The following is a 57,671-nucleotide window of genomic DNA, read 5'->3' as shown; positions in this document are numbered from 1 at the left end:
AACATATACTATTCCTACAGATTTTGGAGCAAAAAAAATAAAACTAACTGGTTATTTAAAAACTGAAAATATAGTTAATGGTTGGGCTGGTTTATGGATGCGCATTGATCCAGATATAAGTATTGATGATATGGAATCAAGAAAGGTCCAAGGTACCACAGATTGGAAAAAATACGAAGTAGAATTAGAAACTAATAACAATGCAACCTCTATTTCCTTTGGTGGTTTAATAGTTGGAACAGGAAAAATATGGGTAGATAATTTTAATATAACAGTTGATGGTAAACCACTGGATCAAGCTCCTGAGAAAGAATTGGACAAAGAATTTGATAAAGGTTCTAAAATCACAATAGATTTATCCCAAAAAAACCAAATAGAAAACTTAACGCTTCTGGGACGCATTTGGGGTTTCTTAAAATACTACCATCCAGAAGTTGGAAAAGGAAATTTTAATTGGGATTACGAATTATTTAGAATATTACCAGATTATCAAAAAGCTAAATCTAATACAGATCGAGATAAAATCCTAAGTAATTGGATAGATAATTTAGGAACTGTAAAAATCTGTAAAAAATGTAAACCATTAAACGAAAATGCTGTTTTAAAACCTAGTTTAAATTGGATTACAGATGGTAATTTATCTAAAGATTTAAGTGACAAACTGCATTTTATTACCCAAAACAGACACCAAGGAACCCATTATTATATTGATATGGTTCACGGTGTTGGAAATCCAGAGTTTAAAAATGAAAATTCGTATGCTGATATGCCATATCCAGATGATGGTTTTAGATTATTATCAGTTTATAAATACTGGAATATGATAAATTACTTTTTCCTTATAAACATTTAATGGATAAAGACTGGAATGAAAGTTTAAAAGAGAATATTCCACCATTTATTGATGCTAAAAACGAATTAGAATATGAATTAGCAGCTTTAAAGATGATTGCAGACATTAAAGACACACATGCTAATCTTTGGGGAGGAAAAGATAAAATTAACGAAATACTTGGTGATAACTATCCATCATTTCATGTTTCATTTATTGAAAACAAATTAGTGATAGACAACTTCTATAATGAAGACAGCCCTAAAAACGGTTTGAAAATAGGAGATATTATTACGCGTATTAACGGAAAAAAAGTTGAAGACATCGTTAGAGATAATCACGATTTTTATCCAGCTTCAAACCAACCAACACGCTTAAGAGATTTTAGTTTTAATTTATTACGCACAACAGGTGACAGCATAGATATTGAAATAGAAAACAACAGAAAAAAATTAATTAAAACTATACCTGTCTATAACAAAAAAGACATAACTGGTTTTTACAAATGGTATACTAAAGATAAAAATATTAGTAGTTTTAAGCTACTTAAAAACAATATAGGATACGTTTCTCTCAAAAACATTAAAGATGAAGACGTGGACAAAATAAAAAAGGAACTTATAGAAACTAAAGGCATTATTGTAGACATAAGAAACTACCCATCAGCCTTTATGCCTTTTACACTTGGTAGTTTTTTCACTTCATCTAAAACACCTTTTGTTAAATTTACGACAGGTAATATAGATTATCCAGGAGAATTCACGTTTGGTGACAATTTACACATTCCTTCAAAGGGAAAAACATATCAAGGTAAAGTAATAGTATTAGTAAACGAAATATCTCAGAGCGCAGCTGAATATACAGCTATGGCATTTAGAGCAGGAGATAATGTATCTATAATAGGTAGTACTACAGCTGGAGCAGATGGTAATGTATCTACAATTAATCTTCCAGGAGGATTAAGAACCATGATTTCTGGAATTGGAGTATATTATCCTGATGGCACTCCAACCCAACGAGTTGGAATTGTACCAGATATTGAGGTAAAACCAACGATTAAAGGACTAATAGAAGGACGTGATGAATTGATTGAAAAAGCAATAGAAATCATTGATGACGCTAAAATTACACCAATAAACGCTAAAGATTGACCAGTAATGATAACAAAACTCAACCTTGAAAACATCTTGTTTCTAGATATTGAAACTGTTCCTGAAACCGAGAATTTTTCGGATTTAGATAAAACCAAACAAGACCTTTGGGAAGCAAAATCACGCTACCAACGTAAGGAAGAATTTACAGCTGAAGAGTTTTATGATCGTGCTGGAATTTGGGCTGAATTTGGAAAAATAATATGTATTTCGGTTGGCTATTTTACTATTCAAGGAGACACACGTTTATTTAGAACGACCTCTTTTTATGGTGAAGAACGTAAACTTTTAGTCGAATTTAAAAACCTTTTAATTTCTCATTTTAGTCAAGCTAAACATTTACTTTGTGCACATAATGGTAAAGAATTTGATTTTCCGTACATAGCAAGACGCATGATTATCCATAACATAGAGCTACCTTATAAATTAAATTTATTTGGTAAAAAACCATGGGAGGTCCCACATTTAGACACTATGGAATTATGGAAATTTGGCGATTACAAAACCTACACTTCTTTAAAATTAATGACCAATGTTCTTGGTATACCATCGCCTAAAGATGATATAGACGGAAGCGAAGTCTACAGTGTGTATTACCAAACTAATGACATAGATAGAATCATTACTTATTGTGAAAAAGACACCATAGCTGTCGCTCAAATATTTTTGAGACTACGTGGTGATTCAATTTTAAATGATGATGAAATTATACATGTTTAAATTATTATATACAAAAAGCCTCAACATAAGTTGAGGCTTTTTTTGGTTGATTAATTTACTACTAACAAGATTATTCTTTTACAAACTTTCTTGTTTCAATAGTGTCGTTAACTTCAAATTGAATTAAGTATAAACCAGATTCTAATTTACTAACGTTTATTCCGTTTGAAGTAGTGATTCCTTTTGCAACTTGCTGTCCAAGCATATTAACTACCGTAAATGGTAAGTTTTCAACATTAGCTTTTACAAATAACATATAGCCTTTAACAGGATTTGGATAAATAGAAATATCTACACCTAGATATTGAACAAAACCATCATTAGACAATCTTGCTGTACCACAAGACCCTAAATTGGTCCATCCACTAGCTGTTCTTTCATATAATGTATCAAGGTAAACCACCTGATCTCCTACTGCGTAAGTTTGAGTACTAACGTATTCTGGAACTCCAGCACATTTATCTGCAGATCCATTAGTTAAACTAATTGCATCTACTGCCATATCACCTTGCCATGTTGTACCTGTAGTACCATCAAATCTTAATTGAATAGAGTTTCCAGAATAAGATGATAAATCTACACTACCATCTAACCAAGCATTACCTTGGTTACCTGATTGCGACCAAACAGTAGACCATGAAGATCCATTATTTGTACTTATAGCTAAACTTAAACTTCCCATAGCAGTTGCTCCATACATATGGTATTTAAAATTAAAAGTACCGTTTAACACTCCAGATAAGTCAAAGCAAGGAGAGACTAATATAGCACGTTTAGTGGAATAATTTGGTGCTGAAGATTCCATGAATGCGTATTGAGAACCAGAACTTGCGCTTGATGGTCCTGTATTACTTGAAGGTGTTGCTCCACTAGTAGTTGTCCAATTAAAATCGTCTCCAGAACCTTGAGTCCAAGCTCCAAATCCTGATTCAAATCCTTCACTATATGGAAACGAAGTTATAGCTCCAGAACATCCTGATGTATTTCCAGAACTAACTACAATACTTCTTGATATTTGATTAGCCGCATTACCTGCTGCATCACTTACATTATAGTTTCTAGTGTAAGTTCCTGCTGTATTTGTATTTACAGTACCAGAAACAACAATACTAGACGTAATATTACCATCTATATTATCTGTAGCTGTAGCACCTAATTCATTATAAGTATCTCCAACTGTTAAATTAATGGTTGAGGCACCAACTAGTGTTATTACTGGCTTAACAGTATCTGACACACTTCCCAAACAAAAATTAGTAGTGTCCGAATTAGTAAATGAGCCACCAGAAGCTAAAGTAGTTGATCCGCTAGTAACACTATAAGAACCATTACCATATGAACAACATATACCATCTCCATAGACATCAGTTATAACAAAGTCATAACATCCATTTGGTAAGCAATAACTTTCGTTAACTGTTGATCCATCAGCATTAGCAGAAGAGTATGCTCCAGAAGCTACAGTCGTTCCGCTAGCGTTTACTATAGTCCAAGCAGTTTCTTCAGGATAACTATCAAAAGTAATAGACACATTAATTTCATTATCATTACAAGCTGTTTGACAAGGTGCACAAGATGATCCACCACAATCTATACCTGTTTCATCTCCATTCTGTACACCATCTGTACAAGTTGGAGTGGTTCCACCACCTCCACATTTATCAGACAAAGCTAAAGAGCGTCTTACACCTCCAGCTTCTAAGACAGCACGCATACGTGCTTTTTGACCTTGAGTAAATAAGTTCATACAAGAGTCGTTAGTATAATCCATATAGTTTTGCACCATATCTGTAGACCCACAAGATACTTGTCCTATTGGACAACCTCCATTTGAAGTTTGATGTGTTGGTGTATCACTTACAAAATCATTACCACAATTAGAGTCTCCCCAAATATGTCTTAAGTTTAAATAATGTCCAACTTCATGGGTCGTTGTACGTCCTCCATCAAAAGGCGCACTAACATTACCTACACGTCCAAAATAATTGTAACCCATAACAACTCCATCAGTAGCAGCACTACCTCCAGGAAATTGAGCATAACCCAATATTGTTCCTCCTTGACTTGTCATTAAAGGTACAATCCACATATTTAAATATTCTGAAGTGTCCCAAGGGTTGACACCTCCTGTTGAAGAGCGTTTCATGTCATCAGAAGTTCCCCAATCTTGACGGGTTACTTGTTTTCTTGTAATACCTGTTGTCGCATTTCCGTTAGGATCTACAGTAGACAAACAAAACTGAATTTCGGTATCTGCTGCTTGTGACCATGCGTTATCTGCATCAGGATTAGTACGTCTAAAATCTTCGTTTAAAACATCTAATTGTGACTGAATTTGAGCCTCACTAATGTTTTCTGTACTATTTCTGTACAATACATGTATTACAACAGGTATAGTAATTATGCTTCCGTCAACTCTGGCACTTTCTGGTTGTGCCATTTTTTGCTGTGTAAAAACTTCAATTTGATTCATCCTATGTTCAAGGGTAGGATCCAATTGTTTTCGATATTCTAAGTTTTCCATAGTACTACAATTTCTGTCTTGCTGAGCAAAAACAGAACAAGCAAAAAAGAAGCTTAGAAAAGTTAATGTAATTGTTTTTTTCATGTTAAATGGTTAATTAATTAATACTTTAAATAAATATTATTCAAGAAAAGTATTAATATTTTAACATTAATGCATTTTGATTTGATTTTTTTCGATTAAAAACACCATGTTTTAAATCATTCGATAAATTGTGTGGTTTTAACCACAACAAAAAACATTAAATTAGCTATTTTTACTGTATATGAGCGACCTTTTACTTGACATAAAAAACCTATCAATTAGTTTCAAAAGCAATACTACCGAAAAGCAAATCATACATGATATTTCATACTCAGTCTACAAAAATGAAATTATCGGAATTGTTGGCGAATCTGGTTCTGGTAAATCGGTTTCGTCATTAGCTATTTTAGGATTACTTCCTAAAAATATAGCAACTATAAACTCAGGTTCAATTCAATTTGGATCTCAAGATTTAATACAAATAAGCAATAAAACTTTTCAAACGATAAGAGGACGCAAAATAGCAATGATATTTCAAGAACCTATGAGTTCTCTTAATCCATCTATGACTTGTGGAAAGCAAGTGGAGGAAATATTACTACAGCATACAAACCTTACTAAAAAAGAAATCAAAACGGAAGCCTTACTATTATTTGAAAAAGTAAAATTACCAAACCCGAAACGCGTTTATAAAACTTACCCTCATGAAATATCAGGAGGTCAAAAACAACGCGTAATGATTGCTATGGCTATTGCTTGTAAACCGGAATTACTAATAGCCGACGAACCAACTACAGCATTAGACGTTACAGTACAAAAGGATATTATTAACTTACTTAAAGACTTACAAACTGAGACAAAAATGAGTGTTATTTTTATTACTCATGATTTAAGTCTGATTTCCGAAATTGCTAATCGCGTGTTAGTTATGTACAAAGGACAAATAGTCGAGCAAAATGACGTACAATCCATATTTAATAACCCTAAACACAATTATACAAAAGCACTAATACAATCTAGACCTGCTTTAAATGTTAGACTTAAAACGCTTCCAACCATCGCTGATGTTTTAAATAATGAAGTTTCTTCAGAAATAATTACACAAAACATGCGTCAAAAAAAGCATGAAGAATTATATGCTAACCCTCCTTTACTTGAAGTTATTAATCTTGAAAAAGAATACCTTTCAAAATCAGGTTTTTTCGCTAAAGCGGAAACCTTTAAAGCTGTTAATAATGTAAGTTTTAAGTTATATAAAGGAGAAACTTTAGGACTAGTAGGCGAGTCTGGTTGCGGTAAATCTACCCTAGGTAACGCCATATTATTATTGGACAAAGCCACTAAAGGGCAAATATTATATAACGGAAAAGACATTACAGACCTTAATAAATCCGAAACTATTGCCATAAGGAAAGATATACAGATAATTTTTCAAGACCCTTATGCATCATTAAACCCAAGATTAACCATTGGTAATGCTATTATGGAACCTATGAAAGTCCATAATTTATATGAAACAGATATAAAAAGGCAACAAAAAACACTTGACATTTTAAATCGCGTTGGATTAGACTCATCAGCTTTTAATAAATATCCACATGAATTTTCTGGTGGACAAAGACAGCGCGTAGGTATTGCACGAACAATTGCTTTGCAACCTAAGTTAATAGTTTGTGATGAATCTGTATCTGCTTTAGACATCTCTGTCCAAGCACAAGTTTTAAACCTTTTAAATGAATTAAAAGAAAACTTTGGATTTACCTATATATTTATTTCTCATGATTTAGCAGTAGTTAAATACATGAGTGACCAGCTATTGGTTATGAATAAAGGACAGGTTGAAGAATTAGACGATGCAGATATTATCTACAATACGCCAAGAAAAAACTATACTAAAAAATTAATTGAAGCAATCCCAAAAGGATTATAGCATAAATACCTTTTTAGTTAAGTATAAAATATTTCCAATTAAGCTAGTAGTCATTTTAATTTTTCTTATTAAATTTTTAAAAAACATAGTAGGTTAAGTTTTTGATAAATTTGAGACAAAAAAGTATAACATTTAGGCTAAGCCATGGTAAACTTAGATTAATATTATTGGTTAGGTTTGGGATTGTAAACATACAAAGCATTTTTAAACAAAGAAGTTTAAAAGCACTATAATTCGACAAAATACATGTTTTTTTAACATTTTAAGTCTTTTTTACTCTTTCAACAGTCAAAACACCACGTGTAGGATAATAACTTCTACCATAATTAGATCGTCTATCCTCACCTAATCTAGAAGCAACTTGATTAGTCATTTTAATAACAAATACTTCTTCCGCATTAGGAAACGATAAATCATGACCATCAGCATCAATTTTTTTCCCTTAGAAGTATGGTTTCTTTTTCTTGCTAAATAATCATCAGTGTTATACAACTCGTTATAACAATGTATTAATTCATGTGATAATAAGGATACAGGAGAATTGTACCCTTTATTACTTCTAAACCATTTCTTTTTATGATTTTTCCTAAACACAACACCATGTGTATCATAAAACAAAATGGTGTTATATTTAGGACTGTAGGCATTTTTCTGACCAGAAATTATTGTAATGTTATTATCAACGTCTGCAACCAAAACATCCATAACATCTACTTTTTGCTGCATACCATCTTCTTTAAAATTAATAGTAAGTGCGCTACTTTTAACCAAAAAATCTAAAGCAATAGTTGTGTTTCTTACAAATCGATCTTGAATTAAATCGTAATCTCTATTAATAGTATAAACATATTCAACATATTGATTTGCAAGAGTTTTAATTCGCATGGACTAAATATTCATTTCAGGAATATCACCTTCAATAATTAAAGTTCCTTCTGTAGCATTTTTCACATCTTCAACAGTTACACCAGGAGCGGTTTCTAAAAGCTTAAAACCTTTATCGGTCACCTCTAAAACAGCTAGATTGGTAACAATTTTTTTTACACAACCAACACCAGTCAGAGGAAGACTACACTTACTTAGCAGTTTAGAAGCTCCTGCTCTGTTAGTATGCATCATAGCGACTATAATATTTTCGGCACTTGCAACCAAATCCATTGCTCCACCCATTCCTTTTACCATTTTACCTGGTATTTTCCAGTTGGCTATATCACCATTTTCTGCAACTTCCATTGCTCCTAAAATAGTAAGATCTACGTGTTGACCACGTATCATTGCAAAGCTTGTTGCACTATCAAAAAAACTAGCTCCTGGTAAAGTGGTAATAGTTTGTTTTCCTGCATTTATTATATCTGCATCTTCTTCCCCTTCAAAAGGAAATGGACCCATTCCTAAAACACCGTTTTCAGACTGAAATTCTACTTCTATATCTTCTCTAACGTAATTTGCTACAAGTGTCGGTATTCCTATCCCTAAATTAACATAATAGCCATCTTGGACTTCTTGTGCGATACGTTTTGCTATTCCTGTTTTGTCAAGCATGTGATTCTATTTTTTTCTGCTTAAGCAGAAATTATATTAAATTATTGTTTTGTTCGAACGGTTCTTTGTTCAATTCTCTTTTCGTAGGTTTCTCCTTGAAAAATACGTTGAACAAATATTCCTGGAATATGAATTTGATTTGGATCTAATTCTCCCACAGGAACTAAGTGTTCTACCTCAGCAACAGTAATTTTTGCTGCTCCAGCCATACATGGATTAAAATTTCTTGCTGTTCCTTTAAAAATCAAATTACCTGCAGTATCACCTTTCCAAGCTTTGACAAAAGCAAAATCGGCTTTAAAAGCATGTTCTAAAACATACATTTTACCATCAAATTCTCTAGTTTCTTTTCCTTCTGCAACTTCTGTCCCATATCCAGCAGGAGTAAAAATAGCAGGAAAACCAGCTTGAGCAGCACGACAACGCTCTGCTAAAGTTCCTTGCGGAATTAACTCGACATCTAATTCACCTGACAACATTTGTCTTTCAAACTCATCATTTTCTCCAACATAAGAAGATACCATTTTTTTGATTTGCTTTTTTTGTAACAATAAGCCCAAACCAAAATCGTCAACTCCAGCATTATTAGAAATGCAGGTTACACCTTTAACATTACGTTTTACAAGCTCTGCAATAGCACTTTCTGGAATACCACTAAGTCCAAAACCACCTAACATAAAGGTCATATTATCTTGTACACCTTGCAGTGCATCCTCTACAGATTTTACTGTTTTTAGAATCATTATTTTATGAATTTTTGTGGTTTAAATTTAAGAAATAAAAAAGCCATTCTTGACAGAATGGCTTTTTTATTTTATTGAAAATAGAGTCTATTACATTTCTAATTCTTCTGGCACATCATCTTCAGGAATATCTAATCCATCAGACCCTCCTTCATCTTGTTGGTAATTACTACAATCAACCTCAATGGTTAAACCTGAAGGTTTTTTAAAATAACCTTTAGATATATTTAATGTTTCGTCCTCATAACAACTTTTCATGTACATTCCCCAAATTGGTAAAGCCATGGCTGCACCTTGACCATAAGTAACACTTCTAAAATGTACTGATCTATCTTCTGCTCCGACCCAAACACCAGTTACTAAATTAGGTACCATACCCATAAACCAACCATCTGATTGGTTTTGTGTTGTACCTGTTTTTCCAGCTATAGGGTTTGTAAACTCATAAGGATAACCTGTAATAATTTCTCTATAATCTGCTCTCCATTTATCTCGTCCTTTACCTCTAAGTCTACCTCCAGAACCACTTTGGGTAACACCTTCCATTAGTTTTACCGTAACGTAAGCTGTTTCATCACTTAAAACATCCTTAGTTTCTGGAACAAACTGATATAACACAGTATCATTTTTATCTACAATTGTAGTAATCATTACTGGTTTAGTGTAAACCCCTTGATTTGCAAATGCAGAATAAGCACCTACCATTTCATACACACTAATATCTGGAGTCCCTAGCGCTATAGATGGCACTAACGGAATCTCTGAAGTAATTCCTAAATTTTTAGCTAATTCAGCAACAGGCTGTGGTCCAACTTTATCCATTAACCTAGCTGTAATGGTGTTAACAGAATTTGCTAGAGCATCTTTCAAAGTCTTTTCTCCATCATAATCACCTCCATCATTAGTTGGTGTCCATGGTTCTGGATTACCGTACTTATTAGCTTCAATAGTTATTGGTGCTAATGGTAGTTTATCACATGGCGACATATGTAATTGATTTATGGCTGTAGCATAAACAAACGGTTTAAAAGTAGAACCCACTTGGCGTTTACCTTGCTTAACCATATCATATTTAAAATGCCTGTAGTCCATACCTCCAACCCATGCTTTAACATGACCTGTTTGAGGATCCATACTCATCATTCCTGGATGGAAAAAAGATTTGTAATAACGCATAGAATCTATTGGCTTCATCACAGTATCTACTTGACTTGCTTTACCATCTTTCCATTTAAAAACAGACATTTTAGTAGGTTTATGAAAAGACGCTACTATTTCTTTGTCCGATTTTCCAGCTTTCTTCAAAATTCGCCATCTTTCTCCACGCTTCATATGAGAATTAAGAAGTTTATTTATTTCACTTTTGCTTAAATCTCTAAATGGAGCTGTAGGATTACGATCAGGAGTGTTTTGATTAAAAAATTCAGCTTGTAGTCTAGGCATATGCCTAGAAACTGCTAACTCAGCGTATTTTTGCATACGTGAATCTATGGTTGTATAGATTTTTAAACCATCACTGTTGATATTATATTTACTTCCGTCTGGTTTACGGTTTTTTGGATCATTCATCCAATCTTTCATCCAACTTCTTAAGTACTCTCTAAAATAAGTAGCCGATCCAGTACTATGTGTTTGAGGAGAAAAATCTAAATCTAACTCTGTTTTTTGTAACGAATCTTTTACTTTTTTAGAAATGTAGCCATAGTTTTCCATTTGATACAGCACAACATTTCTTCTGTTTTTAACACCTACAGGGTTTCTTGAAGGTATTGGGTTGTAAAATGATGAATTTTTAAACATCCCAACTAACATTGCAGACTCTTTAATACTTAAATCCTTAGGTTCTTTATTAAAATAAATATTAGATGCTGATCTAATACCATCTCCATTATTACCAAAATCGTAAATATTAAAATATTGAGCAATAATTTCTTCTTTAGTATATTGACGTTCTAAACGAATAGCAATCACCCATTCTTTAGCTTTTTGAATGACACGAGTAAAAATATTTGAAGACCCTTCACCATGTAATAATTGTTTAGCTAATTGCTGAGAAATTGTACTTGCACCACCACTTCCTGGTTTTAATATTGCACGTAATGTCCCACGACCGTCAATACCTGAATGGTCATAATATCTGGCGTCCTCTGTTGCTATTAAGGCTTCTACTAAATGTTTTGGTAGTTCGTTAAAAGGTACAGGAGTACGATTATCGTTAAAATAAAATTTAGCTAATGTTTTTCCGTCAGACGAAATAATTTCGGTAGCTAAATTAGTTTTTGGATTTTCTAATTGTGTGTGATCTGGTAACTCCCCAAAAGCTCCCCAAGACGCTAATAAGAAAAACAAGATTATTGAAAATACACCTGTTAAAAATAATATCCAGAACCAACGAATATATTTTTCAAAACCTGACACTTCTTCTTTTTTTGTATTTGCCATTCTAACTTTAATATATCTTTTTTAATATACACTTCGACTATGCGCAGTGTGACAGTATTTTATTTTGCTTTTTCTATTCTAAAACCAACATCTGTGATCCCTTCTAAATTGACAACTCCATTTACATCACCATTATTGCGCATGGCATGTTGAATTGTAACGTCGTATGTACCGCTTTCTTTAAAAATAACACCTTCTTTATACCACAACTTATTCTCTTTTACAGCAGATAAACCTTGACCTAACCATGCTCCGTTTTTTTCAGTCATTTCATACTGAAGCGTATCTGTAATTGCTTTTCCGTGAGGAAATTTCATTTGAACAATTAAATACAGGTTACTAAATTTATAATCATTTGTGTTTCTAACATTAACAAACAAATTATAAGGATTTAATGAATCTGGTGCATTGATTTTAAAATTAACAACACCCTCTTTATTCCAAGATGTAGAAACACTTTGATATTTATCAAAAACCGCATTTGAGTCACATGATAGGACTAAAAAAAACATTAAAACAATTGCAATATTACTTAGTTTCATTAGACTTATTGTTGTTGTTTTGTGGTTTTTTTCGGTTTGGCTTACGTCTTGGCTTAGGCTTAGCATTAGGGTTACCTTGCTGTGCTTTATTTGCTTGTTGCGACTTATTTTTTTGCTGAGGCTTATTGGCTTGTTTAGGTTTAGGCCTATTATTGTTGTTATTGCCTTTTGCTTCAGTTTTAGCGTGTTGTGGTTTCTTTTTATTACGGCTTCTATTGTTTCTACGTTTTTTATTCCCTTTTGGACTATCAAAACGTGTTAAACTATCTTGACCAACAACGTTTTCAAACTCTGCTTTGTCTTCAATTATAAGATCTGCTGCATACTCCTCTAAACTTGCAACCTTTTCTCTTTTTTTATTAATTGCTATAATTTCTCTAGCTTGATCTGTAGTAATTAAATGCCAATTCATCCATTCACCTTCATAGGCATACCACATGTGACCTTTAAAAATATCTGTTTTTTGACAGACAGCTGTTCCTTTTTCTGTGTATAACTTTACATCAGATTTAGGGAACGCTTTTAAGGCGTCTAAATAAGAATCAAGTTCGTAATTTAAACAACATTTAAGCTTTCCGCATTGTCCTGCTAATTTTTGAGGATTTAAGGATAATTGCTGGTAACGCGCTGCACTTGTACTAACAGACCTAAAATCTGTTAACCACGTAGAGCAACATAACTCACGTCCACAAGATCCAATACCACCAAGTCTTGAAGCTTCCTGACGAAACCCAACTTGTTTCATTTCTATTCTAATTCTAAACTCTCTAGCATATAGTTTTATAAGCTCTCTAAAATCTACACGCTCTTCAGCTGTGTAGTAAAAGGTAGCTTTACTTGCATCTCCTTGAAACTCGATATCCGAAATTTTCATAGATAGCTTCAAATCTATTGCAAACTGACGTGCTTTAACCTTCATAGGTTCTTCTTTATCACGTGCTTCACTCCAAATATCTATATCTTTTTGAGAGGCTTTACGGTATATTTTTAAGATATCTTTTTTGGTATCTATTTTTTTACGTTTGATTTGAACGCGAACCAATTCTCCCGTAAGGGTAACCATACCTATATCGTGACCAGATTGAGCTTGAGTAGCAACAATGTCACCAATACTTAGTGTTAAATTTTCTGAATTATGGTAATAATGTTTTCGACCATTTTTAAATCTAACTTCTACCCAATCAAACGGTTTTTCACCATTTGGAACAGACATATTTGCTAACCAATCAAAAACGGTTAATTTATTGCAACTATCTGTACCACACGTTCCGTTATTCTTGCAACCTTTTGGTTGTCCGTCTTTTCCTGTAGCGCAACTTTGACAAGCCATACTATTTATGTGTATATATTGAATCTTAAGGCGTTACCCTAAAGATGAAGATTAATAATTAGTTGTTTTTGCGTAAGCGAATGTAACAACTGTTCTAATTTGTAAAGATAAGATTATTTAGGTGACTTTAAAATATAAAAAAAGCGTGATAAAATATATCACGCTTTTTGATTATTAATGTCTTGTTATTATTTTTTAAATGTCTCAAAAATATTACGCAAATCTTTTTTGTATGGTAAGTGATCTGCTCGACCTTTTTTAAAGATATCATTACTATTACCTTGTCCTTTACGCAACGCTTTTTGTTCTTCAAATGGTAATGCATGTATTTCTTTACAAGCTGTTGAGCAACAGTTATCCATTTCGGTTTTACAAGTTTCGCATTGTATGAATAATAAATGACAAGCATCGTTAGCACAATTAACGTGTGTATCACATGAGGTACCACATTGGTGACATTTTGCAATCACGTGATCGCTTATTTTTTCTGATCTACGCTCGTCAAAAACAAAGTTTTTTCCTATAAATTTATTTTCAATACCCTCTTCATTTACCTGTCTTGTGTATTCAATAATTCCACCTTCTAACTGGTAAACATTTTTAAAACCTTTATGCTTGTAATAAGCACTTGCTTTTTCGCAACGGATTCCTCCAGTACAATACATTAGCAGGTTTTTTTCTTCTTTATGTTCTCGTAAATCGGCTTCAATAATATCTAAAGATTCTCTAAAAGTATCAACATCTGGTGTTACTGCTCCATCAAAATGACCTATTTCACTTTCATAATGATTACGCATATCCACACATACTGTATTTGGATTGGATAGCATGTCGTTAAAATCTTTTGCTGACAAATGCACACCTTTGTTAGTAACGTCAAAAGTATCGTCATTAAGTCCATCTGCTACTATTTTTTCTCGGACTTTAACTTTAAGCTTTAAAAAAGACATGTTGTCTTGCTCAACTGCAATGTTTAGCCTTACGTCTTTTAAAAAACTGATACCATCTAAATGGTTTTTAAAAGCTTCAAATTGATCTGCAGGAAGTGATAATTGGGCATTAATCCCTTCTGTAGCGACATAAATACGACCTAAGACATCTAAACTGTCCCATTTAATAAATAATTGGTCTCTTAATTGTTGTGGATTGCTAATCTGAGCGTACTGATAAAAAGATAGTGTTAAACGATCTTTCCCAGCTTTTTCTATAAGTTCTGCTCTTTCGTTAGCGCTTAATTTGTTGTACAGTTGCATGCTATACCTAGTTTTAAGTGTTATTAAAAAGTTTGTGCAAAGGTATTATTTTAAATTAATTAACAAAGTTGAAGTAATGCAAATGTGTTTACTATTTATTAAAACAAAAAAAGTCCTTTGCGCTTTGCAAAGGACTTTTAATAGACTAACTCGTTAATATGTTTTAAACTTAATTAAAAATATTATTGAGCTAACCTCCATCGGCTTTACAGCTACTATTGAGTAAAACAGTAACTGAAACGCCTAATGATTTAATAAACACTATTTTTTTTAAATATTTCATACCCTCAATTTTAAAAGGATTAAACATTTTAAAAAGCAGATTAAATTTTCTTTTTCATAGCTTATCTTTTCCACTTCAATAAGTAGATGCAAAAACTTTAAAAAGGTTGCGTGAGAAAATTAAAATTATTTAAAAAAGTAGTATTTTAGCATAGAATTATTTTAATAAAAATTGACGTATGAGTAAAGAAAAAGACGCTAAACTTAAAGCACTGCAATTAACACTAGATAAACTTGATAAAGCTTATGGTAAAGGAACCGTAATGAAAATGAGTGATGCTGCAGTTGTTGATGTAGAAGCTATCCCTTCTGGATCTTTAGGTTTAGATATCGCTTTAGGTGTTGGTGGTTACCCTAGAGGTAGAGTCGTAGAAATTTATGGACCAGAATCTTCTGGTAAAACAACTTTAACGCTTCATGCTATTGCAGAGGCGCAAAAAGCAGGTGGTATAGCAGCTTTTATTGATGCAGAACATGCTTTTGATAGATTTTATGCTGAAAAATTAGGTGTTGACATTGATAACCTTATTATATCTCAACCTGATAATGGTGAGCAAGCTTTAGAAATTGCTGATAATTTAATTAGATCTGGTGCTATTGATATAGTGGTTGTGGATTCTGTAGCAGCATTAACTCCTAAAAGTGAAATTGAAGGAGAAATGGGAGATTCTAAAATGGGATTACACGCTAGATTAATGTCACAAGCTTTAAGAAAATTAACAGCCTCTATTAGCAAAACTAACTGTACAGTAATATTTATTAACCAATTACGTGAAAAAATTGGTGTAATGTTTGGTAATCCAGAAACAACAACTGGAGGAAATGCATTAAAATTTTACGCTTCTGTTAGATTAGATATAAGACGATCTACACAAATAAAAGACAGCAATGGATCCGTTTTAGGTAACAAAACCAGAGTAAAAGTGGTGAAAAACAAAGTTGCACCTCCTTTTAGAATGGCTGAGTTTGACATCATGTATGGTGAAGGTGTTAGTAAAGTAGGTGAAATATTAGATGTTGCAGTAGAAAAAGAAATTGTTAAGAAAAGTGGATCTTGGTTTAGTTATCAAGATACAAAATTAGGACAAGGTCGTGATGCTGTAAAACTAATTATAAAAGATAACCCAGAACTATTTGATGAGCTGGAACAAAAAATTAAAACAGCAATTAAAGAGAGTGTTTAACATTAAAATCCCGATTATATCGGGATTTTTTTGGTTTTAGACGCAACCTTTTACAAAAAATTGCATCTATTAAAAAAACTATAGTTTATTTTAAAATGAAAAAAATATTTTTTGGCCTACTTATATTGTTAAACCTATCGTGTAGTCTTGATGATAATAACCCAAATTTAACTGCTTATGTAAAAGTCTTACCTATTGAAAGCGTGACTATGCCTGAGTACTGCCAAGTTGGACACACCTATCAAATAGATTTATCTTATATTAGACCTACAAGTTGTTATTTTTTTCAAGATATATTTTATGACGTAGAGGGTAACACTAGTAAAATAGCCATTTTAAACTCGGTAATTACAACTGATAACTGTAGTATACTTGATGAAGAAATGGAAGCTTCCTTTAATTTTACCCCTACAGAGACTGGAGTACATATATTTAAATTTTTAAGAGAAGATGAAGCTGGAATAAACACAGCAAATGCGCCATATCAGACCTATGAAATTGAAGTTGTTGACTAATTATTTCATTAATTAATACCTTTATATAAATTGAGTTTAGACCAACTCATACATAAATGTAAATCTAATGATACCAAAGCCCAAAGTGAGTTATATCAGCTTTTTTCAAGCAAGTTATTCTCGATAAGCTTGAAGTATTCAAGAAGTTATGCCGAAGCTGAAGATAATTTACAAGATGCTTTTTTAACCATATTTGACAAAATAAAGCAATATAAAAACAAAGGTAGTTTTGAAGGTTGGCTAAAACGAATTACCATAAATACTGCCTTACAACGTTACAGAAATCAAAAGGTATTTGACATTGTAAATGAAGATGCTTTAGTAGATGATACAATTGAAATTGATGATGATGAAGTTGACATCGATTTTTTATTGCAATGTATACAAGAGTTACCAGACAGATACCGATTGGTATTTAACCTTTACGCATTGGATGGCTACTCACACAAAGAAATAGCCCAAGCTTTAGCTATTACAACAGGAACAACAAAATCCAATTTAGCGAGAGCAAGAAAATTGTTAAAAGAAAAAATATTAGACTATAAAAAGCGTTTAAACGCTCAATCATTATAATGAGTAACAAAAAGAACATAGACCGTCTTTTTCAAGAGAAATTTAAAGATTTTGAGGCTAAACCAGACCCTAAAAACTGGCAAAAAATTCAATCTAAGTTAAAAGAGAAAGACACCGACAAAATCGTTTTAATTTGGCCTTTATGGCTTAAATTAGCAGGTGTTGCTGCTTCATTTGCATTACTTTTATTTTTAGGGCAATCCCTTTTTAATACCAAAGATCAAAAAAACACACCAAATGTAGTTAATACAAATGGTGATAATTCGATTAAAAATAACACTACATCACAATCACCCAACTTTGATACTAAAGAAAAATCAGGCATAACACCTAATTCAAAATCTGTTGTTACAGCACCTACAACAACTCAAACACCAACGGTTACAAACACTGTCAAAAATAAAACAAACACCAATAGCAAACCCAACAATAGTACTTCCGGTGTAATTACAAATAACAACAATAATTTAGTAAATAAAAACACCTCTAAAAGCAGAATAGTTTCGGTTAGAAGTAAAGCAACAAACAAAACGAAACACCAAGCTACAAATGCTATTGCTTCAACAAAAAACAAAAAAAATGAAGTTAATACAAACAGCTCAATTTCTTCTACAAACAATAAAAACGCTGTAGCGGAAAACAATACATACAAACCATCTGATAAAGTCAATACAGTTTCAATAAACAATACTGATAAAAACAACACATCTAATAACACCGTTTTACTTGCTGAAAACAAAATAACAGAAGAAAAGTCTATTAATGATAATGAAACTATAGAAGATGCTATTGCCCAAAACGAGGAGACGGAAGAAATCATTGAAGAGACTTCTGAAAATAATACAAAATGGAAGATTAATGCCAATGTAGCTCCCGTATACTATAATACATTTGGTGAAGGATCTCACATTGCGGAAGAGTTTAATACCAATAATAAATCTGGTGAAATAAACACCAGTTATGGTGTTAAGGTTGGATATGCACTTAATAATAAACTTACACTAAGGTCTGGTATTAATCGCCTAAATCTAAGTTACGACACAGACAATGTTATAGTCTACGAAAACGTAAGTACCATACCAAATCCTAAAGAAATGCGTAATGTAGATTTTAACGCAATTAATAATCACACTATGAACATTATTAGTAGTAATAATCTTGTATTAGAAACTACAAATATTGGATTATTAAAAAATGTAGCTTTAAGTCAACGTATTTCTTATTTTGAAATTCCTTTGGAGGTGGAATATGCTGTAATTAATAAAAAAATTAATTTAAATATTATTGGTGGATTTAGCTCTTTTATACTAGATGATAACGCATTGGTGTCAGAGTATGATGGTTTTAAAACCGAAATTGGACAAGCCAACAATATTAACGACTTAAGTTTTAGTGCTAATTTTGGGTTAGGATTAAATTACAGTTTTTCTAAATCTGTAATTTTAAATATCGAACCTACTTTTAAGTATCAACTCAATGCTTTTAGTGATACTTCTGGAAACTTTAACCCTTACATTATTGGTGTGTACACTGGGTTAAATTATAAATTTTAATTTTTAAGTGACCTTTTATTAGGTGATTTTTATATCAAGCTACTCTGTGCCAAGAGTAGCTTTTTTTGTTTTCAAACTGTTGTAATTGCTGTAAAACAACTTGTCTAGATTGTTGGTTTAAAGCTTTAGTATCCTCTGTTGTAAGATGTGCTGTTGGAATAAATTGATGCATTTTAGCTCTTAAAATTCCTGGGCCACCACTAAAAAAGGTATACGAAAAACGTTTTTTATTATCTGCAAACGTAATAGGCACAATCGGTGTTTTATGGTTAATAGCTAATCTAAAAGCACCATCTTTAAATTGGTCTAAAAGCACATGTTCTTCAGGCACCAAACCTTCAGGAAAAATACAAATACTTAAGCCTTGCTTAAGTCGTCTTTGTGCTCTTAAAAAAACAGCTTGTCTACTTTTAGCGCTACTTCGATCTACTAAAATACAAGTACGTTTATAGAAAAAACCAAATAAAGGTATTTTTGATAATTCAGCTTTACCAACAAAAACAAAAGGATTTTTAACAGTAACCAACATTAACATAATATCGATCATAGACGTATGATTAGCTATAAACATGTAACTTTTATTGGCTTCAGGTTTTTGTTGGTATTCTGTTTTGGTTGGTAAACCCATACCAATTAATATAAATCTAGCCCAAATGCGTGCTAGTTTAAAAAAATAAGGATACCAAGATTCTTTAAGTATAGAAATTAAAAGAAACGGAAACATTACAAGTATTGGTAATGCAACTAGTATATAAAACCAGATACGATAGAAAATCCAGAAAATGTATTTAAAAATTTTCATAAGCTCCAAAACTACTAAAATTATTGAACTCCTCATTATAAAAAAATTATCTTTGCTTTACTAAAAAAGAATTAAGTTTAATTTAAAGAGATACCTGCTTTTGTAGGTAATACTATGGCAAGAATTTTAACAGGAGTACAAAGCACTGGAACTCCGCACTTAGGAAACATTTTAGGCGCAATTATGCCAGCAATTAAAATGGCTGAAGACGCAAAAAACGAATCGTTTTTATTTATTGCAAACTTGCACACTTTAACGCAAATTAAAGATGCAGCAGTTTTAAGAGAAAACACCTACTCTGTTGCTGCCACTTGGCTTGCTTTTGGATTAAATGTTGAAAAAACAGTGTTTTACAGACAAAGTGATGTTCCGCAAGTAACAGAGTTATCTTGGTACTTGTCTTGCTTTTTCCCTTTTCAACGCTTAACCTTAGCACATGGTTTTAAAGACAAAGCAGATCGTTTGGACGATGTAAATGCTGGTTTATTTACCTATCCAATGCTTATGGCTGCAGATATTTTAGCCTATGATGCCAATATAATTCCTGTTGGAAAAGACCAACTACAACACATAGAAATGACTCGTGATGTAGCATCTCGTTTTCACGCTAAAATGGGAGAAACTTTTGTACTACCTGAAGGAAAAATACAAGAAAACATCATGCTTGTTCCTGGAACTGATGGTGAAAAAATGAGTAAAAGTAGAAACAACTTTATTAATTTGTTTTTAAACGATAAAAAACTACGTAAACAAATTATGGGTATTGAAACAGATAGTACTGCTTTAGAAGATCCTAAAGACTGGAAAACCTGTAACTGCTTTGCCTTATATGCACTTTTAGCTTCTGAAGAAGAAATAGAAACCATGAAAGCTAATTATGAAAATGGTGGTTTTGGTTATGGTCATGCAAAACAAGCCTTATTTGAGCTAATTGTTGAAAAATTTGCACACCAAAGAGAGCGTTATAATTACTACATGAATAACACAGACGAATTAGATAAGATACTTGCTATTGGTGCAGAAAAAGCAACAGTAATTGCTAATGATGTTTTAGCTAGGGTAAGAGAAAAAGTTGGGTATTAAACACCTTTCTGAGAGAAAAATTAAAGCAGTTATGTTTCTTTAAAAGCAACATAACTGCTTTTTTTATTTATAAAGATTAAATAATTTCAAATAACTTACCAGGTAGTGGTCTAACCACTCCTTTTAATTCCATATTAAGTAATATTCCAGCTAGTTTATAAGTTGGCATATTGCAATTTATAGCAATACTATCTAATAATTGTTTGTCATTTTGCTTCAAAAAATTATAGATGGTCTTTTCAGTATCATCAAGCTGCACAAATAATTGTTTTTGCACTACTGGCTTTTTCAAATCCTCTAATTGCCAATTTAAGATATAAGGTACATCTAATGGTGTAGATAATAAATGTGCTTTTTGCTGTTTTATTAAATTATTACAACCAACACTTTGACTGTCTGTAATTCGACCAGGAACAGCGAAAACATCTCTGTTATATGAATTTGCGATATCTGCTGTAACTAGACTACCGCCTTTTTCGGCTGACTCAATAACTATAGTGGCTTGGCTAATACCAGCAATTATCCTATTTCGTTTTAAAAAATTATTACGATCAAAACTATCACTGCTCCAAAAATCCGAGAAAAAACCTCCATTATTTTCAACTTCAGCAACATATTTTTTATGGACCTTTGGATAAATCTGATTTAATCCATGTGCTAAACAACCAATAGTTTGTAGGTTGTTTTTTACTGCTGCTTTATGTGCCGTAATATCTGTACCATAAGCAAAACCAGAAACTATAATTGGTTTGTAAATAGCCAATTCTTCAACTAATTTTTCACAAAAAGCAATACCTGAAGTCGTTATTTTTCTAGCTCCTACAATACTTATAATATGTTTATTGTTTAAATTAATGTTTCCACTTTCAAATAATAAAATAGGACTATCAATACAATGTTTTAAATTTTCAGGATAAGTATCATCAGTAAAATGATGATATTTTATGTTTTCATCTTTAATAAATCTCAACTCATCTTCAGCAGCATCAAGGTGATTGGTTTGAAATAATTCGTTTAAAATAATTTGACCAATACCATCAATTTTTAATAGGTTTTCTTTTTTCTCTTTAAAAACTGCTTCCGCACTTCCACAATGTTTAATTAGCTTTTTTGCGGTTGTATCACCTATTTTTGAGACATGTTGTAAGGCTAAAGTGTATTTTAAATGGTCTTCGTTCATTTTTATTATACTGATTTTGAAACTACAAGAAAAGAAATTTAAATCTGTTAATAAATAATTAGTCCTAAATTTTATTGGTTTTCAAAAAATTCTAACTTTGTTTTATGCAATTAGAACAATATATAAGCGATTTATTATACAGATATGATTGTGTTACAGTACCTGAATTTGGTTCTTTTTTAACACAACGTCAATCTGCACAAGTACACGATAGTACTAATGCATTTTATGCACCTACAAAAAGTTTAGCTTTTAACGAGCAAATCCAAAGTAATGATGGGTTACTTGCTAGATATATAGCTGATGTAGAAAAAATATCTTTTGAAACTGCATTACAAAATTTATCAAAACATGTTAGGACTTTAAGATCTTATTTGTCTGAAGGTAAAACTTTAAATTTTGAAAATATAGGTGACCTTATTTACAACCAAGAAGGTAAAATAGAATTTAGTCCATCTTATCACATCAATTATTTGACTGATGCTTTTGGATTATCTCAATTTGTATCACCTGCTATCACAAGAGACGTTATACAACCTAAAGAAGAGATTACCACTGAAGAAACTATTGAAAAGGTTATTCCTATAACTGAAACTGCAGAAGAACGCAATAGCAAACCATATTTAAAATATGCTGCTGTCGCTGTTATTGCTTTAGGAATATCTGGTTTAGGTTTTAATAACTACCTTAACACTGTAAACCAACATAATCAAATAGCACAAGAGGAAGCTAACACAAAATTAGATAGTCAAATACAAGAAGCAACTTTTGTAATAAACAATCCTTTACCTGCTATAACTTTACAAGTTAACAAGCAATCTGGACAATATCACATTGTTGCTGGTGCTTTTAGAGAAGAAAAAAACTCTGACAAAAAAGTAGCTCAATTACAAGATGAAGGATTTAAAGCGCGTAAAATTGGTAAAAACAGACATGGTCTACACCAAGTAGCTTATGCAAGTTATACGTCAAGAGAAGACGCATTTGAAGCTTTAAACACCATTAGAGCAGAACAAAATAAAGATGCTTGGTTGCTTATTAAAGCCATAGACTAAACTAAGTACTATTATAAAACCTTAAAGTGGATAACGCTTTAAGGTTTTTTTATTCTTAATAAATTGTAAAATCTGCTTTCAAAATATTTAAATCAGCTTACCTTTGCGCTTGAAAAGAAAAAACCATGAACGCAAGAACAGCAGAAGACTCTAGAACCATATTAACAGATTTAGTTTTACCTAGTGAAACTAATCCATTAAACAATCTTTTTGGTGGCGAATTGCTAGCTAGAATGGATCGTGCTGCAAGTATTAGTGCAAGACGTCACTCTAGACGTATTGTTGTAACAGCATCTGTAAATCATGTAGCTTTTAATAAAGCAGTCCCTTTAGGAAGTGTTGTTACTGTAGAAGCTAAAGTTTCTAGAGCATTTAAATCCTCGATGGAAATTTATATTGATGTTTGGGTAGAAGACAGAGAGTCTGGAAACAAATCTAAAGCCAATGAAGCTATTTATACGTTTGTTGCAGTAGACGAAACTGGTACACCTGTAGCTGTTCCTGAATTAATTCCAGAATCAGATCTTGAAAAATCTAGATTTGACGCAGCCTTAAGACGAAAGCAACTAAGTTTAGTATTAGCAGGTAAAATGAAACCTAATGATGCTACTGAACTAAAAGCATTATTTGAATAATATAAAAACCCACTGCAAGCAGTGGGTTTTTAATTTTTATCTCTTTTTAATAAAGTTATAAATTTTACATTTTATAAATCCATTCGGCTGGATTGATTGAGCTATTGTTTTTATACAAACTAAACCATAAAAGGGTTTCGCCAGTACCATCTGTAAACACTTCGCCAATCTGTTGTTTAGTAGCTACCTTATCTCCCGTTTTGACATAAATCTTTTTAAGGTTGTGGTAAGCTGTTATATAATTACCATGCTTTATTAAAACTGTTGGGTTACCACGTTTTTGAACAATAATTTTTAAAACTTCTCCTTTAAAAACGGTTCTTACTATTGCATCTTTTTCGGTAGCAATACGCACACCTCTACTGTTTATAGATAGTGACGCATCTGTTGGATGACGTTGGATACCATACTTTACCTTAACCAAACCTTTTTCGACTGGCCAAATTAATTTCCCTTTATTGCTTAAAAAATCTGCTGCTAATAGTTTAGCTTCAGGCGTTAAAGCAAAAGTTGTAGATGATTTAGCATTAGTATTAGTTTTACCTGCTTTTTTATTAGAATTAGCAATAGCTTCCTTAATTATTCTGTCAATCTCACGATCAATTGCTTTAGCTTCTTTTTGCTTTTGTTTAACCTGAGCAGTATATTTTTTAAGGTCTTTTTTAATAGATGCCATGATTTGCTCATGCTGTTTCATATCTACCTCTAAAGCTTTTTGTACTTCTCTATTTTCTGCAATAAGCTTGTCTTTATCTGCTTTTTGTTTACTTAATTCTAAATTTAAACTTTGCAGTTTAGCAGCTTTTTGTTTAATATTTTCACCTTGTTGCTTTTGGTATTTAGAGTACTGATTCATGTACTGTAAACGCTTATAAGCTTGTCTAAAGTTATTAGAAGACAATAAAAACATTACGCGACTTTGACTACTTTTATTTTTGTAGGTATTACGTATAGTTTTAGCGTAATTATCTTTTAAAATGGCTAACTCTTCTCGAAGATTAGAAATCTTTTTTTGATTAGTATTAATAGACCTGGTTATTAAATTAGCTTGTTGATTGGTTACTTTAATTAAGTTACGTCTAACATTTAATTTATAATTTAAATCCTCAATTAAAGAAGTTTGACTTTTATGTTTAGACTGATTTTTAAATAACAAATTATTAATTTGTTTAATCTGATTTTTAATCTCTAAACGCTGAGCTTCTAATTGGTCTATTTTATTTTTTTGCGCTAAAGCGGAAGTATTGCCTAACAACACTAAAAATGTAATACTTAAAAGTAGTAAACGAAGCTTCATATATTACAACTCAATTTTTGTAAAACCAGATGGTATTTTAAATGGAAAACGAATGTTTTCATTCAACTTTACCGATTTTAATTCTAGATTAATCTCTAATTCGTCTTCGTCCTCTACAGCCAAAATTTTAGTCTGTTCTGGTATTGTTTTATTATCTACTTCTTGATAAGTTAAATAATCAATATGCAAAATACGCTTATTTGAAGGCTGAGAAATCTCTTGAGAATCCATTTTAAAATGACTAGGATTTACAAACAAAAACAACTCGAATAAATCACGTTGCTTTTTAGGTTGTAAAATATAAGATTTATCGTTTGCAGATAATTGATACTTGTCGTCGTTTAAATTAAATAACGATTGTCCCAACAACATGTTTTGAACTTTATCAAAATCTAAGTCTGTCCCTAAAAGGTTACTTAAATAATCAAAATCACCATCAAAATAGGTGTTATCCCATTTATTATAAAAAGCGACTCTAGTTGGCGTTATTAAAGCTCTAACTATTGAAACAGGAGTGGATGTAATTAGTATTTGCTTGTCTTTTTCAATTTTAAGACTAACGGTATAGTTTTGAGAACTACCTTTTTGAGTTGTTCCTATTTTAAGTCTAGCAATTAAAGTGGTAAAATCTATATTTGCATTAACACTGTTTTTAATAAGCTGTTTAACTTTTAAACCAGAATCAACTTGACCATCAGCCACTAATGTTTTGGATCCTTTACAGCCAGAAACTATTAGTATTAAAACTAATACAGTAGCTGCTATGTGTGTTTTAAATTTCATTAATTGATACCTTCTAATTTTTTAGCTTTATCTGTAAACGTCTTAGCTTTAGATAAATTGTTATTTATTGTATGTGCTTTAGCTAATTGATTATAAAAATCAATTTCCATTTTAGTGTCATCTATAATATAATCTAATCCAGTTTCTAAACTGTTTATAGCTTCTTTTGAACGGTTTAAGTAATTTAATGCTACACCATTTGCCAAATATAATACTGGTTGCGCAGGAAAAATTTCTAAACCTTCATTACTACGCGCTACAGCTAAATCAAATTGTTTTAAGTCTATATGTAATAAGATTATATTGCGTAAAATACCAAAATTTTCTTCTTCTTTTTGTAAAGCTTCCTCATAAAAACTTAATGCTTTTTGTTTTTCACCTTTAAGCAAATAATATTGTGCTAACTCTACTAGTGTTTTACCAGAAGATTCAATTTTAGTTAACATAGAGGTGACCTCTACCAAATCTTGCTCATACTGTTGATTTTTACTAACAAATTTGACAAAATCTGCTAATACTTTTATTTTGGATTCAGGGTTGATTTTAGAACTTTGTAAAGCCACTTTCATTGACTTAATCGCTTTATCATTACTACCTTCTTCTAAATAAAATTTGTACAAAGCTAAGTGTACTAACTCTGACTTTGGGTTTACTTCAAGTAATTTTTTAGCGGTTTCAAACGCTTTTTTAAGGTCTCCACTTTCACTGTAACGATAAATTAAACGTAAGTAAGTATCCTCTGATTCTGGATTTTTATTTACACGATCTTCTAAGTTGGCTATTTGGTCTTTTTTACGTCCTGTTGCGTTGTAAATTCTATTACGTAAAATGTCTCGCTCTTTGTTAATACCTAACTCGTCATCCAGTTCGTCTAAAATTTTAAGCGCTTCTTTAAAATCGCCTGTTTGCATATAGATATTGGCTAAATCTTCCTTATAATCCGGATGATATTTAACCAATTGTTTAACCGTTTTTATGGCTTTTTTGTATTCTTTTTGCTGAATGTATGTGCTATACAATTCATCTAAAAACCATTCGTTATCTGGTACTTTAGCGACTGCTTTTTTTAGTGCATCCTCTGCTGCCCCAAAGTTTTTTAAACTATTGTAGTTTTTACCTAATTCAAAATATAAAATAGCATCACTATCGTCCAAAGCAATACATTTTAAAAGGTTGTCTACTGCACGTTGGTAGTTTTCTATCCCTTTTTGTTTTAGAGCTTCAAAAAAATGCTCTTGAAAAGCATCTGAAACATCACCTAAATCATCGTTAGGTTTAGCGTCAAAATCCACTTGCGCAATATTTACCTTTGGAAACAAAAGTAAACCAAGCGTAATAAGTACTATGTAAAACTGTTTTTTCATGTTTTTGGATGCTGCGCTAAACACTAACTGATTTTATATTTATATAAATAATGAGGTTGACTATTCTAAAACCGAATAATCGCCAATACTAATTTTGGTAAATTTACCATCATATTTAACATGGTTACCAATCATAGCTTCGTCTAAATTAGCATTTTTTATAGACGTATGATTTTGTATTAAGCTATTTTTAACGGTTGAATTCTCTATAACACAATCATTTCCAACTGAAACGTAAGGTCCAATGGTCGTGTTTTTTAGCACAACGTTTTCACCAATATAACAAGGTTCTATAATTGTTGAGTTTTCATTTTTTACGGTAGATGCTACTAATTGTTCTTCTCCATCTGCTGTTAAAAAACCTAACATGCGTTGATTAGTTTGAAGTGTAATGTTTTTGTTTCCGCAGTCCATCCACTCGCTTACTTCTCCAGTTTTAAAAACTTTACCGTCTGCCATCATCCCTTTAATACCATCGTTAATTTGGTATTCTCCACCATTGATAATATTATTATCTAAAACGGTTTGAAGCTGATCTTTAAGCTGGCTAACTTCTTTAAAATAATATATTCCAATAACTGCTAAATCACTAACAAATTGTTCTGGTTTTTCAACAAGCTCAACAATTTCTTTATTGTCGTTTAATTTAACTACACCATAGGCTTCTGGTTGTTCTACTTGTTTTACCCAAATAACAGCATCTGCCTCTGGATCAAGATTAAAATCTGCACGTATTAAAGTATCTGCATAGGCAATAACTGCTGGTCCAGACAGGCTGTCTTTAGCACACATAATTGCGTGTCCTGTACCCAATGGTTTATCTTGTCTGTATATAGACGCTTTGGCACCTAAACTGGTTGCTAAATCTTTTAAACTAGCAACAACATCATCACCAAACCAAGCTGGATCACCTAATACAAAAGCAACTTCTGTAATGGGTTGGTCTAAAACTTTTGCGATATCTTTTACTAATCTGTGGACAATTGGTTGTCCTGCTACAGGAATTAATGGTTTTGGTACTGTTAAACTGTGTGGTCTTAAACGAGAACCTCGTCCTGCCATCGGTACTATTATTTTCATATTTAATTGTCTGTAATTTGAATATTATATTTTTTTGCTATTGTATTGAATACGTCTTGTTTACCTTCCTTTTCTAAATTTTCATACAAAATAGCGATAAATGTTTCGGCATCTTTTTTATAAGGGGATTCCATTTCAAGATACAACACGTAAGCATGCATCATATTATCTAAAGCATTTTCAAAATCGTTATCCAAAGCATAAATACGTCCTAAACCATAATAAGTTTCCGGATCATTTTTAAAAACTTTGCCATATTGCCTGTATGCTTTCTTAGCTTTATCAAACTGTTCTAGATAACCATAAGTAACTGCAATATTCATTAAAGGCATTCCTCCTTTTGGATCTATTTTTAGTGATTTTTTATAACACTTAATTGATTCTTTATAATCACCTAATTCTTTATAAGTACGACCTAAATTGTCCCAAGCAAATGCAAAATTTTTATCTTCTTTTATAGCTTTTTTATAAAACGAAACTGCTTTTTTAAACTCTTGATTATCATAAGCAATTAAACCTTTATTGTAGTATTCTGTAGCTTTTTCTTTATTTGAATATGAGTTTTCTAAAGCTTCGTCTTCTGTAAAATAGATGGTTTCCATGTCTCCACAGGTATCTAACAGATAGAATTCTATTTCTTGATAATCTGCATCAGATATCACGATATTTAGTTTATCTGAAGCAATAGTTAAAGTGTCTGTTTTAGTTAAAGACGCATTGACTTTGTCAGAAACAGCAAGCATAGATTTGTTAATTTGCCAAGCCATATTTGCAGAGGTTATGCAAGCTTTAATCTCTTCGCTTTTTTGAACTTTACTTAAACTTGTTTCAATTTCACCAATACAATCACATGCGTCATAAGCAACGTCAACAATTTTTTCTGAATTGTCTTGTGCAAATACAGTTGCATTACTAATTAATACTATAGTAATTATTGTGATGATTGATTTCATATTATTTTATTTAGTTCCGGTACTACCAAACCCTCCTTCTCCTCTGGAAGTTTCAGATAAAGTTTCTACTTCTATCCATTCTGCACGCTCATGTTTAGCAATTACTAACTGTGCAATACGTTCACCATTTTCAATTTTAAACTCTTGGTTAGATAAATTAACAAGAATGACACCAATTTCTCCTCTATAATCTGCATCAACAGTACCAGGTGCATTTAATACTGTAATTCCTTTTTTTGCAGCCAAACCACTTCTTGGCCTAACTTGAGCTTCAAAACCTATGGGTAACTCTATAAATAAGCCTGTTTTAACGATTGTACGCTCCAAAGGTTGAAGTACTATAGGGTTTGTTATATTAGCTCTTAAATCAAGTCCTGCTGAAGCTATCGTTTCATAATGTGGTAATGCATGACTAGATTTATTTATAATTTTAATTTTCATGTGTTTACTTGCTTCTGTTTAACCTGAATTTCAGGTTAGTTTAATTTCTATTTAATAAACGTTTTATTTCTTTCTTTTCAAAAAGAACTATTAACCCCAAAAATACTAAAACTATAATAGTATTAATATAATAGTTAGCTTCTGTACTTAATGCTACAATAGATAATACTATAGCTATAAACAAGTAACCTAAAATTTGTTTTAAATTATAAGGTACTGGATAATGTTTTTGTCCTAGTAAGTAAGACAATGTCATCATGATTCCGTAAGCTGCTAAAGTTGTCCAAGCTGCAGCAATAAAACCAAATTTTGGTATTAAAGCAAGATTTAGACCAATGGTTACAATTGCACCTACAATAGATAAGTACATTCCGTATCTGGTTTTGTCTGTAAGCTTGTACCAAATAGCCAAGTTAAAATAAATACCTAAACATAAATTAGCTAATAAAACTATTGGTACTATTTGTATGGCTTGCCAATAACTAGAATCTGTAACTAACAAGGCTTTAAAAATATCTAAATAAGCAATTATAAAGACAAGCATTAAGCTACCAGCTATTACAAAATACTTCATGATTAATGCGTAGGTCTGTTTGGCATTTTTTCTTTTGCATGAGAAAAGAAAAAAGGCTCTGCTCCTAACCTAAAAGCTTGAATAAAAATAGTCATAAACATGGCTATTTTATAACATCCACTATAAGCACCATTAATGTCTTTATCTAGTAAATTAGGAATGATCCATTTATCAAAATTCTCATTAACAACGTAGGCTAAACCAGCAACCATAATTGGCCAACCGTAATTAATTAATTGTTTAAAAATAGGCTTACTAAACTGAAGTTTGGTTTTAAAAAATAAGGTAGCAACAATATTAACGTCATTGCACTTGCTGCCAGATTCGCAATAAAAATATATTGGACTAAATCTGAAGTATCATACCAAGAAAATGACAAGTTAAATTTAGGAATAAACCAAAGGAAAAAATAATTAAGTAAAACATAAATTAATATGTTACTAATTTTTATTGCTGCAAATTTAATTGGTCGTCCTGTAGCACGTAAATACGCAAAAGGTGCAACTACTAATGTGTCCAAAACGATGACACCAATTAATAAATTAAAATATTTTTGAGAGATGCCAAACATACTAGATAGTTGTTGACTATAAAGCAACATAGCTATTAAAAACAAAAAAGTAGTAACGACTAAACTGATAAACGTAGTAGAAAATATCTTATCCTTTTCTTTAGATTTAGTAAAAAATCTAAAGAAAGCAGTTTCCATTCCATAGGTAAGTAGCACATTAAAAAATGAGGCGTAAATATAAAAGGTAGTATTATCAGAAAAGCTTGTGGTTTTTAAGTTACCAGTGTGAAGAGGTACTAAAACAAAATTCATAAGACGAGGTAATACAGTTGCTAAACCATAAATTATAGTGTCTTTGAAAAACTTTTTTAAAACGCTCAAGAGTTTATTAAAATTTGGTTGAAAATATTGGTTGACTTATTTATATATCGAAACTAAACGAATGACTAAAATTAGTCACTTATTTACCTTGTTTTGGTGGTGCACTTGGAAAATGTTCCATTTTTTTCTGGAATTGAATCAATTTTCAGGTACTTAATCCTTCCGTTATCTAAATAGCTTACTACAGCTTCATTTTGCTTTAATTCAAAAGTTGAATCATTTGTATTTTTTTCTAATGTCTCTTTTTGATTAGCTTCTGTTAAAATACGACCAATATAAAGGTTTGGCCTATTAGGCTTAGTTTGTAAAGCGACTTTTTGTCCTCTAAAATATAAACTATCTAACTTAAACTGTGTATCAACAGGTATAAAAACATTAATACCAGAGCCTCCACCTTTAACGCCTGCTACCCATTTTTGATAGTATGCTTTATCTGTTTTAAAGGCTGCATTTTGTTCTAGTTTCTGAGCTGTAGAACATTGCATAAAAAATAAACCTGATAGTATTGATAAACTGATAAATTTTATAAACTTCATAATAGTAATGTTTGTATAAAGGTAATTAATCAAAATGTATTCCATAAAAAAACCTTATTCAAATTGAATAAGGTTTTACATATATTTTGAATTGTCTATTTAATTTTTAATTCTCCTAAAGCATCTCCTTTTTTATTTCCTCCATAAATTAAAAAAGTATTTTGAGATTTTCTATAATGAGTTGATGGTCTTAAAACAATTTGTTTTTTCTCAAAATCTTCAGGATCTGTACGTTTAAGTTCACCTGTTTGTTCATTAAATGAAAAAGCAACAGGTATCATTTTATTAAAGTTTTTTACTTTTTTTACATCATCAATATCAGTTATACCTATGTTTTTAGGATCGTCATTTACAACAACAGTTAATTGTCCATTATGATAAATTGGTATGGCACTTAAATACTCAGGACCACTCCCTAATAATGCTAAAGGAAAATAAGCTGATGCTGATACAGATACTCCTCCTGAACTTCCTCCAAAACTCAATGAAAACCCAAGCTCTGAAACTGTTACCTGTTGTTCTTTAGGGATTACATTACTCCAATCTAAGGTTCCGTCTTTTTTTAATGCTGTTACTATAATTTCGTTAGTGATATAAGTAATGGGTGTAACAGACAATGGTCCAATACCACCAGATCTTCCAACTTGAACTAATTTAAATTCCGATAAAACGATTACTCCACCATTATCTCTTTCTACAAAAGCAATATTTTGATAAAAAGGTTTTAAATCTTTACCTTTTTTGGCTCTTCTTTCTCCAATTAGTTTCGTTTTAACATCAACTGTAAAATCATTAAATGTTTGTTTAATTATTTCTCCTGTATTATAATTAAGACTAATATCATATATACCTTCAACTGTATACTCTGCTTTACCACTTTTTTTAAGTGCAGAATAAAAGCCAATAGCATGTAAAGTATTATCTGTTTCAATTAGATTACAGTTTAAAGCACGTTTACCTTCTAGGGTAATATTAGTAACCTTTTTCTTATAATTATCTTTTACTAAGTATGAATGTATTGTAATATTATTGATGCTTGTTTTTTTCTTTTTGTCTCTAAAGCTTTCAGTAGTTGCTATTAAAACATCACCATGCTCATTTACTTGTACGTCAGAAAAGTCGAATAGTTGTCTGTTTTTCTCTTCAAAAACAACTTCATAACTGTCATGTAGTACTTCTGTTAAATTATCGTCCAATAGCGTTACTGTATATTTTAATTGTTCTTTTCTAGAATTAATACCAACATGTGCTATTAGATAATTAAACTCATCATAAGAGCTAGTAAACACAAAACTACCTCGTTTTTTCTTGCTTTCTACTTCAACAGATAAAACATTAGTTGTTTTCACAATTTTATTACCAACTATTTCTTTTGCTAAAAAATTATAAGTCTTTGCTTTCTTGTCATAATATGACACCATTAAGAAGATTTTTTCTCCAACAATAGCTAAATCTTCAACCAAAAGTTTACCTCCATTTTTTTTATCAAAACTTAATAAAGAACTCGTTTTAAAAGCTTTTGTTGAGGCATCAAAAGTTTGTAAAAAATACTTCTTTTTTTCTAGCTAAAGCAAAGATTGTATTGTCTTTTTCTCCTGCTATTTTTATTACGTCTCCATCACTAGAGGTAATTGTTTCACCAAAATCGAGATCGATATTACCGACTTTTAATTGTGCTGAAACTGATGAACAAATTAGTAGTAAGAGAAATGGGATAATTTTTTTCATAAGGAATATATGGTTTGTTAATTGTTAGGTGAACAAAATAACTATTTATATCTTAACAAAGATTGTTTTTGCATAAAAAAACCTTGCACAAAAAGTACAAGGTTTTTATTTAAAATTCTGTAAGTAATTACAAAATAAACTATTAGTTATTTAAAGCTTCTGCTCCACCAACAATCTCAAGGATTTCGTTTGTAATTGCTGCTTGACGTGCTTTGTTATAAGTCAATTTAAGTTGATCTCTTAACTCAGTTGCATTATCTGTTGCTTTGTGCATTGCAGTCATACGTGCTCCATGCTCGCTTGCAAAACTATCTCTAATACCCTTATATAATTGAGTTTTTAAAGATTTAGGAATTAATTGTTCAACAATTTCAATTTTTGAAGGTTCAAAAATGTAATCTGAGTTAGCTTCTTCTTCTGTTTCAACAGGTACAATTGGTAAAAATTGCTCTGTCATTACAATTTGTGTCGCTGCATTTTTAAACTTATTGTAAACGATTTCGATTTTATCAAATTCGCCTGCACTAAATTTATCCATTAGCATCTGTGCTATATCAGCAACATTATCAAACGTTAGGTTGTCAAATATTTGACTTTGATTGTCAATTACAAGTCCTGTTTTTGAAAACGCATCATTAGATTTTTTTCCTATTGCTAATACAGACACTTGTTTTCCTGCATAAACATTAGAAATCAGGTGTTGAGTTTGTTTAATAATGTTAGAATTAAAAGCACCACATAATCCTCTGTTTGAAGTTATAGATACAATTAATACATTATTAACCTCACGTTGTTCTGCAAATTTACTTCCTGCATCTTCGTTTAAAGTTGCACTTAAACTTTGTAAAAGCTCAGTTAACTTATCTGCATAAGGACGCATTGCAGTAATAGCATCTTGAGCTTTCTTCAATTTAGCAGCAGAAACCATTTTCATGGCACTAGTAATCTGCATCGTTGACGATACTGAAGATATTCTATTACGTATTTCTTTAAGATTAGCCATTCTTTATTTTTATAAAGACTCTTTGGTATTTTTCTGATTAAAGCAGAAAGTCATCCAGAGTGACATTAGTTTAAAATTTAAACTTAGAGTTGTAGCTTATACTACAACTCTAAATCTATAATATTATGCTCTATATTTAGCTGATAATTCTTTACAAACAGTAATTAAAGTGTCTGTAACTTCATCAGTTAATTTACCTGCTTTTAAAGTATCTAAAACACCTCTGTGCTTAGCGTTTAAGAATTCAAGATAATCTCTTTCAAATTCTTTAATTTTATTAACTGGTACGTCTTTTAATAGGTTTTTAGATCCAGCATATATAATTGCTACTTGATCCTCAACAGTAAATGGATCGTTTTGACCTTGCTTTAAGATCTCTACGTTACGTTTACCTTTTTCAATTACATTTAAAGTAACCGCATCTAAATCTGATCCAAACTTAGCGAAAGCTTCAAGCTCACGATACTGTGCTTGGTCTAATTTTAAAGTACCAGATACTTTTTTCATTGATTTAATCTGAGCATTACCTCCAACACGAGATACAGAAATACCTACGTTAATTGCTGGACGAACACCAGAGTTAAATAAATCTCCATCTAAGAAAATTTGCCCATCTGTAATAGAAATTACGTTTGTTGGGATATATGCTGAAACGTCTCCTGCTTGTGTTTCAATAATTGGTAATGCTGTTAAAGATCCACCACCTTTTACGATTGGTTTTAACGACTCTGGTAAGTCATTCATTTCTTTAGCAATACTATCATCATTGATGATTTTTGCAGAACGCTCTAATAATCTTGAGTGTAAATAAAATACATCTCCTGGATACGCCTCACGTCCTGGTGGACGTCTTAATAATAAAGATACTTCACGGTAAGCAACTGCTTGTTTTGATAAATCATCAAAAACAATTAAAGCTGGTCTACCAGTATCTCTAAAATATTCTCCAATAGATGCTCCTGTCATTGGTGCATAAACTTGCATTGCAGCAGGATCTGATGCGTTTGCAGCTACTATTGTAGTATATGCTAAAGCTCCTTTTTCTTCTAAAGTTTTAGCAATTAAAGCTACTGTTGAGGCTTTTTGACCTACAGCAACATATATACAGTATACAGGCTCACCTGCATCGTAAAATTCTTTTTGATTTAAGATCGCATCAATACAAACTGCAGTTTTACCTGTTTGTCTGTCACCAATTACTAGTTCACGTTGACCTCTACCAACTGGAATCATAGCATCAATTGCTTTAATTCCTGTTTGCAATGGTTCAGTTACTGGCTCTCTGTAAATAACTCCAGGAGCTTTACGCTCTAGAGGCATCTCATAAGTAGTTCCAGCAATAGGACCTTTACCGTCAATAGGATTACCAAGTGTATCTACAACACGACCAACAATACCTTCTCCAACTTTAACAGATGCAATACGGTTAGTACGTTTTACTGTAGATCCTTCTCTAACACCTCTTGCTGTTCCTAAAAGTACGATACCTACGTTATCTTCTTCAAGGTTAAGTACGATACCTTCTGCACCACCTTCAAGCTCTACTAACTCACCATACTCTGCATTAGAAAGTCCGTAAGCACGTACAATACCATCACCTACTGTTAATACTGTTCCAACTTCGTCTAATGAAGCGCTTGCTTCAAAACCTGAAAGTTGTTGTTTTAAGATTGCTGATACTTCAGCTGGTTTTACTTCTGCCATCTTATTATTTATTTAGATATAAATATACCTTAGTTTACTGTAAATTCTCTTTTTAACTTGCTTAATTGGTTAGCGATACTTGCGTTATATTGCGTATCTCCAACACGTAATATGAAACCACCTAAAATGCTTTCATCTACAATATTTTTTATTGCTGCTTCTTTACCAGTTAGCTCCTTAACTTTAGCCAAAACTTTAGTTTCTAAAGCATCTGTTAATGGAACAGCTGTTGTAACGGTTGCAATTTGATTACCTTTTTGGGCTTCTAACAAAATAATGAATTTTGAAGCAACTTGAGGTAATAAATCTGTACGTTTATTAGCAACCAAAGTATCTATTAAATTAACAGTTACTGGATTAATCCCTTTAAAGATTTCTAATAACGCAGATTTTTTTACGCTTGAACCAATTACAGGACTGTAAAGCATGTCTTTTAAATCTTTACTTTGCGCAACAGTATTGTTTATTAACTGCATATCATTATTTACAACGTCTGCTGTGTTTTGATCTGTAGCTAAGCTTAAAACTGCTTTTGCATAACGTATTGCTGCTCTTTCTCCTGTCATGATTTGACTAGTTTAATTTAGCATCACCTAACATAGACTCAACTAATTCTAATTGTTTGTCTTTATTAGCTAATTCTTGACGTACTACTTTCTCTGCAATCTCAATAGATAAACCTGCTACGTGGTTTTTTAAATCAGCCATTGCCGATTTTTTCTCACTTTCAATAGCAGCTTGTGCTTGAGCAATCATAGTGTTTGCTTGAGCTTGAGCTTCCGCTTTAGCGTCATCAATCATTTTATTTTTTAACTCTCTACCTTCTTTAAGCATAGCTTCACGTTCTGCACGTGCTTCTTTTAATAATTTTTCGTTATCTGCTTGAAGATTTTGCATTTCTAATTTAGCGTTTTCAGCTGAATCTAATGCATTTTGTATACCGTCTTCACGTGTTTGTAAAGCGTCTAATATAGGCTTCCATGCAAATTTTCTCATTAATAATATTAATATTATTAAGATAATACCTTGCATAAAAAACAAGCCTACTGAAAAGTCATTTAATAAAGTTTCCATGAAATATAGATTACTTAAATTTTGTTTTTGTTTAATTTAAAAACAGTTTCTGCAACCAACCGTTGCAGAAAGCTGTTTCTTTTTGTTTTAGGATTATGCTCCTAAGATTAATGCACCGAATGCTAAACCTTCTAATAAGGCTCCGATGATGATCATCGCAGTTTGGATTTTTCCTGCTGCTTCTGGTTGACGAGCAATAGATTCCATTGCTTTTCCTCCAATTTGACCTAATCCGATTCCTCCTCCGATTACGATTAATCCTGCTCCAATTAAATTGTACATACTAATTTGGTTTTATAAATATTAATTAAACAAATTCTTATTAATGATGGTCATGTTCTTCAACTGCCATACCTATAAATAACGATGATAACATCGTGAAAATAAACGCTTGTAAAAAGGCTACTAAAATTTCGATAACCGAAATAAATAATGCCAACACTAATGACATACCTGTTGATGTTACAGCACCAAAAGATTCTTTCATTGTAATCATTAAAGCAATTAAGCTCATGACAACAAAGTGTCCTGCAGTCATGTTTGCAAATAAACGTACTAATAAAGAGAATGGTTTAATTAACACAAAACCAACTAACTCTATCACTGCTAATATTGGACGTAAAATCATTGGCACACCAGGCATCCATAATGTGTGTTTCCAAAAGTCTTTACTTCCACTAAATAAATATATTACTGCTGTAAAAATTGCTAAACATGCTGTTACTGCAATTTGACCTGTTACGTTAAATCCTAATGGTGTTAAACCTAATAAATTTAATATCCAGATAAAGAAAAACACAGTTAATAAAAAGCCCATAAATTTACGGTACTTTTTCTCACCAATATTAGGTCTAGCAATATCGTCTCTAACATAAATTACTAAAGGTTCTAAAATACGACCAACACCTTTTGGCACTGTATGACCTTTTTTATAACCTCTTGCTAAAGCACTAAAGCCTAACAACATTAATAATCCAGTAAGTAACATTCCAAACACAGACTTAGTAATAGAAAAATCTAATACTTTGTGTGCATTTGTTGGATGGTGATGATCATCAAATGCAATAGAAGTTGCACCTTGATCTAATTGGTATATTTTACTGTGAAGTTTTACTAAACGAGCATTACCTTTTTCAACAATAACTTGACCATTATCATCATGGTGAAATGCAGAAGACATAAATGTTTTTAAACCATCTTTAGTCCAAACAATAACAGGCAACGGAAAACTCCTATGTTCACCTGTTTCATTATTTGTATAAAAATGAAAATCATGAGAGTCTTTTAAGTGATGTTTAATATACTCTTTGATTTCTTGAGCAGTATTCACTGTATTTCCTGGCTCATGTTTAGTTTCTTCTCCGTAAGCGGAAAAAGAAAATAAAGTCAGAACTAATATTGCTATAAAATTGAAATATTTTTTTGCCAACATCATACTTTTTGTAACTAATAAATTTATGGTCTGTAAATTTTGTGCAAATGTAAGTAATAATTTAAAAAGGTAAACGCTTTTTTTAATTAGATTTTTTTAACACTAAAAATAGGCTATACACCTTTATTTCATGCACTTACTCGCTTTTTAATAATTTAGCTATACAAGCTGTTTCAATAATTAGAAATAAAAAAAACGGGATTACAAGTCCTAATCGATGCTCGAGTGTCAAATTTGTAGCCGAAAAAACTGTTGCTTTAAAGATTAAGATAAACATTCCTATTTTAATTAACATCATTGTTAGATAAGCATACCCTAATTGATTTGGCATAACACTGTATATACCTTCAATACTTGAATAGACTATTAATGCTGCTATACCATGAAAGAGATATAATTTATTTAAAGAATATGGTAATACTTGGTCGTTTGTGACATATTTATGTATCCCAAAAGAGATTGCTAATACAACAAGCATTAACGATATAACAAACACAATACGTTTATTCATTTTTTGAATTTTGTTGATTGGTAATTTTAATAACTTGTTTTATTACAGAATACATGGCTAAAAACACAGCTAGTAGTGTGATTATTTTAAAATAAAGTTGATTATTATTTTCTAACTTTTTATCTAACCAGCCACCTAACAAACTACCTAACCAAATGGTAACACCCATTTGAATAGCCATAGTTGTAAATCTAATAAATGGATTAAGCTGTTTTTTGTTTTTTGGATCCACCACTAAAATCTTTTACTGTCGTTTTCATAACACATGACACATTAAAAATTGCTCCAGGCTCGACAGCTAATTTTTGTGTAATTACGTCTCCTTCAATATGTGCTGTAGATTTTAATGTTAAGGTTTCGGTTAACTCAAGATTACCGACTAATTTTCCCTCAAAATAAGCATTACTACATTTTAAAGTACCGTTAATTAGGCCATCTTTTCCTATTACAACTTTTCCTGATGTTTCAATATTACCCTCTACTGTTCCATCAACACGTAAATCTCCTTCACTAAAAAAGTCTCCAGCTATTTTTGTTCCTTTTGCTATTATGTTTTGTATTGAAAACTGTTCTTGTTGCTTATTTTTCATTGTATTTAAGAGATATTATTTTTGTATTGCTAAATACTTGTTTAAGTTTTTATGTATTAGAAGGGTTTTGTAATTATCTGTTGAAATGCCGAAGTAAGGTTTATTTACCTTGTCTTTATCTTCCTCTTTTAACAATTCAACAAACCCTTTTGCTCCTTGCACACTTTTTAGTCCATGGATGACTAAAAATGTGGTTTCTGAATTATATATATCTACTGATGTATCTAAATTATAGTATTCTATTTTTGGAGCAATCTCGTCTAAAATTTCTTTTAAATCAGCAATAGCTTGTTCTTCGTTTTGATTAAACTGAAAAACAACTTTAAAACTAGATGAAACATTATCTGGTTTAAAGGTTTTATCGCTTGCAGACTTTAAGCTGCTTACAATAGTTTTTGCTTGTATTGCTTCTGGTGTACTAGCATAATTTACTGCCACATCATTAAGTCCATCTATATAGGCCTGATAACCATTTAACCTTCCGTTTGCTGTTGCTTTTAATAAAGCAAATTTTGAAACCATAGGATCACCATCAAAAAACCTGATATATTCTGTGGTTTTATCTATGACTTGTTGGTAATCTTGATATTGTAATAGTTTATAAGTATCCTCATATAAACTTTCTGGACTACTTTGATCTCTGGTTGCTGCTAATTCAGGATTTTTTAAGATTTCAGCATATCTTGAATCAGGATAACTTGCAATAATTTCATTTTTAGCAATTAAAGCGTCTTCATTTTGACCTAAAATCTCATAAATTTTAAACAAATTATATTTTGAAGGTAAAACAAGTTTTTCTTCTGGATTACTTGATAGTAAGTTTAAAAACTTGCTTTTAGAAAGTTTATATTCTTTAAATTTTTCTTTATAAATTAAACCCAATTGGTAATAAGCATAGTTTCGGTCTTTTTTAAGACTGTCCAAGGCTTTTTTAGCTGAAGGAATTTGCTCCAAATAATATTCAGGTTTTAGCAATGGACTCTCTTCACCTTCATCTGTAATTAAAGCAACATCTGATTGGTTTGAAAATCCTCCTGATACATTTGAAGACCATCTCCAGTTGTCTTCGTTTTTACGCTCTCCCCAAACACGTGTAAATTGATTTTTACCATAAGCTACTGTACTTGGATTGTAAAAATAAAAACTTGAACCTACTCCTGGTAAACTACTACTTCCTGTTATACCATTAACTGGCGCATTGGTTGTTGCTAAACCTTGTTTGCGTGCTTCTGCTTCTAGTTTTTCTTGTTCTTTTTCTGCTTTTAATTTTAATTGATTGGTATAGTCTGTAAAAAAAGTAAGACGTTCTGCTTTTGACATATTTACCAACCTAAGAATACTATCATTGTCATTTGCAACACCTTCATAATAAATAACGTCGTCTAGATTTTCGCGTTTACGCTTAATAGTTCTGAAGGGTTTACTATTTTCGACCATACTAGTCATAGTACTGTCAAAATATGCTCCTGCAGTTTTATAATTGTTACGATCAAAATAAAAATCTCCTAAAGTCTGATAATTTTTTGCTATTAAAATTTTGTCTTTAGATTTTTCTCTTAAAGATTTATTGTAATAGACTACTGCTAATGAGTCGGATTGAGTATTAAGATGATATTCTGCAATTTGATGATAAATTTTATCAAGATACGGACGGTTTTCTCTGTTATTTTCAAGCTTAGTCAAATGCTCTAAAAATGCAAGTTTATCGCCTGAATCATAATCAAAGTTTTTAGCTTTTTCTACATGAGCAGCCATTAAATAACGACGAGGGATTTGACGATTTAGATCGATTACCTCATCAAAAGCCAAGTTAGCACTGTCTTTTTGACTTAATACGTTATATAATTGTCCTTTAATAAAATTAAAGCGCCCTTTTTCATCATTATTTTTAGTGGCTTGTGCTGCTATTTTAATTTGCGTTAAAGCACTGTCTAAAGCTTTAGTATTAATATAAGCTTGAGCTAAAATTGAAGTTGCGTCTGCTAATTCTTGTTTTTCTGGCGCTTCTTGTTTAATTAAACGCTTTAGATTTTTGATTGCCAATTCATCGTTTTCTAAACGCATGTTGGTTTTTTCTCTCCAAACTTTAGCTGTGTTAATTTTATCTGATGCTGGATATTTGTATAAAATGTAATTAAAAGCCTCTAATGCTGGAACAAAACGTTGGTCAAAATATCTGGATTGACCTAAAAGTAAATACGCTTCGTCAATTTGTGGGTTATACTCTTTACCCTGAATATTCATCCCGTGTTTCTGAATCGCTTTTACTGCTTTTTCTTCAGCTCTAGTAAAATCCTGGTTTTTAGATTGTCCAGGCATTACGATGTCTTCTGTAATTTGCATACGCTCTACTGGTAAGATATCCCAATAGTTATCGTTGTAATTATTGTTTAAGTTGTCTTGACCTTGTTTTAAAGCTTCATAACCATTAAACAATGCATTATACTCTGCAGTAACAGCATGAAAATTACGGTTTATAAAACTATCTGTTTTTCTTGAACAACTGGAAATTGTTGCCAAGATTAAGCCAGAAACTATACAGATTTTAAATGCTATTTTCAATGCGGTTGTATTTTATGTAATACATAACTAAATTACGTCGTAATTATTATTAATAACTACTGACAGGTGCGTAAAAATAAGCATCTTTTTGACTTTTTGCCAAAAAATGAACTGAAACTTGAACGAATAGTAAAATCTAGCCTCTATTACACAGGACTAACAGTTCCTGCAAAATGAGCTTCTAATTCTTTTAAAGTAGCTTCACTAGTTTGAATATCTTTAATTACTTGTCCTTTTTCTAACACTACAATACGCTCACAAACATCTGTAACATGCAATAAATCATGACTTGAAACCAAAACCGTTATTCCTTTCTTTTCGGCTAGATCTTTTATAATTTCTTTTAATCTAATTTGTGTTGTTGGGTCTAAATTTGCAAAGGGTTCGTCTAAAATAATAACCTCAGGATTACCTATAAGTGCTGCAACAATACCTGCTTTTTTCTGGTTACCTTTACTTAAATCACGAAGGTATTTTTTTTGACCTAAGATTTCGCCATGAAAAAAGTCTTCAAATTGTGATACTAAATTATCTACATCTTGCTTATTTTGACCACGTAAATCGCCAATGAAATAAAAATATTCTTCAGGTGTTAAGTAACCTATTAAAAAGCTTTCGTCTATAAAAGCCGAAGTAAAGGGTTTCCAATCTTCACTTTGACTAACTAAAACATCGTTGTTATTAATAGTTCCTGTGGTTGGTTTTATTAAGTCTAAAAGCAAACTAAAATAAGTCGTTTTACCTGCTCCATTATTACCTACAAGCCCAAAGCTTTGCCCTTTTGGTATTTCTAAATTAGAAATATTTAAGACTTCGTTTCCACTATATTTTTTTGAAAGATTTGTTGTTGTTATCATGATGTTGTTGTAAAGGTTAGTTGTATTGATTAGTTATCTTGGTTAAATGCTTTAATCATTTCGTATTTAGAGTTTAAATACTTTTGGGTTATTAATTGCATTAGTTTTTGATGAAAAACGATACCAATAACACCTAATAAGATTAATGCTGAAACACCTGAATAAAAATTTACATAATAGGTTAATGCTCCAAATATTGCTAATGGCACCAATAGCAATGGGATACCAATTAACCATTGTACTGCTCCAGTCCCTTGATAATTAAAGGCTGCACGTTGGTTTAGATCTATTTTTTTACGGTTAAAAGATCCACCAAGCATTATAACATAAGTATTGACACCTATATTATAAATAGCTGCTGCAAAATGGGCTACTAAAATTTTCCACCCAAAATAAACATAAGGTATGCTTAATACAAACATGATAATAACACTTAACATCATTAACGTGTATTTAGATTTTAAATACTGCTCGTACTTTATGTTTTGGCTCATTAACATTTTGTAATAACCACTATCCCAAGCTGGAATGAATTGTCCAAAATTGATTAAAAATATACCTGTTACAAATACACCAATAAAACCATACATGATTGGCATATCTCTATACATGGGTTGTGGATAAAAATACAATCCATACAAAAGTCCAAGTACCAAAATAAACACTGCAGATCTTGGTCTTTTATTTCGCCAAATTAATTTTAAATCTAACTGCATAAAAGGTGCAACTTCACCAAAGCGCTTTGTCCATCCTAAATCTGAAGTGGATACTTCTTTAATTTTGGTTTTAAGTGAATTGTCTAAGTATAGTTTTTTAATTAATATTTTATGATTAAAAAGATATAGACCAATTAAAATAACCAAAAGTACTAGTAAATACAATGGGTTATTGGTTATTGCTAACATTGCTGAAGACAATAATTGAGAAAAATCAACAATATTAAAATGATTTAAACCGAATAAAGTTCCTGCAAAAAGTATGATTGGAAGGAATGAAAACTCGGTTTCGGCTGAAAAACTTTCAATAATAAAATTTAAAAAATTGCTTATTAGGGTTAATATTACCATTGACACTAACCATGTTACAACTTTAGTGACTTCATAATCTTTAGTGATTAAAACAACACTAAATGGAACAATAGCAAATAATGGTAAAAAGTTAAAAAAAGATAATGCTGACTTACCTAAAACGTAGTTTACGACGCGACTTCTTTTTATTGGCAAGGTTAGTAAGGGTTTTACACTCATTACTGGTAATTTTTGCAAGAAAAAGCGCAACATTAAATCGCCTAAAAACCAGAAAAACAACAAAGTATTAACCATTACAAAAGGATCATTATCTGGAAAAGCTTTTTTAAGTGTTGGATAAATAAATACTCCTAAGGATAAAAACACCAATAAAAAATAGACCGCAAAAAAGCCCATTAATATTTTTATGGCTAAGCCTTTACCAAAATTGGAAGAACGTATAAAAGATTTCCATTCTAGGCTTAAAAATTTAGTAATCATATGCTGATGGTTTAGGATGGTTTAATAGATAAGTATACAAATGCTTGAAAATGTTACAAACAAAATTCTGGATAGGTTTCGTTTAAAAGTTTTTCTGCTTTGTTTGGTATAACCTCAAAACTTATATACATCCAAAGACAAAACAGTGTCGAAAAAATAGTCAAACCCAAAACAATGTATGGATTGCTAAAAATATTATCAGAAAAATTATACCATTGTGGTAATTGAGATAACAATATTACAGCAGAACCACCAGCTTGTTTAAATATAATTTCTTCTAACATCCATTTTTTATTGGACAGCGCTTTTCGTTGTTTAAATTGTCTATTTAGCAGAGTACTTTTATAGATTGCAAAAACACATATTAAAGCATAAAACCCTATTAAAAATGGTATTGCTAAAACAGAAGATAATGACATATAAACAATCAAAAACAAAGCAATAGTTGTTATTAGCTTAGGAAACGTAAACCATTGTTTTAGCTCTGTCCATAGGTATTTAAAGTAGCGTTTATTCATTGCTTTTTGACGACGTTCTAACACGTCCATAAAGCCAAAGACTCCAAATTTTTTAAAGGCTTGGTCTCTTGCTTCTTCAAAAGATAAGTTAGTTTCTGTTTGCCACACAGCCTCTATATCGTTTGCTAAGTGATCTACTAACTCGGTTTGTAAATCGTAATGCTCAACGTAGTGTTGTCTTGTAAAGGCGTATAGGTTTTGTATTTGTTTTTTGTTTAATTTCATTATTTACACAAAGTTTTTTGAATACTCTAAAATCTTATTCTTTTTATTACGTAACTCTATTCCTCCAGCTATGTTAAATAAAATTGCTAAAAACCAAAAGGCAATAAAAAAATATTGATTTTCTAACCATGGCTTAGCTACTCCCATGCAATATAAAAACAAGGACGGTAAAGCCATTATTGAATATAAAGGCTGTGCTATTTGTAATTTTTTAAAGGTTTTATAATGTGAAAAACCCGTTATAATTGCCCAAAAATGTATAATTGACAGACTAATTACAAGTACAATAATAGATGTCTTATTTGGATGCAACTGTTGCATCCAATAGATTAATAATCCCAACATTATTGTAAAAGGAATATATTTAGGCTTATAAAAAAACATAGCTAAACGTCGCCACATGTCTCTTTGATAACTCCAATGGATGGTTTTTTGACGTTTCTTTTCAAAATCTTGAATAAAATCTATTTTAGATTTTAAGTAGTCCTCAAATTTTACATCGTTTTTTGACTGTTCAAATCCTGATGCTAAATGATCGATAAGTTCTAACCTAACATCAGTAAATTTAACTCCTAATCTTATTAAATAATCGTCAATATATTGTATTTGCTCTTTACTTAATTTCATCTTAAGAAGATAAATTAAATTTTTGTTTATGCTTTTTCATTATTGATATGGCTGTTATTGTAAACGAATAAACTAACGAAACCGTTAACCCAAACAATATTGCAGCAAACCAATAACCTGCTTCAGATTCAAGTTGATTTTTAGTTAAAATCTGTAAAAAATTAATAATATTATATAACCAAAAAAACAAATCCAACACGCTCTACTCCAGAAAACCTATCGTAATTAAAAACTCTTAAAACCACAAGATATACAAACCCTAAAGTAAGAATAGATAAAATTGGTAAACTATAAATTGTAGACTTAAATTGTAGTAGACCATAATTTTTTATAATAAAAACAGTACTAAAAAAGATTAATACAAACAATAATACACTTGGTGGTTTAACAAATTGCAAAGCCATTTGCTTTATAATTTTTTTATCTGTGTTTTTTAAAAACACTTTATTATTCTGTATTAAGTTAGCCTTATTTTTAATCATGTACACTTTAAACGCTTCATAAAAAGACAATGTATGATCTTGCTCTAACTTTAACTCTATTGAAGACGCTATATGATCAATCATTTCCATTCTGATGTCTGCATAATGTATCTCAGAATTCTCTAAATAAGTATCAATAAATAATATATTCTCTTTACTTAACTTCATATTACTCCAAACTTAATTTAGGATTCATAAACGTTTCCATGGTTTTAATATAATCTTTAAGTTCTTCTAATTTACTAACCGTTTCTTTATTACCTTTTTCGGTAAGTTTGTAGTATTTACGCAAACGGTTATCTACTTTTTTAACCTCAACATCCAACAACCCTTCAGCCTCTAATTTATGTAATGCTGGATACAAAGCACCTTCGGTAATGTTAAGTTCACCTTTAGTTATTGCTTTCACTTTTTGTGTCATTTCGTAACCATACATTTTTTCACTTTCATTTAAAAGCTTTAAAATAATAGTGGTCAGACTCCCCTTATATAATTTTGAATTTGCCATATTACAAACATACATAATTTTCTTATGCATAAAAAACTTAGGTATTAATTTTTGCCTAAATCATATCTTAAACGGTAAAGCTTCATTATTTTTACAAAAAAATAAAACTATGGCTCAATTTCAGACGTTAACAATTTCAGACATAACACGTCAAACAGACCAATGTGTTACATTAACTTTTGACGTACCAGCAAATTTAAAAGCAGATTATACTTTTAAAGCAGGACAATATATAACGCTAAAAACAAACATAAAAGACCAAGAAGTTAGACGTGACTATTCACTTTGCTCTTCTCCGTCAAGCGGAAAACTAACCGTTGCTGTAAAAGCAGTACCAAACGGAACCTTTAGTACTTACGCTAATAGTAGTTTAAAAATTGGAGATACTTTAGAGGTTGCAAAACCACAAGGACGATTTGTTTTTGAACCTATCGTAACAGAAAAAAGAACCATTGCTGCTTTTGCTGCAGGTAGTGGTATTACACCAATATTAAGTATAGCAAAAACCGTTTTAGCTAAAGAACCAAATAGTCATTTTGTATTAGTGTATGGTAACAAAACACTAAAAGACACTATCTTTTTACAAGATTTACTGGATTTACAACATCAATACAAAGACCGTTTTGATATTCAGTTTTTATACAGTAAATCTCAAGAAAACAATGCTTTATTTGGTCGTATCGAAAAAAGCACAGTAAACTTAATTGTCAAAAACAAATACAAACATGTAACGATTGATGCTTTTTACCTTTGCGGACCAGAAGGCATGATTAATACTGTAAAAGATGTTTTAGCAGAAAATAATATAGAAGACACAAAAATTAACTTCGAGTTATTTACTGCAGCAACAGCACCAACAACAGAAAACACAGAAGTTGTAAGTGACGGAAACACTGCGATTACAGTTACTGTTGATGATGAAACCGAAACCTTTACCATGTCACAAAAACAAACCATTTTAGAGGCTGCTTTAAAAGAGGACTTAGATGCACCATATTCTTGCCAAGGAGGTGTTTGCAGTAGCTGTATTGCTAGAGTTACAGATGGTAAAGCTATGATGAGACAAAACAACATTTTAACAGATGCTGAAGTAGCCGAAGGATTAATACTAACTTGTCAAGCTCATCCTACAACACCTACAATTGTTGTAGATTATGACGACGTTTAAACCTAAAAGATACGTTTAATCGCGTTTTTTATGCAATTCACCGAAAGCAATTTTAAACTCACCTAATTAAAACAAAACTACTAAGCGTAAGAATTATCTTTATAACAGATTATAACACTAAAATTTGTTAGTTTAAGGGATAATATTAATTTTATATTAGTAGTTAAAATCATCAAGCCTCAATTAAGTTGAGGCTTTTTTATGATTAATAATTACTATAGCTAAATCATTACTCTATTTAAATATAACATATCAAGTAAAAACCGGTTAATCGGCAAAAAAAGCTTTTAATCGAATCTTTTAATTCATCAAACTAAAAAAAATAAAACTGCTAATCCAACTACTATCTTTGTAACAGATTATAACGCTAAGATTTGTTAGTTTAAGGGATAATATTAATTTTATATTTAGTCTATAATCAAAAGCCTTAATTATTTTAATTAGGGCTTTTTTTATGCATTTAATACAGCTAATACTCGGTTTACAACCTGATTAGGTTGTATCGTACCAGCCACATTTTTATAATCTTCAGGATATGTATTGCCATAAATAGATGTTGGCAATTTAGGATATAAGCTTTTATCTGGAACTAAATTATTTATTTCCGGTTGGTTAAAAGCACCAAAACCAGCATAAGGATGCGTAACACCCCAAACAGTAACCACACTAACACCAAGCATTGCTGCTATATGTGCATTACCAGAATCCATACTAACCATAACATCTAAATTAGATATTAAATCTAATTCTTGATTTAAGTTAAACTGACCTGCAATATTGATAACTTGATTATTATTTATTAATGTATCTAATTGTTTTTGATCTGATTTACCACCAAATAAAAACACAACATGATCCTGACTTAAGCCTTCAACAACTTGCTTCATTTTATCCAAAGGATAAGTCTTTGAGGCATATTGTGCAAAAGGCGCAATACCAATCCATTGTTTTGTATTTTTATTAGCAACCAAATCTAAAACTGCTTGAGGTATAGGTTGTTTTTTAGGAAATACTGGTTTATTTAAATCCAATGCAAAACCTAAATTTTCAAACACATCTGCATAACGTTGATGTGTTGTTTTTAGAGGCTTAAAATATTGTCCAGCAACTAATGCTTTTTTTGATTTCGACCTTTATCTATTTGTTTAAATGTTGTTCCAAAGAAAAAAACCTTCAAAATCTTAGTTCTTAAAACATTGTGCAAATCTGCAACGATATCTATACCAATAGCTTTTAATTGTTTAGAAAGTCTGTATAAACCTAATATACCTTTATGTTTCTTATTTAAGTCTATAGCAAATACTTCAACATTACTTAGATCTCTAAAAAAGGAGTAAAAAAAGGTCTGGTTAAAACGGTTAATTTAACGTCTGGATAACGCAAAGTAAAAGCACGTAAAACTGGAACAGTCATAGCAACGTCTCCCATTGCAGAGAGACGTATTACTAAAATATGCTTTGGTGTTTTTGACATTTAAAAGCCTTGTAACAGCACAAAAGACTGTGCTTATTTTTGGTTTCTTAACACTGGGTTAAGCTCATCGTCATTATACATTTTCATTTGCTTGTACACTTTCATGTACTTATCACCTTTTTCAATATCAGATAATAATGTATCAATTGCTGTACTTAAATCAACGCGTTGCTCAAGTAAAATATCTAATTTAGTTTGGCAAGCTGCTTTATGTGTAGCACTAGCATCAGCACGTGTTGCTTCTTCTTCCATATGATACACTTTAAGTGCTAAAATAGATAACCTGTCAATTCCCCAAGCAGGACTTTCAGTATTTATAGTTGCATCACTTTTAGGTGTAACGTCCTTATATTTTTCTAAAAAATAGCTGTCAATATATTCCACCATATCAGTTCTATCTTGGTTAGACGCATCAATTTGACGTTTTAAAGTCAATGCAGCAACAGGATCTATTTGTGGGTCACGAATAATATCCTCATAATGCCACTGTACAGTATCTATCCAACATTTGCGGTATAATAAATGCTCTAATAAATTAGTACTTTTATCATACTTATTAGTAAACGGTTGATCAACTGTATTTGTAATGTGGTACGTTGCAATAACGTCTTGAAATATTTTATTTGCTATATCTGTAAACATCTTGTAATTATTAAGTCTGTAAAATTACATAAATTAAACCGAATTTTAGTTGGTGGACGTTTTGGCTTTTTAAATAATACATTAACTTTACTATTTAAAAGCCAAAACAACTATGCAAATTCATAATTTATCTAAAGAAAACTCTGTTTTAAATCAATTTATTGCTGAAATTAGAGACGTTTCTGTCCAAACAGATAGTATGCGTTTTAGACGAAATATTGAACGTATAGGTGAAGTTTTAGGATATGAAATTAGTAAAACTTTAGATTTTGAAACTAAAACTATTACTACACCATTGGCTACTATTGAAGCTTCTGTACCTAAAAACGATGTCGTTTTATGTTCTATCCTTAGAGCTGGAGTACCTTTACATAATGGATTATTAAATTATTTTGATCAGTCTGAAAATGCCTTTATTAGTGCTTACAGACACCATAAAGACAATCCAGAATCTTTTGAAATTGTAGTAGAATATCTAGCATGCCCTGACTTAACCGGAAAAACATTAATCCTTGCAGATCCAATGCTAGCCACAGGACAATCTTTAGTCGCTACATTTAAAGCTTTAGAACCTTTTGGAACACCAAAAAGTGTACATATCGCAGCAGTTATAGGAGCTGAAGCAGGAGTAGATTTTTTAGAAAACAACCTACCTAAAGACACTACTTTGTGGATTGCTGCTTTAGACAAAAATTTAAATAGTAAAGGCTATATAGTACCTGGTTTAGGGGATGCTGGTGATTTAGCTTTTGGCGAAAAACTACAGCATTAGTAGCACAAAAGGAATGATAACTAATAAGCCTAAGTAAATTTCCTTAAACCATTTTTCTGTAATGGTCTCTATATAATTTGTTATTATCACTGCTAAAGGTGCAAATAAAAATAGTAGTTCGCTTCCATTTTTTTGAGGTGCTAAAACTGCTATTGCTGATGCAAACATACAGGTAAAAAACAAGATTTTATAGGATGGTCTGTAACTTCGTTTTTTCTTTCTAATATCATTTAAATAAAAGACAGAAGACCAAATCCCAAAAGACAATAACATGGTTATGACTACTATAAATTGTAAAGAATTATAGCTGCTAAAATCAAAATTAAATTCAGGATTAATATTTAAAGCACTAAAAAAATCGTTATTTATTACTATTGAATAACAAATAACCAAAATAACTATTGCTAACAACCCTATAAACGGAACAAAATAAGACTTAACTGCGTTTACTGAAAATAATAATAAGGCTATAAATATTAATGGAAAAAACAATATTGCCCAGAAATAAAAGAGACTAGCTAAGCCAATTAAAAAAGCAGAATCAAATATTTTTTTAACAACCTGTTTTTGTGATCCTATACTAATTAAGCGTCTTAAAGCTAAAAGTACAAAAAAATTAGAAACCACTATATTGAAGCTTATAAAAACCTGAGGTACAGCTAAAACAAACAAACCAAATAACAAAATCTCATAGTTGTTTTGCTGTGACAATAAGTTTTTTAGCACTATAAAACTAAGTATTAAAACTGACAAAAACAGTAATAAAAACTCAAGGATTTTAACCCAAATAGACAAGTCTGGATTAACTCCATTTGGGTATTTAATGTGCAAAACAACAAAAGCAATTAGTGTAATACTAAAAACAATTAAAAAATTAATTGGTTTGGATTTGCTAAAAATAGTTGTAATCATTAACTCTTTTTGTATTTTTGTACTATAAATATACTATTCTATAATTATGAAAGATTTTTTTGAAGCTATAGCAAGCCTTTTTGTTGATGTATTATTTGCTCCTTTTGATATGCTTAAAGCATTAGAATTAGAAAACTGGTGGGCAGCAAACTTTATGTCTTGGATTTTTATCATTATTGGTTTTGTAGCTTTTGTATACTGGATGATTCAGTTAAAAGGTTACGCTGCAAATAACGACGACGACAAAAGCATTAGCTCTCACTCTTACTTATAACAGTTATAGGTCAAAACCTATATCTTTTCTATAATTCATCTTATCAAAATGTAGTTTTTCTATACTTTGGTAAGATTTTTTTATGGCCTCTTGGTATGTGTCTCCATAACTAGTAATAGCCATAACACGACCTCCTGAGGTTACAATCTGATTGTCTTTTTGTTGTGCTCCTGCATGAAATACAATCGAGTCTTCAATAGCATCAACGCCTGTAATAACTTTACCCTTTTGGTAAGCTTCAGGATAACCACCAGATACCAACATAATAGTTGTCGCTGCTCTAGGATCTACCTCAATAGTTATTTGATCTAAGGTTTGATTTGCAACCGCTTCAAACACCTCTACTAAATCATTTTTAAGTCTTGGTAATACGACCTCTGTTTCAGGATCACCTAAACGTACGTTATATTCGATAACCTTTGGTTCATCTCCTACTTTAATTAAACCAATAAAGACAAACCCTTTGTAAGGTAAATTATCTTTTTGTAAACCTGCAATCGTTGGTTTAACCACTTGCTCTTCTACTTTATCTAAAAAGGCTTGATTAGCAAAAGGAACTGGAGACACTGCTCCCATTCCGCCTGTATTTAAACCTGTATCACCTTCACCAATACGTTTGTAATCTTTTGCAGTTGGTAAAATTTTATAGTTTTTACCATCCGTAAGTACAAAACAACTTAACTCGATTCCGTCTAAAAATTCTTCAATAACAACTTTAGTGCTAGCCTCTCCAAACTTAGCATCTACAAGCATACTTTTTAATTCGGCTTTAGCCTGATCTAAATCTTCTAAAATAACCACACCTTTTCCTGCTGCTAAACCATCTGCTTTAAGAACAAAAGGAGGGTTTAAGGTTTCTAAAAAGGCATAACCATCTTCAACTGTATCTGCATTAAAACTTTGGTAAGCTGCTGTTGGAATATTGTGTTTATATAAAAACTGCTTAGCAAATTCTTTACTACCTTCAAGTGTTGCTGCTGCTTTTTGAGGTCCAATAACTGCTACGTTTTTAAGCGCTTCGTCGGCTAAGAAAAAATCATGAACACCTTGCACTAAGGGATCTTCAGGACCTACCACTACCATTGTGATGTTATTATTTAAAACTACTTCTTTTATAGCATTAAAATCTGTAACACTAATTGGTACGTTTTTAGCTATTTGTGCAGTTCCTGAGTTACCAGGTGCAACAAAAAGTGAATTACATTTTGGGCTTTGATTAAGCTTCCATGCAATTGTGTGTTCTCTTCCTCCTGATCCTAAAATTAAAATATTCATTATGTAAAAATGTTGTGTCGTTGTTGTTTTGGCAAAAATAATTATTTAAAAGAATTTGATTGACTTTAAATCCAATAGTTTTTTATTTCTTTATTTTACAAAAAATTAAATAGTATTGAAACGATTTGAATGGTCATTAAGGTTAAAGGGATTTCCTGTAAAAGAAGCTAAAAAAACTCAAGCAATAATTGATGGGTTTGATACTACAGATTATGGCAATTACTTAAGTAAACAACTACAATCCATTGTTGCGTTTCATTTAAAACACACCCCTTTTTACAGTACTTTATGTCAAGATATTGACACGTCTAATTGGGCAGAAATACCTGTAATTACTAAAGCTAATTTACAGCAACCTTTAGCAAACCGCTTGTCTGATAAATACACAACTAAAACGGTACATAAACATAAAACATCAGGCTCATCAGGTACACCTTTTGAGTTTGCTAAAGATAACTTTGCACATGCTATGACTTGGGTTACTTTTATGCAACGTTACAACTGGTTTAATATAGACTTAAACACGTCTAAACAAGCACGCTTTTACGGAATACCATTAGATACCAAAAGTTATTACAAAGAACGTTTAAAAGACTGGTTGGGTAACCGTTATCGTTTTTCTGTATTTGACTTAAGCGACATTGCTTTAAACAAAATATTACAAAAATTTAAACGTACCAAATTTGATTATATCAACGGTTATACTAGTGCAATTGTACAATTCGCTAAATTTTTAGAACGAAAAAACATTATTTTAAAAGAGGTTTGTCCAACATTAAAGGTTTGTATCGTGACTTCTGAAATGTTGTTTGATGAGGACAAAAAACTACTTGAAAAACAGTTTAATATTACTGTGGTTAACGAGTATGGTGCAGCCGAATTAGGTTTGATTGCTTTTCAAGATCAACAAGACCAATGGTTAGTTAACAGTAACCATTTATATGTCGAAATTTTAGATGACAACAATCAACCTGTACCTTATGGTACAACAGGAAAAATTGTAATTACAGATTTATATAACCGAGCACATCCTTTTATAAGATATGAAATTGGTGACTTAGGAAGTCTGTCCAAAAAAAGCACATTACAACATCCTATTTTAGAATCTTTAACTGGACGAACTAGTGATTTTATTTCGCTTCCAAGCGGAAAAATTGCAGCAGGACTAACATTTTACTATGTGACTAAAACTGTTATTGATAAAGAGGCTAATGTTAAAGAATTTATAGTTGAACAAACTGAAATTGACACCTTTAAAATAGATTATGTAGCAAACGAAGCTTTAAACACATCACAGCAAAAAGCAGTACAAACAGCTGTTGACAAATACCTAGAACCTAATTTAAACATAGTTTTTGAACATAAAGCCCTTTTAGAACGTGAAATTAGTGGTAAACTGAAGCAGTTTAGGTCTGAGTTTTAGTAATAATTAACCTTGATTTTACAAAAAACTGTTCCCAAACAAAAAGACACATATAGTAGATAGACTTTACGAATGAAAAACCTAAACCCTTCCTATAAACTAAAAAATTATATTTAAGTAATCGGGTTTTATTTGAAGATATAGAATTGGATCTTACACGATAATATGCTAATGGTTGTGAGATACCCAAAGCTGGTTTTCCTGACTTTTTAATAGCAGACAACCATAACAACCAATCTTGACGTTTACGTAAGTTAGGTGACGTTATTTTGCCTAAAGCAGCAACATTATACATTCCTGTTAAATTACCAATGTAATTGGTTTTTAAATATTTATTATAACTTAATTTTGGTAAAGCTTTTACAAGTTTGTTTAACGGGTTACCATTTTCATCAATCTGATAATAACTAGTATAACTTACGTCACAGTTATGTTGCTGCATAAAACTAACTTGAAGTTCTAGCTTATTATTTGTCCATAAATCATCTGCATCTAAAAAAGCAATAAAATCACCCTTAGCTTGAAGGATTGCTTTGTTACGAGAAATTGCTGCACCAGAATTAATCTGATTCTTTAAAAGATAAAAGTTAGAGTATTGATCTACGTAATGCTTAACTATCTGCAAAGTAGCATCTGTTGAACAGTCATCAACCAAAATTAACTCCCAATTGGTATAGGTTTGATTTAGAATACTATTTATAGTCTGTATTATAAATTTTTCTGAATTGTAAAGCGGAGTGATTATGGATATTAAAGGCTTCATCATAAGTAAGGTTTAATAGGCTTCTTTTTGACCTTTAAATACATTAATCATGGTTTGCAGTATAATTTTAAAATCTAAAACGATGGACCAGTTTTCGATATAAAAATTATCATACTTGATACGGTTAATAATGTCTTCGTCATTTTTAATTTCGCCTCTATATCCTTTAATTTGAGCTAAACCTGTTACACCAGGTTTAACATTATGCCTAAAAATAAAGTTTAGCTTATCTATTTTTTTAGAATAGTCTTCGGTATAAGATAGCATATGTGGTCTTGGTCCAACAACACTCATATCTCCTTTTAAAACGTTATAAAACTGCGGAAACTCATCCAAACTTGTTTTACGTAAAAACTTACCAATTTTTGTTACTCTATTGTCATTTTGAGTAATATATGTACCTTGTATTTCGTTATTTGTTTTTAAAGATCTAAACTTAAAACAGGTAAACTCTTTATAATTTATTCCATTACGTTTATGCTTGTAAAATAGAGGTCCTCTGGATTCTAACTTAATTAAAACAAACAACATTGGTGTTAACCAAGATAATATTAGCGCTAATATTAATAAAGAAAACACGACATCAAACATACGTTTAATAGCCTTATTGACGGCATTATTTAATGCAACTTCTGGCATTGATAATACTGGTAGGTAATTGTAATAATCTGTTTTAAGTCGTTTGGTTAACAACTTATTGGTTTTAGGAATAAACTTTATGTTACAATGGTTAATCTCGGCATATTTAACATAGTCATTAACCTGTTTTTCGGTTAACTCATCAATTGCACAGTATATCTCATCTATACCAGAACTTTGTCTTAAAAAATTAAAACTATCTTCTATTAACCCGTTAATCTTTTTATTATTACTATCTGCAAATACACCAACTATTTGATATCCTAATTCTTTACGATTACTAAATAACTGTCTAAGCTCGTGTGCTCCTGGACCATTACCAACAATTACTACACGTCTAACATTACCTTTTAATTGTAGTCTATAAGTTTTTAAGGTGTAAAAGCTAACTAATTTAAGCGTTGATATTAGCAAAAAGCTATATAGTAAAAATTGTAAGATTTTAAATACAGGAACATCTACACTTTTAAAAATACCAAAAAAAGCAAATACAATAGTACTATAAACGACAAATTGCTTGATTATGGATGATATAATATTTACTATGGATGTGTACCTATATACTCTATAAAACTTAAGAAATGATGTTGTAATTAGCCATAATACTACTGAATAGATAATAAATAGCAAATACTTGTTTTTTAAAGCAGAAGCAGAAAAAAATGAAAGATTAGACGTATTAAAATTAAAAAAATAAAAAGCAAAAACATTGATAGTTATACAGTCAAAGACAATAAGTATTGGCCTTAAAAGCCAAGAGTACCTACCACGTTTATACTCCATAATTTATTTATTATAATTTGAAAAGTCTTTATGTTCGCTTTTATGAAGCTCTGCTTGAGTTAAACTTTTAAAGTAATCAAAGGTCTTTTTCATACCTTCCGATCTATTTACTTTAGGCTCCCAATTTAATACATTTTTAGCTAATGTAATATCTGGTTGTCTCTGCATTGGATCATCTACAGGTAAATCTTTATAAATTACTTTTTGTGTTGTACCAGTAAGTTTAATAATTTCTTCTGCAAAATCCTTTATTGTTATTTCATGTGGATTACCAATATTAACAGGATTTGAATAATCGCTTAATAATAAACGATAAATACCTTCGACTTGATCGGTAACATAACAAAAGGATCTTGTTTGCATACCATCGCCAAAAATTGTTAAATCTTCTCCTCTTAAGGCT

The 57,671-nt window shown here is 31.2% G+C and carries 59 protein-coding genes and 1 pseudogene (2 of these 60 running past the window's edge); 15 read left to right on the top strand and 45 right to left on the bottom strand.

Going from position 1 to position 57,671, the window contains the following annotated elements:
* The 3 genes in view from AC0L4B_RS04510 to AC0L4B_RS04500 are tightly spaced (at most 6 nt apart) and all read left to right on the top strand, a layout consistent with a single transcriptional unit that may run on beyond the window.
* Nucleotides 1–853: the 3' portion of a hypothetical protein gene (locus AC0L4B_RS04510; protein ID WP_473438734.1), read on the top strand. Its footprint begins 227 nt before the window's first position; 853 of the gene's 1,080 nt are visible here — the last part of the coding sequence; the start codon falls outside the window, past its left edge; it ends in the stop codon at nt 851–853.
* Nucleotides 853–1,983 (top strand): S41 family peptidase, encoded by a 1,131-nt coding sequence (locus tag AC0L4B_RS04505; RefSeq protein ID WP_473438733.1) that lies wholly within the window; start codon nt 853–855, stop codon nt 1,981–1,983. Before AC0L4B_RS04510 ends, AC0L4B_RS04505 begins: the two co-directional genes overlap by 1 nt.
* Before the next feature lie 6 nt (nt 1,984–1,989).
* Nucleotides 1,990–2,703: a 3'-5' exonuclease gene (locus AC0L4B_RS04500; protein ID WP_028606704.1), complete on the top strand. Its 714-nt coding sequence runs from the start codon at nt 1,990–1,992 to the stop codon at nt 2,701–2,703.
* 70 nt (nt 2,704–2,773) lie between these two features.
* Here AC0L4B_RS04500 and AC0L4B_RS04495 read toward each other — a convergent pair whose 3' ends face one another.
* Nucleotides 2,774–5,311 (bottom strand): immunoglobulin-like domain-containing protein, encoded by a 2,538-nt coding sequence (locus AC0L4B_RS04495; protein ID WP_473438732.1) that lies wholly within the window; start codon nt 5,309–5,311, stop codon nt 2,774–2,776.
* A 181-nt stretch (nt 5,312–5,492) separates the two neighbouring features.
* Here AC0L4B_RS04495 and AC0L4B_RS04490 point away from each other — a divergent pair, with 181 nt between their 5' ends.
* Nucleotides 5,493–7,181, top strand: coding sequence for an ABC transporter ATP-binding protein (locus tag AC0L4B_RS04490; protein ID WP_473438731.1), 1,689 nt, complete (start codon nt 5,493–5,495; stop codon nt 7,179–7,181).
* Between the two features lie 369 nt (nt 7,182–7,550).
* On the opposite strand, the gene AC0L4B_RS04485 is transcribed toward AC0L4B_RS04490, so the two are convergent.
* The 7 genes from AC0L4B_RS04485 to trhO form a co-directional block, all read right to left on the bottom strand.
* The gene (locus AC0L4B_RS04485) at nt 7,551–8,066 is read right to left on the bottom strand and encodes a hypothetical protein (protein WP_473438730.1); all 516 of its coding nucleotides are present in this window, start codon (nt 8,064–8,066) and stop codon (nt 7,551–7,553) included.
* A gap of 3 nt (nt 8,067–8,069) precedes the next feature.
* On the bottom strand, nt 8,070–8,723 hold the full coding sequence (locus tag AC0L4B_RS04480; protein WP_028288769.1) for a CoA transferase subunit B: 654 nt from the start codon (nt 8,721–8,723) through the stop codon (nt 8,070–8,072).
* Between the two features lie 41 nt (nt 8,724–8,764).
* Entirely contained in the window at nt 8,765–9,466 is a 702-nt protein-coding gene (locus tag AC0L4B_RS04475) for a CoA transferase subunit A (protein ID WP_473438729.1), read from the bottom strand.
* Between the two features lie 90 nt (nt 9,467–9,556).
* A complete protein-coding gene (locus AC0L4B_RS04470; RefSeq protein WP_473438728.1) occupies nt 9,557–11,908 on the bottom strand; it encodes a penicillin-binding protein 1A in 2,352 nt (783 codons plus the stop codon).
* A 59-nt stretch (nt 11,909–11,967) separates the two neighbouring features.
* Nucleotides 11,968–12,450, bottom strand: coding sequence for a gliding motility lipoprotein GldH (locus AC0L4B_RS04465; protein WP_473438727.1), 483 nt, complete (start codon nt 12,448–12,450; stop codon nt 11,968–11,970).
* Complete coding sequence (locus AC0L4B_RS04460) at nt 12,437–13,780, bottom strand: PSP1 domain-containing protein (protein ID WP_473438726.1); 1,344 nt, start codon at nt 13,778–13,780, stop codon at nt 12,437–12,439. Before AC0L4B_RS04460 ends, AC0L4B_RS04465 begins: the two co-directional genes overlap by 14 nt.
* A 188-nt stretch (nt 13,781–13,968) precedes the next feature.
* Nucleotides 13,969–15,033: an oxygen-dependent tRNA uridine(34) hydroxylase TrhO gene (gene trhO / locus AC0L4B_RS04455; RefSeq protein WP_054852234.1), complete on the bottom strand. Its 1,065-nt coding sequence runs from the start codon at nt 15,031–15,033 to the stop codon at nt 13,969–13,971.
* Between the two features lie 461 nt (nt 15,034–15,494).
* Between trhO and recA the strand changes: the two genes are divergently transcribed.
* The 4 genes from recA (at nt 15,495) to AC0L4B_RS04435 (ending at nt 19,140) form a co-directional block, all read left to right on the top strand.
* Entirely contained in the window at nt 15,495–16,499 is a 1,005-nt protein-coding gene (recA, locus tag AC0L4B_RS04450) for a recombinase RecA (RefSeq protein ID WP_028288775.1), read from the top strand.
* Nucleotides 16,500–16,594: 95 nt separating this feature from the next.
* A complete protein-coding gene (locus AC0L4B_RS04445) occupies nt 16,595–17,014 on the top strand; it encodes a hypothetical protein (protein ID WP_473438725.1) in 420 nt (139 codons plus the stop codon).
* Between the two features lie 30 nt (nt 17,015–17,044).
* Complete coding sequence (locus tag AC0L4B_RS04440; protein WP_473438724.1) at nt 17,045–17,587, top strand: RNA polymerase sigma factor; 543 nt, start codon at nt 17,045–17,047, stop codon at nt 17,585–17,587.
* The gene (locus AC0L4B_RS04435) at nt 17,587–19,140 is read left to right on the top strand and encodes a hypothetical protein (protein WP_473438723.1); all 1,554 of its coding nucleotides are present in this window, start codon (nt 17,587–17,589) and stop codon (nt 19,138–19,140) included. Before AC0L4B_RS04440 ends, AC0L4B_RS04435 begins: the two co-directional genes overlap by 1 nt.
* 34 nt (nt 19,141–19,174) lie before the next feature.
* Here the strand turns inward: AC0L4B_RS04435 and AC0L4B_RS04430 are convergent, their stop codons facing one another.
* Complete coding sequence (locus AC0L4B_RS04430; RefSeq protein WP_473438722.1) at nt 19,175–19,942, bottom strand: lysophospholipid acyltransferase family protein; 768 nt, start codon at nt 19,940–19,942, stop codon at nt 19,175–19,177.
* 114 nt (nt 19,943–20,056) lie between these two features.
* On the opposite strand from AC0L4B_RS04430, the gene trpS reads away from it, so the two are divergent.
* A complete protein-coding gene (gene trpS, locus AC0L4B_RS04425) occupies nt 20,057–21,025 on the top strand; it encodes a tryptophan--tRNA ligase (RefSeq protein ID WP_473438721.1) in 969 nt (322 codons plus the stop codon).
* A 76-nt stretch (nt 21,026–21,101) separates the two neighbouring features.
* On the opposite strand, the gene dprA is transcribed toward trpS, so the two are convergent.
* Nucleotides 21,102–22,205, bottom strand: a complete 1,104-nt coding sequence (dprA, locus tag AC0L4B_RS04420; protein ID WP_473438720.1) for a DNA-processing protein DprA — start codon at nt 22,203–22,205, stop codon at nt 21,102–21,104.
* 104 nt (nt 22,206–22,309) lie between these two features.
* Here dprA and AC0L4B_RS04415 point away from each other — a divergent pair, with 104 nt between their 5' ends.
* Both AC0L4B_RS04415 and AC0L4B_RS04410 read left to right on the top strand, forming a co-directional pair.
* Nucleotides 22,310–23,260, top strand: a complete 951-nt coding sequence (locus AC0L4B_RS04415) for an HU domain-containing protein (RefSeq protein WP_473438719.1) — start codon at nt 22,310–22,312, stop codon at nt 23,258–23,260.
* A gap of 125 nt (nt 23,261–23,385) precedes the next feature.
* A complete protein-coding gene (locus AC0L4B_RS04410) occupies nt 23,386–23,895 on the top strand; it encodes an acyl-CoA thioesterase (protein WP_473438718.1) in 510 nt (169 codons plus the stop codon).
* Nucleotides 23,896–23,959: 64 nt separating this feature from the next.
* Here the strand turns inward: AC0L4B_RS04410 and AC0L4B_RS04405 are convergent, their stop codons facing one another.
* The 28 genes from AC0L4B_RS04405 to AC0L4B_RS04270 form a co-directional block, all read right to left on the bottom strand.
* Nucleotides 23,960–25,192, bottom strand: coding sequence for a murein hydrolase activator EnvC family protein (locus tag AC0L4B_RS04405; RefSeq protein ID WP_473438717.1), 1,233 nt, complete (start codon nt 25,190–25,192; stop codon nt 23,960–23,962).
* 3 nt (nt 25,193–25,195) lie between these two features.
* Nucleotides 25,196–25,975, bottom strand: coding sequence for a lipoprotein insertase outer membrane protein LolB1 (gene lolB1 / locus AC0L4B_RS04400; protein ID WP_473438716.1), 780 nt, complete (start codon nt 25,973–25,975; stop codon nt 25,196–25,198).
* Nucleotides 25,975–27,339: a tetratricopeptide repeat protein gene (locus tag AC0L4B_RS04395; protein WP_473438715.1), complete on the bottom strand. Its 1,365-nt coding sequence runs from the start codon at nt 27,337–27,339 to the stop codon at nt 25,975–25,977. The genes lolB1 and AC0L4B_RS04395 overlap by 1 nt, the downstream gene beginning before the upstream one ends.
* Nucleotides 27,340–27,399: 60 nt before the next feature.
* Nucleotides 27,400–28,419, bottom strand: coding sequence for a sugar phosphate nucleotidyltransferase (locus tag AC0L4B_RS04390; protein ID WP_473438714.1), 1,020 nt, complete (start codon nt 28,417–28,419; stop codon nt 27,400–27,402).
* Between the two features lie 2 nt (nt 28,420–28,421).
* The gene (locus tag AC0L4B_RS04385) at nt 28,422–29,372 is read right to left on the bottom strand and encodes a tetratricopeptide repeat protein (RefSeq protein ID WP_473438713.1); all 951 of its coding nucleotides are present in this window, start codon (nt 29,370–29,372) and stop codon (nt 28,422–28,424) included.
* Nucleotides 29,373–29,378: 6 nt separating this feature from the next.
* The gene (dut, locus tag AC0L4B_RS04380; protein ID WP_473438712.1) at nt 29,379–29,813 is read right to left on the bottom strand and encodes a dUTP diphosphatase; all 435 of its coding nucleotides are present in this window, start codon (nt 29,811–29,813) and stop codon (nt 29,379–29,381) included.
* Between the two features lie 40 nt (nt 29,814–29,853).
* Nucleotides 29,854–30,387, bottom strand: coding sequence for a hypothetical protein (locus AC0L4B_RS04375; RefSeq protein WP_473438711.1), 534 nt, complete (start codon nt 30,385–30,387; stop codon nt 29,854–29,856).
* A gap of 2 nt (nt 30,388–30,389) precedes the next feature.
* The gene (locus tag AC0L4B_RS04370; RefSeq protein ID WP_473439395.1) at nt 30,390–30,620 is read right to left on the bottom strand and encodes a lipopolysaccharide biosynthesis protein; all 231 of its coding nucleotides are present in this window, start codon (nt 30,618–30,620) and stop codon (nt 30,390–30,392) included.
* A complete protein-coding gene (locus tag AC0L4B_RS04365; protein ID WP_473438710.1) occupies nt 30,620–31,279 on the bottom strand; it encodes a lipopolysaccharide biosynthesis protein in 660 nt (219 codons plus the stop codon). The genes AC0L4B_RS04370 and AC0L4B_RS04365 overlap by 1 nt, the downstream gene beginning before the upstream one ends.
* Nucleotides 31,280–31,362: 83 nt before the next feature.
* The gene (locus AC0L4B_RS04360; protein ID WP_473438709.1) at nt 31,363–31,815 is read right to left on the bottom strand and encodes a hypothetical protein; all 453 of its coding nucleotides are present in this window, start codon (nt 31,813–31,815) and stop codon (nt 31,363–31,365) included.
* A 95-nt stretch (nt 31,816–31,910) separates the two neighbouring features.
* Nucleotides 31,911–33,278, bottom strand: a complete 1,368-nt coding sequence (locus tag AC0L4B_RS04355) for a hypothetical protein (RefSeq protein WP_473438708.1) — start codon at nt 33,276–33,278, stop codon at nt 31,911–31,913.
* Nucleotides 33,279–33,345: 67 nt separating this feature from the next.
* Nucleotides 33,346–33,543, bottom strand: coding sequence for a hypothetical protein (locus AC0L4B_RS04350; protein WP_473438707.1), 198 nt, complete (start codon nt 33,541–33,543; stop codon nt 33,346–33,348).
* Nucleotides 33,544–33,685: 142 nt separating this feature from the next.
* On the bottom strand, nt 33,686–34,546 hold the full coding sequence (gene atpG / locus AC0L4B_RS04345) for an ATP synthase F1 subunit gamma (protein ID WP_473438706.1): 861 nt from the start codon (nt 34,544–34,546) through the stop codon (nt 33,686–33,688).
* A 123-nt stretch (nt 34,547–34,669) separates the two neighbouring features.
* Entirely contained in the window at nt 34,670–36,250 is a 1,581-nt protein-coding gene (gene atpA, locus AC0L4B_RS04340; protein ID WP_028288792.1) for a F0F1 ATP synthase subunit alpha, read from the bottom strand.
* Nucleotides 36,251–36,279: 29 nt separating this feature from the next.
* Nucleotides 36,280–36,816, bottom strand: coding sequence for an ATP synthase F1 subunit delta (gene atpH, locus AC0L4B_RS04335; RefSeq protein WP_473438705.1), 537 nt, complete (start codon nt 36,814–36,816; stop codon nt 36,280–36,282).
* Between the two features lie 7 nt (nt 36,817–36,823).
* Nucleotides 36,824–37,324 carry a F0F1 ATP synthase subunit B gene (locus AC0L4B_RS04330; protein ID WP_028606685.1) on the bottom strand — a complete coding sequence of 167 codons (501 nt, stop codon included), beginning with the start codon at nt 37,322–37,324 and terminating at the stop codon, nt 36,824–36,826.
* 93 nt (nt 37,325–37,417) lie between these two features.
* Nucleotides 37,418–37,606, bottom strand: coding sequence for an ATP synthase F0 subunit C (gene atpE, locus AC0L4B_RS04325; protein WP_028288795.1), 189 nt, complete (start codon nt 37,604–37,606; stop codon nt 37,418–37,420).
* A gap of 40 nt (nt 37,607–37,646) precedes the next feature.
* Nucleotides 37,647–38,759, bottom strand: a complete 1,113-nt coding sequence (gene atpB / locus AC0L4B_RS04320) for a F0F1 ATP synthase subunit A (protein ID WP_473438704.1) — start codon at nt 38,757–38,759, stop codon at nt 37,647–37,649.
* Nucleotides 38,760–38,892: 133 nt separating this feature from the next.
* Nucleotides 38,893–39,267 carry a DUF6168 family protein gene (locus AC0L4B_RS04315; protein WP_051419112.1) on the bottom strand — a complete coding sequence of 125 codons (375 nt, stop codon included), beginning with the start codon at nt 39,265–39,267 and terminating at the stop codon, nt 38,893–38,895.
* A complete protein-coding gene (locus AC0L4B_RS04310; RefSeq protein WP_473439394.1) occupies nt 39,260–39,499 on the bottom strand; it encodes an AtpZ/AtpI family protein in 240 nt (79 codons plus the stop codon). The genes AC0L4B_RS04315 and AC0L4B_RS04310 overlap by 8 nt, the downstream gene beginning before the upstream one ends.
* Nucleotides 39,471–39,857 carry a bactofilin family protein gene (locus tag AC0L4B_RS04305; protein WP_473438703.1) on the bottom strand — a complete coding sequence of 129 codons (387 nt, stop codon included), beginning with the start codon at nt 39,855–39,857 and terminating at the stop codon, nt 39,471–39,473. The genes AC0L4B_RS04310 and AC0L4B_RS04305 overlap by 29 nt, the downstream gene beginning before the upstream one ends.
* A gap of 15 nt (nt 39,858–39,872) precedes the next feature.
* Entirely contained in the window at nt 39,873–42,419 is a 2,547-nt protein-coding gene (gene porW, locus AC0L4B_RS04300; RefSeq protein WP_473438702.1) for a type IX secretion system periplasmic lipoprotein PorW/SprE, read from the bottom strand.
* 146 nt (nt 42,420–42,565) lie between these two features.
* A complete protein-coding gene (locus tag AC0L4B_RS04295) occupies nt 42,566–43,276 on the bottom strand; it encodes an ABC transporter ATP-binding protein (protein WP_473438701.1) in 711 nt (236 codons plus the stop codon).
* Between the two features lie 29 nt (nt 43,277–43,305).
* Complete coding sequence (locus tag AC0L4B_RS04290; protein ID WP_473438700.1) at nt 43,306–44,784, bottom strand: DUF5687 family protein; 1,479 nt, start codon at nt 44,782–44,784, stop codon at nt 43,306–43,308.
* 53 nt (nt 44,785–44,837) lie between these two features.
* Nucleotides 44,838–45,527, bottom strand: a complete 690-nt coding sequence (locus AC0L4B_RS04285; protein WP_473438699.1) for a hypothetical protein — start codon at nt 45,525–45,527, stop codon at nt 44,838–44,840.
* A 3-nt stretch (nt 45,528–45,530) separates the two neighbouring features.
* A complete protein-coding gene (locus AC0L4B_RS04280) occupies nt 45,531–46,154 on the bottom strand; it encodes a hypothetical protein (RefSeq protein ID WP_473438698.1) in 624 nt (207 codons plus the stop codon).
* A gap of 170 nt (nt 46,155–46,324) precedes the next feature.
* The gene (locus AC0L4B_RS04275; protein ID WP_473438697.1) at nt 46,325–46,804 is read right to left on the bottom strand and encodes a hypothetical protein; all 480 of its coding nucleotides are present in this window, start codon (nt 46,802–46,804) and stop codon (nt 46,325–46,327) included.
* A gap of 1 nt (nt 46,805) precedes the next feature.
* On the bottom strand, nt 46,806–47,144 hold the full coding sequence (locus AC0L4B_RS04270; protein WP_473439393.1) for a PadR family transcriptional regulator: 339 nt from the start codon (nt 47,142–47,144) through the stop codon (nt 46,806–46,808).
* Nucleotides 47,145–47,253: 109 nt separating this feature from the next.
* Between AC0L4B_RS04270 and AC0L4B_RS04265 the strand changes: the two genes are divergently transcribed.
* Nucleotides 47,254–48,312 (top strand): 2Fe-2S iron-sulfur cluster-binding protein, encoded by a 1,059-nt coding sequence (locus tag AC0L4B_RS04265; RefSeq protein WP_473438696.1) that lies wholly within the window; start codon nt 47,254–47,256, stop codon nt 48,310–48,312.
* Nucleotides 48,313–48,764: 452 nt separating this feature from the next.
* Here the strand turns inward: AC0L4B_RS04265 and AC0L4B_RS04260 are convergent.
* Together AC0L4B_RS04260 and AC0L4B_RS04255 are read right to left on the bottom strand one after the other, a co-directional pair.
* Nucleotides 48,765–49,785: pseudogene (locus tag AC0L4B_RS04260) on the bottom strand (glycosyltransferase family 9 protein).
* A gap of 33 nt (nt 49,786–49,818) precedes the next feature.
* The gene (locus AC0L4B_RS04255) at nt 49,819–50,427 is read right to left on the bottom strand and encodes a DUF4254 domain-containing protein (protein ID WP_473438695.1); all 609 of its coding nucleotides are present in this window, start codon (nt 50,425–50,427) and stop codon (nt 49,819–49,821) included.
* Nucleotides 50,428–50,539: 112 nt separating this feature from the next.
* On the opposite strand from AC0L4B_RS04255, the gene upp reads away from it, so the two are divergent.
* Nucleotides 50,540–51,199 carry a uracil phosphoribosyltransferase gene (gene upp / locus AC0L4B_RS04250; protein WP_473438694.1) on the top strand — a complete coding sequence of 220 codons (660 nt, stop codon included), beginning with the start codon at nt 50,540–50,542 and terminating at the stop codon, nt 51,197–51,199.
* Here upp and AC0L4B_RS04245 read toward each other — a convergent pair.
* On the bottom strand, nt 51,188–52,111 hold the full coding sequence (locus tag AC0L4B_RS04245) for a DUF6427 family protein (RefSeq protein ID WP_473438693.1): 924 nt from the start codon (nt 52,109–52,111) through the stop codon (nt 51,188–51,190). The two genes, upp and AC0L4B_RS04245, sit on opposite strands and share 12 nt — an antisense overlap.
* Before the next feature lie 46 nt (nt 52,112–52,157).
* Between AC0L4B_RS04245 and AC0L4B_RS04240 the strand changes: the two genes are divergently transcribed.
* Nucleotides 52,158–52,385 (top strand): DUF6341 family protein, encoded by a 228-nt coding sequence (locus AC0L4B_RS04240; protein WP_116823810.1) that lies wholly within the window; start codon nt 52,158–52,160, stop codon nt 52,383–52,385.
* Nucleotides 52,386–52,388: 3 nt separating this feature from the next.
* Here the strand turns inward: AC0L4B_RS04240 and purD are convergent, their stop codons facing one another.
* The gene (gene purD / locus AC0L4B_RS04235) at nt 52,389–53,660 is read right to left on the bottom strand and encodes a phosphoribosylamine--glycine ligase (RefSeq protein ID WP_473438692.1); all 1,272 of its coding nucleotides are present in this window, start codon (nt 53,658–53,660) and stop codon (nt 52,389–52,391) included.
* A gap of 115 nt (nt 53,661–53,775) precedes the next feature.
* Between purD and AC0L4B_RS04230 the strand changes: the two genes are divergently transcribed.
* Nucleotides 53,776–55,083: a phenylacetate--CoA ligase family protein gene (locus AC0L4B_RS04230; protein WP_473438691.1), complete on the top strand. Its 1,308-nt coding sequence runs from the start codon at nt 53,776–53,778 to the stop codon at nt 55,081–55,083.
* On the opposite strand, the gene AC0L4B_RS04225 is transcribed toward AC0L4B_RS04230, so the two are convergent.
* The 3 genes in view from AC0L4B_RS04225 to AC0L4B_RS04215 are tightly spaced (at most 9 nt apart) and all read right to left on the bottom strand, a layout consistent with a single transcriptional unit that may run on beyond the window.
* On the bottom strand, nt 55,067–55,849 hold the full coding sequence (locus tag AC0L4B_RS04225) for a glycosyltransferase family 2 protein (RefSeq protein WP_473438690.1): 783 nt from the start codon (nt 55,847–55,849) through the stop codon (nt 55,067–55,069). The genes AC0L4B_RS04230 and AC0L4B_RS04225 overlap by 17 nt on opposite strands.
* Before the next feature lie 9 nt (nt 55,850–55,858).
* Nucleotides 55,859–57,268, bottom strand: a complete 1,410-nt coding sequence (locus AC0L4B_RS04220) for an exopolysaccharide biosynthesis polyprenyl glycosylphosphotransferase (protein WP_473438689.1) — start codon at nt 57,266–57,268, stop codon at nt 55,859–55,861.
* Between the two features lie 3 nt (nt 57,269–57,271).
* Nucleotides 57,272–57,671, bottom strand: partial view of a UDP-glucuronic acid decarboxylase family protein gene (locus AC0L4B_RS04215; RefSeq protein ID WP_473438688.1) — the 3' portion only. The gene runs 590 nt beyond the window's last position; only the last 400 of its 990 coding nucleotides appear in the window; the start codon falls outside the window, past its right edge; the stop codon is at nt 57,272–57,274.

It is taken from the genome of Olleya sp. NP1-10 (assembly GCF_055804415.1).
This window is presented reverse-complemented; position numbering and strand designations above follow the sequence as displayed.

Excerpts from the sequence above, each read along its gene's own strand:
- AC0L4B_RS04505 (WP_473438733.1), top strand. The coding sequence starts at position 853 with ATGGATAAAGACTGGAATGAAAGTTTAAAAGAGAATATTCCACCATTT.
- AC0L4B_RS04500 (WP_028606704.1), top strand. The coding sequence starts at position 1,990 with ATGATAACAAAACTCAACCTTGAAAACATCTTGTTTCTAGATATTGAA.
- AC0L4B_RS04495 (WP_473438732.1), bottom strand. The coding sequence starts at position 5,311 with ATGAAAAAAACAATTACATTAACTTTTCTAAGCTTCTTTTTTGCTTGT.
- AC0L4B_RS04490 (WP_473438731.1), top strand. The coding sequence starts at position 5,493 with ATGAGCGACCTTTTACTTGACATAAAAAACCTATCAATTAGTTTCAAA.
- AC0L4B_RS04485 (WP_473438730.1), bottom strand. The coding sequence starts at position 8,066 with ATGCGAATTAAAACTCTTGCAAATCAATATGTTGAATATGTTTATACT.
- AC0L4B_RS04480 (WP_028288769.1), bottom strand. The coding sequence starts at position 8,723 with ATGCTTGACAAAACAGGAATAGCAAAACGTATCGCACAAGAAGTCCAA.
- AC0L4B_RS04475 (WP_473438729.1), bottom strand. The coding sequence starts at position 9,466 with ATGATTCTAAAAACAGTAAAATCTGTAGAGGATGCACTGCAAGGTGTA.
- AC0L4B_RS04470 (WP_473438728.1), bottom strand. The coding sequence starts at position 11,908 with ATGGCAAATACAAAAAAAGAAGAAGTGTCAGGTTTTGAAAAATATATT.
- AC0L4B_RS04465 (WP_473438727.1), bottom strand. The coding sequence starts at position 12,450 with ATGAAACTAAGTAATATTGCAATTGTTTTAATGTTTTTTTTAGTCCTA.
- AC0L4B_RS04460 (WP_473438726.1), bottom strand. The coding sequence starts at position 13,780 with ATGGCTTGTCAAAGTTGCGCTACAGGAAAAGACGGACAACCAAAAGGT.
- trhO (WP_054852234.1), bottom strand. The coding sequence starts at position 15,033 with ATGCAACTGTACAACAAATTAAGCGCTAACGAAAGAGCAGAACTTATA.
- recA (WP_028288775.1), top strand. The coding sequence starts at position 15,495 with ATGAGTAAAGAAAAAGACGCTAAACTTAAAGCACTGCAATTAACACTA.
- AC0L4B_RS04445 (WP_473438725.1), top strand. The coding sequence starts at position 16,595 with ATGAAAAAAATATTTTTTGGCCTACTTATATTGTTAAACCTATCGTGT.
- AC0L4B_RS04435 (WP_473438723.1), top strand. The coding sequence starts at position 17,587 with ATGAGTAACAAAAAGAACATAGACCGTCTTTTTCAAGAGAAATTTAAA.
- AC0L4B_RS04430 (WP_473438722.1), bottom strand. The coding sequence starts at position 19,942 with ATGAAAATTTTTAAATACATTTTCTGGATTTTCTATCGTATCTGGTTT.
- trpS (WP_473438721.1), top strand. The coding sequence starts at position 20,057 with ATGGCAAGAATTTTAACAGGAGTACAAAGCACTGGAACTCCGCACTTA.
- dprA (WP_473438720.1), bottom strand. The coding sequence starts at position 22,205 with ATGAACGAAGACCATTTAAAATACACTTTAGCCTTACAACATGTCTCA.
- AC0L4B_RS04415 (WP_473438719.1), top strand. The coding sequence starts at position 22,310 with ATGCAATTAGAACAATATATAAGCGATTTATTATACAGATATGATTGT.
- AC0L4B_RS04410 (WP_473438718.1), top strand. The coding sequence starts at position 23,386 with ATGAACGCAAGAACAGCAGAAGACTCTAGAACCATATTAACAGATTTA.
- AC0L4B_RS04405 (WP_473438717.1), bottom strand. The coding sequence starts at position 25,192 with ATGAAGCTTCGTTTACTACTTTTAAGTATTACATTTTTAGTGTTGTTA.
- lolB1 (WP_473438716.1), bottom strand. The coding sequence starts at position 25,975 with ATGAAATTTAAAACACACATAGCAGCTACTGTATTAGTTTTAATACTA.
- AC0L4B_RS04395 (WP_473438715.1), bottom strand. The coding sequence starts at position 27,339 with ATGAAAAAACAGTTTTACATAGTACTTATTACGCTTGGTTTACTTTTG.
- AC0L4B_RS04390 (WP_473438714.1), bottom strand. The coding sequence starts at position 28,419 with ATGAAAATAATAGTACCGATGGCAGGACGAGGTTCTCGTTTAAGACCA.
- AC0L4B_RS04385 (WP_473438713.1), bottom strand. The coding sequence starts at position 29,372 with ATGAAATCAATCATCACAATAATTACTATAGTATTAATTAGTAATGCA.
- dut (WP_473438712.1), bottom strand. The coding sequence starts at position 29,813 with ATGAAAATTAAAATTATAAATAAATCTAGTCATGCATTACCACATTAT.
- AC0L4B_RS04375 (WP_473438711.1), bottom strand. The coding sequence starts at position 30,387 with ATGAAGTATTTTGTAATAGCTGGTAGCTTAATGCTTGTCTTTATAATT.
- AC0L4B_RS04360 (WP_473438709.1), bottom strand. The coding sequence starts at position 31,815 with ATGAAGTTTATAAAATTTATCAGTTTATCAATACTATCAGGTTTATTT.
- AC0L4B_RS04350 (WP_473438707.1), bottom strand. The coding sequence starts at position 33,543 with ATGAAAAAAATTATCCCATTTCTCTTACTACTAATTTGTTCATCAGTT.
- atpG (WP_473438706.1), bottom strand. The coding sequence starts at position 34,546 with ATGGCTAATCTTAAAGAAATACGTAATAGAATATCTTCAGTATCGTCA.
- atpA (WP_028288792.1), bottom strand. The coding sequence starts at position 36,250 with ATGGCAGAAGTAAAACCAGCTGAAGTATCAGCAATCTTAAAACAACAA.
- atpH (WP_473438705.1), bottom strand. The coding sequence starts at position 36,816 with ATGACAGGAGAAAGAGCAGCAATACGTTATGCAAAAGCAGTTTTAAGC.
- AC0L4B_RS04330 (WP_028606685.1), bottom strand. The coding sequence starts at position 37,324 with ATGGAAACTTTATTAAATGACTTTTCAGTAGGCTTGTTTTTTATGCAA.
- atpE (WP_028288795.1), bottom strand. The coding sequence starts at position 37,606 with ATGTACAATTTAATTGGAGCAGGATTAATCGTAATCGGAGGAGGAATC.
- atpB (WP_473438704.1), bottom strand. The coding sequence starts at position 38,759 with ATGATGTTGGCAAAAAAATATTTCAATTTTATAGCAATATTAGTTCTG.
- AC0L4B_RS04315 (WP_051419112.1), bottom strand. The coding sequence starts at position 39,267 with ATGAATAAACGTATTGTGTTTGTTATATCGTTAATGCTTGTTGTATTA.
- AC0L4B_RS04305 (WP_473438703.1), bottom strand. The coding sequence starts at position 39,857 with ATGAAAAATAAGCAACAAGAACAGTTTTCAATACAAAACATAATAGCA.
- AC0L4B_RS04295 (WP_473438701.1), bottom strand. The coding sequence starts at position 43,276 with ATGATAACAACAACAAATCTTTCAAAAAAATATAGTGGAAACGAAGTC.
- AC0L4B_RS04290 (WP_473438700.1), bottom strand. The coding sequence starts at position 44,784 with ATGATTACTAAATTTTTAAGCCTAGAATGGAAATCTTTTATACGTTCT.
- AC0L4B_RS04285 (WP_473438699.1), bottom strand. The coding sequence starts at position 45,527 with ATGAAATTAAACAAAAAACAAATACAAAACCTATACGCCTTTACAAGA.
- AC0L4B_RS04280 (WP_473438698.1), bottom strand. The coding sequence starts at position 46,154 with ATGAAATTAAGTAAAGAGCAAATACAATATATTGACGATTATTTAATA.
- AC0L4B_RS04275 (WP_473438697.1), bottom strand. The coding sequence starts at position 46,804 with ATGAAGTTAAGTAAAGAGAATATATTATTTATTGATACTTATTTAGAG.
- AC0L4B_RS04270 (WP_473439393.1), bottom strand. The coding sequence starts at position 47,144 with ATGGCAAATTCAAAATTATATAAGGGGAGTCTGACCACTATTATTTTA.
- AC0L4B_RS04265 (WP_473438696.1), top strand. The coding sequence starts at position 47,254 with ATGGCTCAATTTCAGACGTTAACAATTTCAGACATAACACGTCAAACA.
- AC0L4B_RS04255 (WP_473438695.1), bottom strand. The coding sequence starts at position 50,427 with ATGTTTACAGATATAGCAAATAAAATATTTCAAGACGTTATTGCAACG.
- upp (WP_473438694.1), top strand. The coding sequence starts at position 50,540 with ATGCAAATTCATAATTTATCTAAAGAAAACTCTGTTTTAAATCAATTT.
- AC0L4B_RS04245 (WP_473438693.1), bottom strand. The coding sequence starts at position 52,111 with ATGATTACAACTATTTTTAGCAAATCCAAACCAATTAATTTTTTAATT.
- AC0L4B_RS04240 (WP_116823810.1), top strand. The coding sequence starts at position 52,158 with ATGAAAGATTTTTTTGAAGCTATAGCAAGCCTTTTTGTTGATGTATTA.
- purD (WP_473438692.1), bottom strand. The coding sequence starts at position 53,660 with ATGAATATTTTAATTTTAGGATCAGGAGGAAGAGAACACACAATTGCA.
- AC0L4B_RS04225 (WP_473438690.1), bottom strand. The coding sequence starts at position 55,849 with ATGATGAAGCCTTTAATATCCATAATCACTCCGCTTTACAATTCAGAA.
- AC0L4B_RS04220 (WP_473438689.1), bottom strand. The coding sequence starts at position 57,268 with ATGGAGTATAAACGTGGTAGGTACTCTTGGCTTTTAAGGCCAATACTT.